This is a genomic window from Burkholderiales bacterium (assembly GCA_023511995.1).
Lineage (GTDB): Bacteria > Pseudomonadota > Gammaproteobacteria > Burkholderiales > Thiobacteraceae > Thiobacter.
In genome coordinates, this window is the sequence record JAIMAL010000008.1 from 53,116 (window position 1) to 104,428 (window position 51,313).

Genomic DNA, 51,313 nt, shown 5'->3' on the forward strand with positions numbered 1-51,313 from the left:
GCGAGAGGTAGATCACCCGGCTGCGGGCGATCCCCGCATCCCGTTGCGCCGCCCGCGCCGCCTCGATGGCCTTCTCCAGCGGCTCGGCCAGCATCACCATGCCCGGCCCGCCGCCGTAGGGCCGGTCGTCCACGGTGCGGTAGGCATCCGTGGCGAAATCCCGGGGATTCCACAGCCGCAGCGTCCACAGCCCCTGCTCCAGGGCTCTGGCGGTGATCCCCTGCTTCGCCACCGCATCGAACATGGGCGGGAAGAGGGTGATCACATCGAAGCGGGGCTTAATAGTCCACCCCCCAATCCACCCGGATGGTGCCGGCCGTCAGGTCCACGTCGAGGATGACCTGCCGGATGAAGGGGATCAACCGCTCCCGTTCCCCCTGCACCACCAACACATCGTTGGCGCCGGTTTCAAGCAGCGTCTTGACGGTGCCGAAACGGACCCCTTCGGTGTTCACCACGGTCAGGCCGATCAAATCGACCCAGTAATATTCGTCCTTGCCGGGCCGCGGCAGCTCGCCCCGCGGCACCACCACCCACTGACCCTTGAGCTTCGCCGCCTCGTCGCGGTCCTCGATGCCGGCAAGCTTGGCCACCACCGCCGCCCCGTGCGCCCTGGCTTCCACCACCTCATAGCCGGTGTAGGGCGCCTCGCGTCCCAGCCACCAGCGGCGGTAGCGGGCAAGCCCGGCGGCTTTCTCGGTGTAGGGATGGACCTTGATCCAGCCCAGCACACCGAAGGGGCCGGTGACCCGCCCCATCACCACCCACTTCTCTTCAGGAGGCGTGCTTGAGGAGCTTGGCAACGGTGTCGGAAAGCTTCGCACCGACGCTCTGCCAGTAGGCCACGCGTTCCTTGTTGATGCGCAGGGACTCGGTCCCCTCGGGCGCCACGGGATTGTAAAAGCCCACGCGCTCGATGAAATTGCCATCGCGCCGGCGCCGGGAATCGGTCACCACCACGTTGTAGAAGGGGCGCTTTTTTGCGCCGCCCCGGGAAAGTCGGATCACCACCATGTTGTTTGCCTTGGGAACGGAAAAGTGGGGGATTTTATTGGGTTTTCCCGCCGCTGGCAAGGTGCGTCCCGGCTGACCAAGCGGGCGGCCGCCAGTGGGCATACCACTCGGGCAGGGCCTCCGCCGGCATGGGGCGGGCAATCCCGTAGCCCTGACCGAGTCCGCAGCCAAGATCCAGCAGCGCCCGCGCATGGGCTTCCGTTTCCACCCCCTCGGCCAACACGGTCATGCCGAAGGCCTCGGTGAGCCCGATGATGCCCTGCACGATGGCAAGATCGTTCTGGTCGATGAGCAGGTCGCGCACGAAGCTCTGGTCGATCTTGACCAGGTCCGCAGGCAGGCGCCGCAGATAGGTGAGGGAGGAATAGCCGGTGCCGAAATCGTCCAGCGCAAAGGTCACCCCCAGTTGCCGACAGGTCTCGATGAGGCGGGCCACGTGCTCGATGTCGGCGAGCGCCGCGCTTTCCACCACCTCGAGCTGCAGGTGACCCAGCGGTAGGGGCGGATGCCGGGCAAGCAGTCGGCGAAGACGCTCCCCGAAATCTTCCCGCGCCAGATGCCGCGGTGCGATGTTGACCGCCACCGGCAGGTCGAGGCCGCGCTCGCGCCAGCGCGCCATCTGGGAAAGGGCCGCTTCGATCACCCATTCGCCCACGCTGACCTCGAGATCGCTGCCCTCCAGAACGGGCAGGAATTCGGCGGGCGGCACCAAGCCGCGCTCCGGATGCTGCCAGCGGATCAGCGCCTCGACACCGATGACGCGACCCTGGCGCAGGTCCACCTTGGGCTGATAGTGGAGCACGAACTCCCCTTGGGCCAGCGCCACCGCCAGGCGCTCCAACAGGGCACGTCGGCTGCGCGCCTCGCTGTCCCGCTGCGGGTCGAAGAGATGGATGCGGTTGCGGCCCGCCTCCTTGGCCGCATAGAGGGCCTGGTCGGCGTGGCGCAGCAGGGTATCGGCGTCCACTCCATCATTGGGATAGAGGGTGACCCCCACACTTGCGGTGACGTTGAGAACCAGGCCCTCCACGGCCACGGGCCGGGCCACCGCCTCGAGGAGGCGGGTGAGCACGGTGAGACATTCCACCTCGTCGGCAAGCTCGGTGAGAAGGAGCACGAACTCATCGCCCCCCAGGCGGGCCACGGTATCGCCGCCGCGCACGCTGGCTGCCAGGCGTTGCCCGATTTCCACGAGCAGCCGGTCTCCGGTGGCGTGCCCGAAGCTGTTGTTGATGGGCTTGAAGCCGTCCAGGTCGAGGTAACACACGGCAAGCCGACGGCCACTGCGCTCCACCTGGGACAGGGCCACCTTCAGACGGTCCGCCAGCAGCGCCCGGTTGGGCAGGCCGGTCAGCGGATCGTGGTGCGCCAGATGGCGCAACTGTTCCTCCTGCACCTTGACCTGGGTGAGATCGCGGAAGATGCCGATGTAATGGGTCACCTCCCCTTCCTCGTCCTTGACGGCGATGATGGCAAGCTCCTCCGGGTAGATGCCCCCTTCCTTGCGCCGGTTCCAGATTTCCCCCAGCCACTGGCCCGTCTCGCGGATCTGCGCCCACATGGCGGCATAAAACCCCGCATCATGTCGGCCGGAGGAAAGCACGCGGGGTTTCCTGCCCATCACCTCCTCGGGCGTATAACCGGTGATGCGTGTGAAGGCGGGGTTGACGGCGATGATGTGGGTGTTGCGGTCGGTGATCATCACCCCGTTCAGGGAATGTTCGTAGACGCTTGCCGCAAGCCGCAGCTTTTCCAGGGTGCGCCGTTCCTCCGTCTGGTCGCGGAAGACCAGCACCGCGCCGAAGATGCGCCCGTCGGCGGCGCGGATGGGTGCGGCGGAATCGGCAATGGGTCGCTCCTGCCCATCCCGGGCGATGAGCAGGGTGTGGTTGGCCAGGCGCACGGCACGACCCTCCCGCAACACCTGTCCCACAGGACACTCTGTCTCCTCCCGCGTGCGCTCATCGACGGTGGGAAAGACCTGGAGGATGGAGCGCCCCTTTGCTTCCGCAAGGAGCCAGCCGGTGAGCCGTTCCGCCACCGGGTTCATGAACACCACCCGGCCCTCCTGATCGGTACTGATCACGCCATCGCCGATGGAGCTCAGGGTGACGGCAAGCCGCTCGTGTTCGGCAAGCAGTTCCCTGCGGGCAGCGGCCACGGTTTCGGCCATGCGGTTGAAGGCAGTGATCACTTCCCGCAGTTCGGGGCTGCCGGCGGCGGGTAGGCGCGCCGCGTAATCCCCGGCGGCGATGCGCCGGGCACCCTCTTTCAGCGCCGCCAAGGGCGCGAGCCCCCGCCGCAGGATGAAGAAGATGCCGGAGAAATCGATGCCGAGAGCGACGAGCAGAATCAAGAGATGCCGGAGGAAGGCCGACCACAGGCGGTCCACCGTCGGCTGCGCGGTCATCTCGACAGTGATCTCGCCATAGCTGCGGCCACCGATGAAAAGGGTGCGGCTTGCCTTTGGCGAGGGAACGTCGGCCAGGCGGGCAAACCAACGGGGGGCTTTCGCCGGCTCATCCTTGTCGGCGGCGGCAAGGGGATTGCCGCGGGGCGTGGTGAACACCATGCGCCGCACATCGCGCTTCTTCACCCGCTGGCGAAGCTGCAACTCGATGCTCGCGTAATCGCCGATCACCGCACTTTCCGCCAGCGCCGCCTCGAGGGAGACAAGCTCCGCCTCCAGATGCTCGACGATCTGGCCGCGGGCGAATTCCGCCTCGGAGCGGGTGGAAACCAAAAGCAGCAGCGTGCCCGCCACGAGAAGCGCCAGGGTGGTGATGAGCATCACCCTGCCAATCAGGGGAAGCTTCTCCCACAGGCGGATCGCGGCAAGGTTCACTGGCGGCCCTCGGCTTGCCACAGGCGGCGGTAGACCGCGCGCTGGTTGTCGTATTCCGCATCCTGCGCGGCGACGAAGCCATAAGGCGGCTTCTGGTTGATCACGGCGGCACTCGCCTCGAGGATGCGACGTCCCTCCGCATCCGCCGTCATGCCGATGAGGGCGGCCTGCACCGCGGAAGCCACCTTCGCCGGCACGCGGGGATGCACCGCCACCGGCAGATCGAGGAAAGGCTCAGAGGTCCACAGGACACGGTAGCGGAAGTGTTCCCGCGCCGCATACTCCTCCATCACGCGGGAATTGACAGCAGCCGCGGCAATCTGTCCCGCTTTGAGCTGCGCCATCACGCCTTCCTGGTTGCCAGCGAACACCGGTTTCACCTGCACCTTCGCTGCATACAAGGCCACCATGGGAACGGCATAGCCGGTGAAGCCGTTGCGGTTGGGAAAGCCCACCTCCTGCCCCTGCAGCTCCGCCAGGGAATGGATCGGCGAGGTGTCCGCGACGACGATCTGGCTGCGGATCGGCTCACCGACCGGCCGAGCGATCACCCGGTAGCGGGCTTGCGCATGGCTGGGGGCGAAGATGTGGTTGTTGTAAACGAAATCGAATTCGCCGCGCGCCTCGGCCGCCGAATATTCCTGGGAATCGCGCCGCGTGGCGAGTTCTAGGGTCACCCCCGCCTTGCGCCCGACATAATCGAGAATGGGGTTCCAGTAGCGGGCGGTGAGGACGGGGTTGCGATGGGGCAGCACGCCGAAGGTATAGGTTTCTCCCCACGCATGCGGGGCGAGGAGAAGCAGAAAAAGAATGCCGGCAGCGAGCGATTTTATGGGTGTGGGGTCAAAGCCGTATGATACGGTTAAATTCCAACGAATCCACCCAATGAACGGCGCGCTCCGCTCAGGCTATATTTACCCCATGTCGGAAACCTCCCGCCCCGCCATCACCGGCCTCGTCCTCGCCGGCGGAGAAGGCCGCCGCATGGGTGGGCAGGACAAGGGACTCGTCCCTCTGCGCGGCCGGCCCCTCATCGAATGGGTGTTGAGCCGCATCCGCCCCCAGGTCACCGACATCCTGATTTCCGCCAACCGCAATCTCGAAGCCTACGCCCGTTTCGGCCACCCGGTGCTCACGGACCGCACGGAAGGCTACGTGGGCCCCCTGGCGGGCATCGCCCGCGGCCTTCTGGAAACCCGCCACGGGCTGCTGCTCGCCGTGCCCTGCGACACGCCTTTCCTGCCGGACGATCTGGTGGCCCGTCTCTGGGACGCCCTGAGCGCGGGGGATTTCGACCTCGCCGTGCCCCTCGTCAAGGGCCGTACCCAGAACGCCATCTGCCTCATGCACACCCGGGTAGGCGCAAGCCTCGCCCAATACCTGGCCCAGGGCGGCCGCCAGGTGGAAGCCTGGCAGACTGGCCTCAAGCGCGCCGTGGCCGACTTCGACGACGAGGCCGCCTTCTTCGTCAACCTGAACCGCCCGGAACAACTCGCTGCCCTCGAAGACCTGCCCCACCGCTCCTGAAAACCCCGAAAGCGATTTGGGCAAACCACGAAGGAGACGGAGAAGCGCAGAGGCACGCGGCGTTCCCTGACCCCTGACCCCTGACGCCCGCTGCCCGTCACCCCTTCCCCGTCACCCACAACCCGACCTGCCGCGCAATGTGCAGTTCCTCGTTGGTGCGGATGACCAGCACCCGCACGGGCTGGCCGGCTTGCTGGATTTCCGCCACCTCCCCCAGGGGGGCCGTGTTGGCCGCCTCGTCGAGGGCAATGCCCAGGCCCTCCAGTCCCGCACAGGCCAGGCTGCGCACCCGCGGCGCGTTTTCCCCCACACCGGCGGTGAAGACCAGGGCATCGACGCGGCCCAGCACGGCCAGGTAGGCCCCGATGTATTTGCGGATGCGATAGGTGTACACCTCGAGGGCGAGCCGGGCGGCGGCATCCCCGTCTGCCGCGCGGGCAAGGATTTCCCGCATGTCATTGACGCCCGCGAGTCCCTTGAGGCCGCATTCGTGATTGAGGGCATGATCGAGGCCGGCCCAGCCAAGACCACTCACCCGCTCCATGTGCAGGGGCACGGCGGGGTCCAGATCGCCGCTGCGGGTCCCCATCACCAGACCCTCGAGGGGGGTGAATCCCATGGAGGTGTCCACCGATCGCCCACCCTGGATGGCACAGGCGGACGCCCCGTTGCCCAGGTGCAGGGTGATGAGGTTGAGTTCCCCAAGGGGCTTGCCCAGATACGCGGCGGCGCGTTGCGCCACGTACTCGTGGGACAGACCGTGGAAGCCATAACGCCGCACCTGGTGCTGCCCATACCAGGCATCCGGGACGGCATAGCGGAAGGCCCGTTCCGGCAGGGTGTGGTGGAACGCGGTGTCGAAGGCCGCCACCTGCGGCACCTCCGGCCAGGTCTGGCGGGCAAGCCGGATGCCAACGAGGTTGGCCGGATTGTGCAGCGGAGCGAGCACCGCCAACGCCTCGATGCGCGCCTCCACCTCGGCGTCGATGGGCACAGCACCGTGGAAGTCCTCGCCGCCGTGCACCACCCGATGGCCGATGGCAAGGAGGCGATGGTGCGTGCCCGCATCCAGAGCTTCCCGCATGTGGTTGAAGGCCTCGCGGTGGCTGGGGGCGACGACGCCGCGGCTTAAGCGGGAACTCACGCCGCCGACGTTGTAGCGGGTGTGGTGGTGGCAGGGGGCGGCCTCGCCGATGCGTTCGATGATGCCCTCCGCCAGCAAGGCATCGGTGGCCACATCGAACAGGCGGTACTTGAGGGAGGAGCTGCCGCAGTTGAGGACGAGGATGGCCCCATCCATCATCGTGCCCCCTTCACCCCGGCCAGTGCCAGTCGGCGATTTCCGGCGGGTCCACGCCGTGTTCCAAGGCGTGCTGCCGGTAGGTGAACTGGAGATTGCGCATCTGCTGTTTGACGTGGGCGCCGATCACGGTCAGGCGCGGCACGCGGTCGATGACATCCACCACCAGGCTGAAGCGATCGATTTCATTGAGCATGGCCAGTTCCAGCGGTGTGTTGATGCTTCCCTTCTCCTTGTAGCCGCGCACGTGCAGGTTGCGGTGATTGGTGCGGCGGTAGGCCAGCCGATGGATGAGCCAGGGATAACCGTGGAAGTTGAAGATGATGGGCTTGTCCCGGGTGAACAGGCTGTCGAAGTCGCGGTCGCTCAGACCATGGGGATGTTCCGTGTTGGGGGTGAGAGTGAAGAGGTCCACCACATTGACGAAGCGGATGCGCAGATCGGGGAAATATTGCCGCAGCAGGGCGGTGGCGGCCAGCGCCTCCTGGGTGGGAATGTCGCCGCAGGCGGCCATGACCACGTCCGGCTCGGCCCCGGCGTCGGTGCTTGCCCACTCCCAGATACCGATGCCCTGGGCACAGTGACGCAAGGCGCTTTCCATGTCCAGATACTGCAGATGGTTCTGCTTGTCGGCGACGATGACGTTGATGCGGTTGGTGGTGGCAAGACAGTGATTCGCCACGGCCAGCAGGCAGTTGGCATCCGGCGGCAGATAGATGCGCACCACGCGGGGGCTCTTGGTCACCACCACATCGAGGAAGCCCGGATCCTGATGGGTGAAGCCGTTGTGGTCCTGCCGCCAGACGGTGGAAGTGATGAGCAGGTTGAGGGAGGAGATGGGCGACCGCCAGGGAATGTCGGCGGCGATCTCCAGCCACTTGGCGTGCTGGTTGAACATGGAATCGATGACGTGGGCGAACGCCTCGTAGGTGGAGAGGAAACCATGGCGCCCGGTGAGCAGATAACCTTCCAGCCAGCCCTCCAGGGTATGCTCGGAGAGCACCTCCATGACCCGGCCATCGGCAGCCAGCTCGCCACCGTCCGCATCCTCCGGCCGCAGTTCCAGCCACATCTTCTTCGCCGCCTCGTACACGGCGTCGAGGCGGTTGGAGGTGGTCTCGTCGGGACCGAAGATGCGGAAGTTGTCGGGGTTTTTGCGCAGCACATCCCGCAGGAACGCCCCCAGGGGGCGCGTCGTCTCCGCCCGCACCGCGCCCGGCGCCGGCACCTTCACCGCGTAGTCGCGCACCTCCGGCAGCCGCAAAACGCGGCGCAGCCGGCCACCATTGGCGTGGGGGTTGGCGCTCATGCGCCGCTCCCCCCGCGGGGCGAGCGCAGCAAGCCTGGGATCGAGGCGTCCCTTTGCATCGAACAGCTCCTCCGGGCGGTAGCTCTTGAGCCACGCTTCCAGCGCGGCAAGCCGGGCAGGATTTTCCCGCACCTGGGTGAGGGGCACCTGATGGGCGCGCCAGGATCCTTCCACCCGATGCCCGTCTACTTCCCGGGGGCCGGTCCAGCCTTTGGGGCTGACCAGCACCACCATGGGCCAGGCGGGCCGCGTTACCCTGTTGCGGCGCCTCGCCTCGTTCTGGATGGCGCGAATCTCCAGCACACAGCGTTCCAGGGTCTCGGCCATGGCGCGATGCATGGCCATGGGTTCGTCGCCTTCGACGAAATGGGGCGTTAAGCCATAGCCTCTGAGGAGGAGAGTGAGTTCCTCGCGGGGCAGGCGGGCGAGCACGGTGGGGTTGTTGATCTTGTATCCGTTGAGATGCAGGATGGGCAGCACCGCGCCATCCCGCTGGGGATTGAGGAATTTGTTGCCATGCCAGGCGGTGGCGAGCGGCCCGGTTTCCGCCTCCCCATCCCCTACCGCCACCGCCACCAGCAGGTCCGGGTTGTCGAAGGCGGCGCCGAAGGCATGGGCGAGGCTGTAGCCCAACTCGCCCCCTTCATGGATGGAGCCCGGCAGTTCCGGCGTGCAATGACTGCCCACACCCCCCGGAAAGGAAAAGGCGCGAAAAAGGCGCCGCAACCCCTCCTCGTCCTGGGTGCAGTCGGTATGGAGCTCGGAATAGGTGCCCTCCAGATAGACCGGCGCCAGGACACCCGGCGCACCGTGTCCAGGGCCGGCGAGGAAGATGACGTTGAGGTCGTATTTGACGATGAGCCGGTTGAGGTGCACATACATGAAGGCAAGGCCGGGGCTCGACCCCCAGTGACCGAGAAGCCGCGCCTTGACGTGCTCCGGCCGCAGCGGTTCGCGCAACAGGGGATTGTCCCGCAGATAGATCATGCCGGCGGCGAGGTAATTGCAAGCCCGCCAGTAGGCGTCAAGCCGCTCGAGTTCGGCCTCGCTGGGGGGGTCAAAGGGGGGAAGCTGCATGAGGGAAACTCCCAGGTTGGGCGACAGTCTGCATCGCCTTTGCGACGCGAAGATGACGTCTGCAGGATAACCGGCGCCGGCGCTTCAGGCCAGAAGCTCGTCCAAAAGCTCCACCCAATGGCTCACCGGAAGCGTGGTGCCGCTTTGCAGGTGCAGCAGACACCCGATGTTGGCGGTGACGATGCGCGCCGGCCCTCCGCTCGTCAAGGCGGCGACCTTGTTGGCAAGAAGCCGCTGGGAGAGGTTCCGCTGCAGCAGCGAATAGGTACCCGCCGAACCGCAACAGAGATGCGCATCGGGCGTGGGCGTAAGGGGAATGCCGGCAAGCTCCAGGATGCGCTCGATGAGGCCGTTGAGTTTCTGCCCATGCTGCAGGGTGCAGGGGGTGTGCACCGCCACCGGCGGCGGTTTGCGCCGCGTAGCCGCGAGCAGCCCGGCCAAGCGGGTCCTTTCCGCCCACACCACTTCCGCAATGTCGCGGGTGTGTTCGGCGATGCGCCGCGCCTTCTCGCCATATTCCGGGCAGGTGCGCAGGTGATGGGCATATTCCCGCACCGTCACGCCGCAGCCGCTCGCCGTCATGACGATGGCCTCCACCCCCGCCTCCAGATGGGGAAGCCAGGCATCGATGTTGCGGCGCATGGCGGCAAGGGCCTCCTCCCGCCCGCCGGTGTGCAGCGGCAACGCCCCACAGCATCCCGCCTCCGAAGCCACGATGAGGCTGATGCCCAGGCGGTCCAGCACACGGGCAGCGGCGGCGTTGATGCCGGGGGCGGCGGCCGGCTGCACACAGCCCGCCAGCACCAGCATGCGCCGCCCATGGCGGGGAGGCGGCCAGTCTCCGGCAGGTTTGGGGCTGATCACCTGGCGCGCAAGCCGTCCAGGCAGAAACGGCCGCACCAGACGGCCGAGGCCGAGCAGCAAGGAGACACGGCGGGCATCGACAAGGGTGGTGCGCAAAAGCCAGCGCCTGACGCGCCCTTGCAGACTGCGGCCGATTTTTTCCTCCGCTAGCGTGCGCCCGATATCCAGCAGCCGACCGTATTCCACACCGGAAGGACAGGTGGTCTCACAGGCGCGGCAGGTGAGACAGCGGTCCAGATGGGTGAGGGTTTTTTCCGTGGCGGCTGCGCCCTCCAGCATCTGCTTCATGAGGTAGATGCGCCCGCGCGGACTGTCCAGCTCATCGCCGAGGAGCTGATAGGTGGGGCAGGTGGCAAGGCAGAAACCGCAATGCACACAGGTGCGCAGAATGCGGTCGGCCTCCCGGCCTTCCGGCGTATCGCGAATGAAATCGGCGAGATTCGTCTGCATGGCGGTTCAGTGGGGATAGCCCAACAAGGCGCAAGGCGGCATCGTCAGAAGTCCGGATACAGCCGGCCCGGGTTGAAAATCCCCTGGGGATCGAACACCTGTTTGACCCGCCGGTGCAGAGCCAGCAGAGCCGGGGGCAGGGGCTCAAAGACGGGCACGTCCTTGCGTTCGGAACGGAACAGGGTGGCATGACCGCCGGCCGCCCGCGCCGCCGCCCGCACGGCTGGCGCGCCTTCGTCGGTGAACAGCCAACGAAGCGCCCCGCCCCATTCCACGAGCTGTCGCCCCGGCACGTCGAAGGCGGCGGTGGAGGGCAGGCTCACCCGCCACAAGGGGCGGGGATCGCGGAAAAAATTGGCGGTGTGTTCGCGGATGCCCCGCCAGAATTCCTCCCCCGCCGAAAGCACCTGGCCGCCCAGACGTTGGCGCGCGGCGCGCACCGCGGCCTCCGCGCCCGACAGTCGCACACTCAGCACGTGGTCGTGGTAACAGGTGGCGGAAAGGGGCAGCGGTTCGCCCGCCCAGCGGTTCATCCGGCTGACCGCCTCGCTCTCATTCATTTCCAGTTGCAGGGTGAGCTCCGCCGCCGGCCGCGGCAGCACCTTAAGGGAGACTTCGAGAATCAGGCCCAGGGTGCCCAAGGCGCCCGTCACCAGACGGGAAACGTCGTAGCCGGCAACGTTTTTCATCACCTGCCCGCCAAAGCGCAGGACATCCCCCCGGCCGTCCATGAGCACCACGCCCAGCACGAAATCCCGCACGGCCCCGGTGTAGGGCCGCCGCGGGCCGGATAGCCCGCTGGCCACGCAGCCGCCCAGGGTGGCACGGGGACCGAAATGGGGCGGCTCGAAGGGCAGCATCTGGTTTTCCGCCGCGAGCACCGCTTCGATTTCCGCAAGGGGTGTGCCCGCCCGCGCGGTGATCACCAGCTCTTCCGGCGCGTAATCCACCACCCCGGTGAAGCGACTGGTATCCAGCACCTCGCCCCGCGGCGGCCCGCCGTAGAAATCCTTGCTTCCCGAGCCGCGGATGCGCACCGGTCGCCGGCGGCTTCCGGCCTGGCGGATGGCCTCGGCGAATTGTTCCCGCAGCTCGTTCGTGTCCACAAAAAGCCTTTTCCAGGGACTCCGCCGCGTACACGCGCTCAACCCCCGTTCCGCGTGTGCGCCGCGGTGAAATCGCCCTTCAAAACCTCGGAATGTCCGGATGGCGCAGCCTGCCGCCGTGCACATGCATGGCGCCGAATTCCGCGCAGCGGTGCAGGGTGGGCACCGCCTTGCCCGGGTTGAGGAGGCCCTTGGCGTCCCAGGCCTCTTTGATGCCATGGAAGATCGAGAGCTCCTTCGGCCTGAACTGCACACACATCTGATCGATCTTTTCCACGCCCACGCCGTGCTCACCGGTGATGGTACCGCCGGCCTCGACACAGACTTCCAGAATTTTGCCGCCGAAGGCCTCCGCCCGTTCCAGTTCCCCCGGCCGGTTGGCGTCGTAGAGGATGAGGGGATGCAGGTTGCCATCCCCGGCATGGAAGACATTGGCCACCGCCAGGCCGTACTCCCGCGACAATTCGGCGATGCGCGCCAGCACCTCCGGCAGGCGCTTGCGGGGAATGGTGCCATCCATGCAGTAGTAATCGGGGGAGATGCGGCCGACGGCGGGGAAGGCGGCCTTGCGTCCCGCCCACAGCCGCGCCCGTTCCGCCTCGTCCGCCGCCACCCGCAGCCGGGTGGCACCGGAGGCCCCAAGCAGCGCTCGCACCTTCTCCATTTCCTCCGCCACCTCCGCTTCCGTGCCATCCAGCTCACACAGAAGGATGGCCTCCACATCCAGGGGATAGCCCGCATGGACGAAGGCCTCGGCGGCATGGATGGCCGGCCGGTCCATCATTTCCAGGCCAGCGGGGACGATGCCGGCGGCGATGATGGCCCCCACCGCCGCTCCCGCCCGGGCCACGTCGTCGAAGCCGGCCATGATGACCTGCGCCCGCTGGGGGCGGGGCAGAAGCTTCACCGTGACCTCCGTGACCACCGCGAGCATGCCCTCGCTGCCGGTGAGCAGGGCCAGGAAATCATAGCCGGGCGCGTCAAGCGCCGCGGCGCCGATGGTCAGCACCTCGCCTTCGATGGTGATGGCCCGCAGGGCGAGGATGTTGTGGACGGTGAGCCCATACTTGAGGCAGTGCACACCGCCCGAGTTTTCCGCCACGTTGCCACCGATGGAACAGGCGATCTGGCTGGAGGGATCGGGGGCGTAATAGAGTCCGTAGGGGCGCGCCGCTTCGGAAATGGCGAGATTGCGCACGCCAGGCTGCACCCGCGCCGTGCGCGCCAGGGGGTCGATGTGAAGGATGCGGTTCAAGCGCGCAAGCGACAGCAGGACCCCCTCCTCATGGGGCAGCGCCCCGCCGGACAGTCCCGTCCCCGCGCCCCGCGCCACCACCGGCACGCCCTCTTCGTAACAGGCGCGCAGGATCGCCTGAACCTGCGCTTCGTTTTCCGGCAGGGCCACCAGCATGGGCAGGCGGCGGAAGGCGGTGAGACCATCGGTCTCGTAGGGCGCAAGCTCCTCCCGCTCCGTGAGGAGGGCATCGGGGGAAAGGAGGGCACGCAGGCGCTTGTGGATGCGGTCGGATTTCAAAGGGGCCTACACCACGAAGGAGGCGGCAACACGGCGGAATACCGGAAAACTTCCGTGCGCCGCGGTCAACAGGGCTTTCGCAGGCGATTGTACACCGTCACCAAAGCCTGCTCGTCGCCCACGTTGCCGGGGAAGATCACCACCGGGATGCCCGCCAGGCGCGGATGATCCGGGGGTGTCAGCACCACCGAACAGCCGGGCAGAATCTGGCCGACGATGCGCGCGGCGGCAAGTTCAAGCCCCTTGGCGAGCATGTCGTTGGAGGTGATGCCTCCCTTGCTGATGATGAAGCCGATGGTCGGCGGCAGACGATGCACCACGCTCATGAGGAAATCCGAAACCTCCTCGCCGAAACGGAGACGCGCCGCGGTATCCGGGAAATGCCGTTCCACCCGCGAGGTATAGACCACCGGCGTCTCACCCTTGCCATGGGCGGCCAGCACCCGGGAGACGACCTCCTCGAGGAGGGATTCCGCCGCCTCCGGCAGCCGGGTCACATCCACCTCCACCGGCACGATGCCCGGCTCCCGCAGAAGGCGCTCGAGCTGTTCGGTGGTTTTTTTCACGTGGGAACCCACCACCACGATGCCCGGCCGGCCTTCCTTCACGTACTGGCCCATGCGCTCGGGGGGGACCGGCTGCGGCGGCAGCCGCGCAAGCGCCGTGAGCCAACTGGCCGCGCTGCGGAAGAGGAAGCGCTTGCCGTGCTCCACTGCGGCGAGGACCTCGTCGGCGAACATGTCGAGGTCCTGCTGCCGTTCCGCATCCACGACGCAGCACGCATTGTCGGAAAGGGACATCAGCTTGTCATAGGTGGCGCCGCTGCGGATTTCCTCGAGGGCGAAATGCACCACCTCGTCGGCTCGGATGCGGCCATGGGTCTTTTCCTCCACGTAGGCCGGCAGATAGCTGTGCTGGTAGCCGAACACGGAATCTTTGGCGAACTCGGTCTCGTGGGCGGGAACCGCCTTGTCGCCGATGCGCACGTAGTGGATGCCGCGCACGGTGAAACGTCCCCCCTCGAAGAAGGCGGGAATCAGGAAATGGGCGTCGAAGGGCCCGAGGACCTTGGCCATGACGTCGGTTTCCACCGGATAGTGGCCGCGCAGGGTGGAGTCGGAGCGGGAGACGTAGAGCACCGGCCGGTCGAAACCCACCAGCGCCTCCTTGAGGTTGTGACAGACCTCCCAGGTCACTTCCGCGGCCTGTTCGGCGTCCATGGCGCGGGTGTTGGTGAGGATGAAGAAGATGGGCGAGGCATCCTCGAGCCCCAACCGCAGCGTGTCCCCATCCCAGCGGGTGAGCAAAAGGCAACTGTGCACCGTCTGCGAGCCGGTGGGATCGTCGTCGAGAACGATGATTTTCGGTTGCATGAATGTCCGCGCCCCTCGCGCCTAACCCAGAAGCTCCAGCGCCCGCTTCACCAGGGCCTGCGCCGTCAGCCCGTTGAAGTCGAGAAGCTCGTTGGGGCTGGCGGCGGTCTCTCCCCGTTTCCAGCAGTATACGTCACGCATCAGGGCGGCGCTGCGCAGCAGCACCGGCTCCAGCATGCCGCCGGGACCGCCGGAGACACCGAGGAGGACATCGCCGTGGAACATCTCGTCGAAACGTTCCCGGCTGAGGAAGGTCCCGTCGGGTTGCGCCACCGTTTCCCAGGCCACGTCCTGGGGCCGGTACAACCGCCTCGGATTGACGACGGCGACGATGCGGCAACCCACCCCCTGCTCTTTCAGCTGCAGGGCCGCCTCGAAGACCGGCAGCAGCACCATGTCGCCGGCCACGGCGAACACCACCATGCCGCGGCCCCGGGTCTCGTGGAGCACGATGGCACCTTCTTCCACCGCCTGCCTGCCCTGCGCCAGGGTGGTGCGCACCGGCAGCGGGGATTTGGAGGCGGTGATGACGATGCCCTTGTTGTACTGCGCCAGGGCCCACTCGTAACAGACCTGGATCATGTTGGCATCCACCGGGAAGAGGGGATAGACGTTGCCGTTGCGCATCATGGCGGCGAAATAGGCCTCGATCTCCGGCCGCTGGTGGGTCCAACCGTTGCGGCCCTGCTCCAGGGCGCCGGCGGTGAAGAGGGCGATGGCAGCCGGGGTTTTGCGCCGCAGCTCCGCCATGGCCTGGGTCACCGTCTGCCAGATGGGCAGGCCGTTGATGGCGAAGGATTCGTAGGAGCACCACAGGGCACGGCCCCCGAAGAGCGCCACGCCCACCGCCAGACCAGCGCAGGCATCCTCGTTGAGGGGTTCGTAGACCTGACCGGTGGGCCCCTGGAAATAGAGGTCATCCTGCACCGGATGGCGGATGATGAGGGCCTTGTTGATATTGGCCATGCCGGAAGCTTCGTTGCCGTCGGCATTGGTGACGATGAACTTGGGGTCCCGCTTCCCCACCGCGGCCACCAGCTCGCCAAAGGCGGTGGTAGGCACCTTGTTCCCGCTGCCCGGCGGTGTCTCGCTCAAAGGCAGCGCACCCAGGGGCGGCAGTTCCAGCTCGAACTCGGTGACGACGGTCTTCACCGCCGGCCCGCCACCGGCATGACGGAAGTTTTCCCGCACCAGCCACCAGGCGCGGGGAGGCAGCGCGCGCCGTTTGAGCGCGGTCTTCACGTCCTCGCTTTCCAGGGTGTGGTGGGCATAGAGATTGTGGGACTTGGCCCCGAGGGCATGCACCCCGGCGCCCTTCAACTGCTTGACGATGAGGGCCGTCATCTCGCCGTGCAAGGCGTAATCCGCCGCCACCTTCGCCGCGCGCAGGAGAAAACCGACGAACTCCAGCCGGCGCTGCCAGGAGAATTTGGTGCTGTCCACGAATTCGCCCGGCTGGTTGGCATCGTCGAAATCCTTGGCGTTGACCAGATACACGTGGCGGAAGCCATGGGCGTGCCAGTAGTCCAGCATGCGTTCGTTCTCCCAGGTGGAACACATGCTGTGGTGTTCCTGGGAATAGCCGTTCCAGATGAGGATGGGCAGGAAATTGGTGATCTCGGGATAAGCCGTGTTGAAGTGCTGGAAGGCACTCATGATGTAGGGCTCACCCAGACCGCCATCGCCGATGGTGACGGGAAAGAGCTTGTCCCGATGGAGATACGCGCCGGCCAGGGCGAAATGCTGGCCTTGTCCCAGGGGACCCGCGGGCGCCAGCAGGCCGGGGATGGCACCGGACAGATGCCCCAGTAGCCCATGCATCTCGCGGAAACGGGCACGCATGTCGGCGACCGTGCGAATGCCCATCTCCTCCAGGGAAGTGTCGAGGAACATGGCACTGTAGAAACCGGGGGCGTGGTGGCCCACCTCGGTGACGATGTTGGTGTGCCCCAGCATCACCATCGCCGCATAGGCCTCGGCGGAACTGGCGAAGCCCCCGGGATGACCGGAGGATTTGGCACCCGTCACCTGCAGGGTGAGATAACGGAGCGCATCGGCGGCAAGCAGGGTCTGGTACACCGCCCGGGGATCATTGGGGTCGGTGATGCCCGGCACCCCCTCGCCCAGCACCGGCGCATCCCCATACTGGTCGAGGCCGGGCAGGCTGTCGGCGAAATACTGGATGCCCTCGCAAAAGGCGGGAAGGGTGTCGGCTGAGGTGTCGTGGCGCTTCGCCATGGCAGATCTCCCGGAGATGATTTCACAATGCGGAATGCGGCTTCGCTTTGTGAAAATGATAACAGCCCGCCGCAGAAAGTCAACGCAGGCAGGCCGCAGCCATCGCCAAGAACGAAACGGGCCCCTCCCTCGCCGAAGGGGCAGGCGGCAGGGCGTTTTCCTGGAAATGACGCCTCAGTCGAGATGGGGGTAAAGCCGCAGGGTGAGGAATTCCTCGAACTGATCGTCCGCGAGCAATTCGCGATAGAGCCTTGCCGCAAGGTCGAAGCGGCCGGCGACAAAGCGCTCCTCCCCCAGCTCGCGGCGGATGCGGGCGAGGGCTTCGGGTAGCAGGGCGTCCACCAGGTCGAGGGTGATTTTGGTGCCGTCCTGGAAACGCCCCAGGGGACTGCGAATCCAGTGCCAGAGTTGGGCACGGGAGATTTCTGCGGTGGCGGCGTCCTCCATGAGGTGGTGGATGGGCACCGCGCCCTGACCCGCAAGCCACGCCCCCATGTAGTGGATGGGCACCTCCAGATTGGTGAGGACACCCGCGCGGGTGATGGGTCCCTGGGGTGCGAAGGCGAGGAGGTCGCCGGCGGTGATGTCCACATCATCGCGCTGGCGGCGAATCTGGTTGGGTTGCGGCATGAGACGGTCGAACACCGCCCGCGCCACCGGCACCAGCCCCGGGTGGGCCACCCAGGTGCCATCATGGCCGTCGATGGCTTCCCGCTCCTTGTCGTGGCGCACTTTCGCCAGCGCCGCCTCGTTGGCCTCGGGATCATCGCGGATGGGAATCTGTGCCGCCATGCCGCCCATGGCGTGCGCCCCCCGGCGGTGACAGGTCTTGATGGTGAGCAGGGAATACGCCCGCATGAACGGCGTCATCATCGTCAGCAGGGCGCGGTCGGCGAGGATGAAACCGGCGCGGTGCCGGTATTTCTTGATCACGCTGAACAGATAATCCCAGCGGCCGCAGTTGAGCCCGGCGGAATGTTCCCGCAGCGCGTGAAGAATCTCGTCCATCTCGAAGGCCGCCGGCAGGGTTTCGATGAGCACAGTGGCCTTGATGGCGCCGCGGGGGAGCCCCAGCCAATCTTCGCTGAAGATGAAGACATCACGCCACAGTTGCGCCTCCTCATGGCTTTCCAGTTTGGGCAGGTAGAAGCACGGCGTGCGTCCCTGAGCCAGCAGGGGCTGCGCGTTGTGGAAACAATAGAGCCCGAAATCGAAGAGACTGGCGGCAACCGGCACACCGTCCACGGTGACGTGTTTTTCCGGCAGATGTAAGCCACGCGGCCGCATGAAAAGAATGGCCGGCTCACTCACGAGCCGGTATTCCCGCCCCTCCGGGCTCACGTAGTGGAGGGTACCGGCCACGGCATCGCGCAGATTGACCTGTCCCTGCATGACATTGGTCCAGGTGGGGGACAGCGCATCCTCGAAGTCGGCCATGAAAACCCGGGCGCCGGAATTGAGGGCGTTGATCACCATCTTGCGATCCCCCGCCGGCCCCGTGATTTCCACCCGCCGGTCGGCAAGCCACTCCGGCAGCGGCTCCACCGTCCAGGACGCCTCCCGCAGCTGGCGGGTGTCGGCAAGGAAATCCGGGTCCTCGCCGGCATCGAAGCGCGCCTGCCGCGCCTTGCGTGCCACAAGCAGGGCCTGGCGCCGGCCCTCGAAGCGCCGGTGCAATGCCTCGACAAAGGCAAGCGCCCGCGGCGTGAGGATGTCGCCATAGGGCCTTGCCCGTGCCTCGCTCACTTCGATGCCCAAGGGGGTTGCCTGTTGCATCCTGCCTCCTGCGCCACAAGGGCCGCCCACTGTCTTCCCGCGGCAAAGCCTGGGGGCTCGCACCCCACCGGAAAGCTTCCCTCTTTCCAATATAGGCAAAGGGCGGCGGGCCGTTATAATGGCGCCATTTTTTTGCGCCAAAGCCATGTCGAGCCTTCCTCTGCACCGCCCCGGCCGCAAGCTTGCCCTGTTGGTGGCCCTCGCTTCGCTGCTTCCCCACACCGCGCTCGCCGCCGGTGGCAGCGCCACGGCAGTGCACCTCGCCTGGATCGCGCTCCTCCTCATGGGCGCGAAGGTGGCAAGCCTCGTCGAACGCTTCGGTCAGCCGGCGGTGGTGGGGGAACTGCTGGCCGGCATCCTGCTGGGGAACCTTGCCCTGGTGGGCATCACCGGCCTGGAAGCGGCGCGGAAAGACGAGGTGATCCGCTTCCTCGCCGAATTCGGCGTGATCATCCTCCTCTTCCAGATCGGCCTGGAATCCGACGTCCACACCATGCGCAAGGTGGGCTGGCGTGCCTTCCTGGTGGCCTGCGTCGGCGTGGTGGCTCCCTTCGCCCTGGGGGTGGCACTGGGTCCCTTCCTCTTTCCCGACATGGGCTTCAATGGCCACCTGTTTCTGGGCGCAACCCTCACCGCCACCAGCGTCGGCGTCACCGCCCGCGTCTTCAAGGACATGAATGCGCTCAGATCGGCCGAGGCGCAGATCGTCCTCGGCGCGGCCGTGATCGATGATGTCATCGGGCTTGTCATCCTCGCCGTGGTCTCCGCCATCGTCACCACCGGCAGCGTAAGTCTCGGTGGTGTGGCCGTGATCGTGCTCAAGGCGACCCTGTTCCTTCTGGGCGCAGTGATCATCGGCCAGCGCCTGGCCCCGCTGTTGAGCCGCGGCTTTGCCCGCATCCACACCGGCGTGGGCATGAAATTCGCCGTGGCCATCAGTGTCTGTCTAGTGATGGCGTGGCTTGCTGGCGTCATCGGCCTGGCCCCCATCGTCGGCGCCTTCGCCGCCGGCCTGGTGCTGGATGAGGTGATGTTCAAGGATTACGACGAGATGGAGGTGATACCCGAGGTGCGTGCCGCCCTCGACGGGGCACCACAGGAGACCCGGCAGGCGGTGACACGGGTCCTGGAAAGACACGCCCACCGCCACCTGGAGTCCCTTACCGCGCCGGTGGCCAACCTCTTCGTGCCCCTCTTTTTCGTTTACACGGGCATGCAGGTGGATCTCACCACGCTCGCCAACCTGCACACACTGCTGGTGGCGCTCGCGGTGACCGCCATCGCCTTTGCCGGCAAGCTGGTCTCCGGCCTGGTGGCGGGGCGGGTCAACCGCTGGCTGGTGGGGTGGGGCATGGCCCCGCGGGGAGAAGTGGGTCTGATTTTCGCCGTGGTGGGCCGTCAGCTCGACGTGGTGACGCCGGAGGAATTTTCGGTGGTCGTCATCATGGTCATGCTCACCACCCTGGCCACGCCCATGATTCTCTCCTTCCTCATCCGCCGCCAGCAGCAGCGGCAGACCTGAGGGCTCAGCCCGGCAGTCGCTCCACCTGGGCCAGCATGGTCTCGGCGTCGCTCACCTCGAACTTGCCCGGCGCCTCCACGTTGAGCGTCTTCACCACCCCATCCTCCACCAGCATGGAAAAGCGCTGGCAGCGGATGCCCATGCCGCGCTCCCGCAGATCGAGGGTGAGGCCCAGGGCCTGACAGAAATCGGCATTGCCGTCGGCAAGGAGGCGTACCTTGCCCTCCGCCCCCTGCTCCCGCCCCCAGGCGCCCATGACGAAGGCGTCATTCACCGAGACACAGAGGATTTCATCGATGCCCTTGGCCTTCAGCCGCTCGGCCGCCGAGACGTAACCCGGCAGGTGCTTGGCGGAACAGGTGGGGGTGAAGGCACCGGGCAGGCCGAAGATCACCACCCGCCGGCCACGGGTGAGCGCCCCGATCTCTACCGGCTTCGGTCCTTCGGCGGTCATTTCGAAAAGGGTCGCATCGGGTAGGCTTTCTCCCGGCTGGATCATGTTTGTCTCCTCGCAGTTTTCGTCGCTCTTTGTTCTCACCCCTGCCCTCCCCCAAGGGGGGAAGGAAGCGCTTTGCGCATTTCATGGTAACAGGCTGCCGCCGGGGCAAAAACTGCGGCGGCGGCGCGGGCTTTGCCTCTTTTGGGCACAGTATAATTTCCCCTTGTCCCGACCGAGGCCGCCATGGAACTTTCACAGGAAGACGCCTTTTGCCTCAACGTGTTGCTGGCTGCCGGCGTGCAGGCGGTGCGCATCGATGCCTCGACCATGACCGTCCATGCCCTCACGGAAAAGGGCGAAGCCAAGGTCAAGCTCCATCCCAACACCCGCGAGGAGGCCTACCTCAAGCTCGTCAAGCAGACCCTGGCCGAGCATGCGCTGGAATCCCCGGAGGGTTACCCCGTCTATCTGCGCCGCTGGACGCGCATGGGTCAGATGCGGGACGAGAATCTGGCGCCGCTTCTGAAACTGGGCGAGCCGGAGGCCGTGGTGGCGGTGGTGCACGCCCCGGGCCTCACCGACGAGCTCGCCCGCCGTGCCTGGTGGGCCATGCCCACCATCGAGAACGCGCGCCGCATGCTGGAAAAGGAAGCGGTTGCCCGCGGCAGCATGGGGCCCATCCTGGCCGAATTCCTCGTGGAGCATCTTCCCTTTGAGGACGACGTGGTGGCCATCATGGACACGGTGCGCACCCTGCTCTGGTTCGATCTGGTGGACGAGGCGGCGCAGAAGAAACTGTGGGCGCGGGGCAAGCAGCACGGGGCCTACTACATCGGCTTTCTCGAACAGCGTCCCGACCGCCTGCCCGTGACCCGCCCGGCCCGCTGCGATTACGAGACGCAGACGGCCAAGCTTCAGCCCCTGATTGCCGCCGGCAACCCGTACGCGGAGCAGCTCGACCGGCTGCTTGCCAGCCGCGGCCAGAGTTTCCTCGCCGCCCTGGAGGAGGCGATGGAACGGCCCGGCACCCATGAGATCGTGAGTGCCCTGCTCAACAGCATTGGTGCCTATTTCGGCGGCATTGCCCACCTTCAGGACAGGCCGTGCACGGTGGAGGAAGTGGAGCAGCGGGCGCAGCGTCTCCTCAGCAGCGGAGAAGTCCCGGCCATTGCCGAGCTGGTGGCGGCGGTGCCCGGGCTGCATGGGGAAATGCTGGCCATGCTCACCCTGGCCGGCATCAACGAGTGGGTGGCCTACAACGTGCTGCGCCGCACCACCGCCGTGAATGCGCTGCTGCGCAGCAAACTTTCCCCGGTCTTCGATCCCATCCTGGCCCAGGTGCGGCTTCTGCGGCAACTGCCCCAGCGCGCTTAAGCCCCGCCGCGGCAAGGCTCAGCCGGGCAGGCGCAGCATGTACTGGCCGGTCTTTTCGTCGCGGGTGGCGGAAAGGAGCTTGCGCGCCTGGGCATCCTCCACCATCTCACCGAAGGAGCGATAGCCGTAAAAGGCTTCGTTGAAGCCGGGTTTGCGCCGCTTCATGGTCTGCTTGACCAGCGACCCCCACAGCTTTTCCTCCCCACCCCGCTCGGCGATGAGGGCCTCGACGGTCTCCACGAGGAAATCCAACGCTTCTTGCCGGCGTTCCTCTTCGCTTTTGCCGCCGCTCGGGCTGGCCGCCGTCTTCGGCGTCTTGGCACGGCTTTTCTTTTTCTTCGCCTCCTGCTCCCGCACCAGGTCGTCATAGAAGATGAACTCGTCGCAGTTGGCCGCCAGCAGGTCGGAGGTGGCGGCCTTGACGCCGATGCCGATGACGTACTTGTTGTTCTCCCGCAGCTTGGAAACGAGGGGCGAGAAATCCGAATCGCCGCTCATGATGACGAAGGTGTCCAGGTGCGGCTTGGTGTAACAGAGGTCGAGGGCATCCACCACCATGCGGATGTCGGCCGAATTCTTGCCCGATTGGCGCAGGTGGGGAATCTCCACCAGCTCAAAGGCCGCCTCGTGCATGGGGCTCTTGAATTCCTTGTACCGCTCCCAGTCGCAATAGGCCTTTTTCACGACGATGCTGCCCTTGAGCAGCAGACGTTCCAGCACCTTGCGGATGTCGAACTGGGGATATTTGGCGTCGCGCACGCCCAGCGCGATGTTTTCGAAGTCGCAAAACAACGCCATGTTGGTGATTTCCGGCTGTCCGGCCATGACTGCTCCGAGAAAGAACGGGAAGAAAAACGACGCGCCGCGTCAGTGGGGCTGCGCATCACCCGCGGGGAAGGCGAAGCCGGGGATGATTGGACGGCTCCCGCCACCGCAAACGGGGGAGGACCGGCCGCAGCAGGCACCCCACGCAGATTTCACTGGCGAGCTCGGGGGGCCGGCAATCACAGCGTTGCAGGCCATCGTTTCAGCGGGTGATGAGATTGATGATGCCTTCCACGTCCAGGCTTTCCTGGCGCCGGTCCACGGGACTTTCGCGACAGTCCAGGATTTCGCAATGCAGATACATCTGCCGCAGACGCCGCTCCGCCGCTTCCCGGTCCTGGGCCTGGATGACGATACGATCCACCCGCTGACCACCGCGGGTGCGAATGGAAAATTCGAATCGGCTCATGGCACCCTCCTCGGCGCAAACCCCTTGCCGGCGCGCCTTCAGGCGGAACGATACTCCGCTTTGGGCTCGCGGGAAAGGAGGTCCTCCACCGCCTGCCGCGGTGACAGCCCCTCGAACATGACGCGATACACCTCCTGGGTGATGGGCATTTCGATGCCCAGCGCCCGCGCCTTTTTCAGCACTTCGGCACAGGTGTGCACGCCCTCCGCGGTGGCCGTAAGCCCGCGCAGGATGTCGGGCAGGCTGCGGCCCCGCGCGAGTTCCTTGCCCACGGTGCGGTTGCGGGAGAGGTCACCGGTGCAGGTGAGGATGAGATCGCCCACGCCGGTAAGCCCCATGAAGGTTTCCAGACGGCCGCCGAGACACAACCCCAGCCGCGTCATTTCGGCGAGCCCCCGCGTGATGAGGGCGGCGCGGGCGTTGTGGCCGAACCCCATGCCATCCGAGATGCCTGCCGCGATGGCCATGACATTCTTCACCGCTCCCCCCAACTCGACGCCGATCACGTCGGTACTGGAATAGACGCGCATGCGGTTGTGGTTGAGGGTCACCGCGACATGGCGGGCAAAATCCCCTTCCCGCGCGGCGAAGGTGAGGGCGCAGGGCAACCCCTGTGCCACTTCGTGGGCAAAACTGGGACCGGACAAAACACCCCGTTCCAGGGCCCCCGGCAATTCCTCCTCCGCCACTTCGTGCAGCAGCTTGGCGGTCTCAGGCTCGAAACCCTTGGCCGCCCAGATCACCGGGACGCGGATATCACAGGCGGTAAGCTGGCGCAGGGTGGCGCGGAAGCCCGCCGTGGGCACGGCCACCAGCACCAGCCCGGCGCCGTCGATGGCCCGGTCGAGGGCCGCTTCCAGGCGAACCGAGGGCGGCAGCTCGAAACCCGGCAGATGGCGCGCATTGCGGCGTGTGCGGGCCATCTCCGCCACATGCGCCGGGTCGCGCGCCCACAGGGTGATTTCATGACTGCGGCAAAGGGTGAGGGCGAGCGCCGTACCCCACGCCCCCGCACCGATGATGGCGATCCTCATCGGTCAGCCCTCTTCACGCCCCCCACACCTGATCGATGCGGAGGTAGCCGGACTGGCCATCCCGGTGGCGCACCCGCAACCAGCCCTGGCCGGCGAATTCGACGAGCTCCAGCGCCACATCCTTTTCCGCGCGGAAGACGACGGGTGCATCGGCGGCGGGCGCCTGGCGCACCTCCACCTCCGGCGCGGTGACGAGGACCATGCGCCGCTCGGTGAGCCTCGCCGCCTCCACCCAGGCGAGCGCCCCGGTGGCATCGCGCACCTTCAGCCACTTGTCCAGGGTGACCACCACCTCCACCGGGTAATAGCGGGAGAGAATGGCGATGCGGCGCGCCTTGGTGGAGGGCGCATCGTAGAGAATGGCCGCCTCCACCGCCACCGACCGGTACTCCAGGGCGCCGGCCGGCAGCGCCACGGCGGCAAGGGCGATGAAGAGCCCGCGCCGAAGCCCCATGTCAGTTGGGTTGGGCGCCCTGCGCCGCGACCGCCTGCTGCATGCGCTGGGCGTAGAGGGCCTCAAAGTTGACCGGGTTGAGATAAAGGGGCAGGAAGCCCGCGCGACTGACCGCGTCCGACACCGTTTCCCGCACGTAGGGGAAAAGCAGGTTGGGACAGGTGATGGAAAGCACGAGCTCCATCTGCTCGGCCGGCACGCCGGCGATGCGGAAAATGCCGCCTTGAGCGGCTTCCACCAGGAACAGGGTGCGCTCGCCGACGGAGGCCGAGACGGTGACGGTGAGCAGCACCTGATAGATGTCCTCACCGATGGAGCCGCCCTCGGTATTGAGATTGACCTCCACCTTCGGCGCCTCACGCTCGAGGAAGATGGCCGGTGCATGGGGGACTTCCACCGAGAGATCCTTGAGGTAGATCTTCTCGATGGTGAAGACGGGCTGCTGCTCGCTCATGGATGCTCCCTTCCGAAAATGGGGCAATTGTACACGAGGCCCCGCCCAAGGCTTTCATCCGGCGAGCAGCGCGTCCAGCTTGCCTTCCTGGTCGAGGGCGGAAAGGTCGTCGAACCCACCCACGTGATAGTCGCCGATGTAGATTTGCGGCACCGTGCGGCGACCGGTACGCGCCATCATTTCCTCGCGCCTGGCCGGATCGAGATCGACGCGGATTTTCTCGATCTGCGTCACCCCTTTGCGGGTGAGCAGCCGCTCCGCCATGTTGCAATAGGGACAGACGGCGGTGCAATACATGATGACTTTGGCCATGATCATTTCTCCACGGGCAAGTTGGCGGCCTCCCAGGCGATCATGCCGCCAGCGAGGTTGTAGACGTTGCCAAAACCATGCTTGGCGAGGATGCCGCAGGCACCGGCGGAACGATGGCCGCTGCGGCAGGCGACGATGATGGGCTTGTCCTTGAACTTCTCCAGCTCACCGATGCGGCGGGAAAGCTCGCCCAGGGGAATGTGCCGCGCCCGAGGGATGTGCCCTTGCGCGTACTCTGCCGCCTCGCGCACGTCGAGCACGATGGCATCTTCATGATTCATCTTGAGCACGGCCTCCTGGGGCTCCACCCGCCTGCCGCGCCCGCCCCGCAGCATGGGCACGATCAACATGAGGCCGCTCACCACCGCGACGATGATGAGCAGCAGATTCTGGCGCACGAATTCCACTTGGCTCGTCCTTGGTCAAAACCCGTTCAGGCGCACTCGCCTTCCTTCACCCCCAGCGCCTTGAGGATTTTATCCATGGGGCAGAAGCGGGTGAAACCGCTCTGGAACAGGTTGAAGCCGACGAAGGCCGTAAACCACAGCCAGCTTACCCGGCTGAGGTCCGCCTGGCCGGTGGCGTGGGCGAGGAAAAGGGACAGCATGATGAAGAAACCGGCGATGACACGTACCCAGCGATTGATGGTCATTTTCACGCTCCTTTACCTGATGAGGATTTCCTGTACAGCATGACGTAATACAACACCGGAATGACCGCCAGCGTCAGCAGCGTGGAGACGAACACGCCGAAGATGAGGGCGATGGCCAGACCGTTGAAGATGGGATCATCGAGGATGAAGAAGGCGCCCAGCATGGCCGCCAGCCCGGTGAGGATGATGGGCTTGGCGCGCGTGGCGCCGGAAAGAATGACCGCCTTCTGCAAATCCATGCCCTGGGCCACGTGCATGTTGACGAAATCCACCAGCAGAATGGAATTGCGCACGATGATGCCGGCGAGCGCGATCATGCCGATCATGGAGGTGGCGGTGAACTGGGCCTGAAGCAAAGCATGCCCCGGCATGACACCGATGATGGTAAGGGGAATGGGCGCCATGATGATGAGGGGCACCAGGTAGGAACCGAACTGGGCCACCACCAGGAGATAGATGAGGATGAGGCCCACCGCGTAGGCGATGCCCATGTCGCGGAAGGTCTCATAGGTGACCTGCCATTCCCCATCCCATTTCACTGCATAGCCGGCATAGGGGTCAGGGGGCTGGCGGATGAAATAATGCTCAAGTTCCCCGCCCTCGGGCAGTCTGATCCCGGTGAGCGCCGACTTGATGGCAAAGAGGCCGTAGAGGGGGCTGTCGATGCGGCCCATCATGTCCCCCACCACGTAGACCACGGGCAGCAGGTCCTTGTGGTAGATGATTTTTTCCCGTTCACTGGGCACCACCTCCACCAGCTCCGACAGGGGCACCAGGGTGCCATCCCGCGCCCGCACGGCAAGCTTCAACAGCTCGTCCAGGTTATGCTGCCGCTCCGGGGGCAGGGTGATGCGCACGGGAATCTCGAACTTGCTGTCACCGGAATGGATGGGGGTGACGTTCTCCCCTGCGAGCCCCATCTTCATTACCGCCACCACGTCTTCCTGCGCCACCCCCATCAGCGCCGCCTTGTTCTGCAGCACGCGCAAAAGCAGCTTGGGCGCATCCTCGTCCACGCTGTCGTCGATGCTGGTGATGTCCGGCGTTTTCTCGAAGGCGGCGCGCACCCGTTTGGCCACCGCCATCTGGCCGCCGTAATCGGGGCCATAGACTTCGGCGACGATGGGCGAGAGCACCGGCGGCCCCGGCGGCACCTCGACGATTTTCACGGTGGCACCATGGCGGGCGGCGATTTTCTGGATGGCATCGTGCACGCTGGTGGCGATCTCGTGGGATTTACGGCTGCGCCGGTGCTTGTCCTGCAGATTGACCTGGATGTCCCCCACCTCCGGCCCCGAACGCAGATAGTACTGGCGCACCAGGCCGTTGAAGTTGATGGGGGAGGCGGTGCCCACATAAGCCTGGTAATCCGTCACCTCCGGCACGGTGGATAGGTAGGCGCCGATGTCGTGCAGCACCGCTGCGGTCCGCTCCAGCGGCGTGCCCACCGGCATATCCACCACCACCTGGAATTCCGACTTGTTGTCGAAGGGCAGCATCTTCAGGATCACCAGCTTGAAGACGGCAAGCGACACCGAAAGGACGATGGCCACCAAAACGCCAATGAGGAGCATCCGGCGGCGCGGCGCCCCTGCCGCCCCGTTGAGGAAGGGCATAAGACGCGCCTCGAACCAGGCGGTGAAACGGGCTTCCACGGGTGTGGGGGAATGCGAGGCGGGGGCGTGTGCCCCCAGCACCTTGAGGGTGAGCCAGGGCGTGACGATGAAGGCCACCGCGAGGGAAATGAGCATGCCGATGCTGGCGTTGATGGGGATGGGGCTCATGTACGGCCCCATGAGGCCGGTGACGAAGGCCATGGGCAGGAGAGCGGCAATCACCGTCAGCGTGGCGAGAATGGTGGGTCCACCCACTTCGTCCACCGCTTCCGGGATCACCTCGAGCAGGCTTTTGTCCGGTTCCAGCAGGCGCCGGCGGTGGATGTTTTCCACCACCACGATGGCATCGTCCACCAGGATGCCGATGGAGAAAATGAGGGCGAACAGCGACACCCGGTTGAGGGTGAAACCCCAGGCCCAGGAAGCGAAAAGGGTGGCGGCCAGCGTGAGCAGCACCGCCACGCCCACGATCAGCGCCTCGCGGCGGCCGAGGGCGAAGAACACCAGGGCGACCACCGAGACGGTGGCAAAGAGGAGCTTCTTGATGAGCTGCTTGGACTTGTCGTTGGCGGTCAGCCCATAGTTGCGGGTGACCGTCACCTGCACCCCTTCCGGAATGACCGTGCCCTTGAGGCTTTCCATGCGCGCAATCACCCGGTCGGCAATGTCCACCGCGTTCTCCCCGGGTTTTTTCGACACGGCGAGGGTGACGGCGGGGAATTCGCCCCGTCCCTCGATCCCCTTGTCGGCGGCCGCGGGGCCGGTGCCCAGCCACACATAGCGGGACGGTTGATCCGGGCCATCCACCACCGTGGCCACGTCCTCGAGGAAGACCGGCTTGCTGTCGTGCACGCCCACCACCAGGCTCTTCACATCGCGGGCGCTGGAGAGGAAAGTGCCGGTCTGCACCAGGATTTCCTGGTTTTGGCTGACGAGACTGCCGGAAGGCTGGGAGGCGTTACTGAGCTTGAGCGCATCGCGGATGTCCTGGGCCGAGACGCGGTGCGCATTCATGCGGTCGGCATCCATGATCACCCGCACCATGTGCCCCGGCCCGCCGATGGTCTTCACCTCCCGCGTGCCCGGGATGCGTTTGAGTTCGATTTCGGCGGCGTGGGCGACCTTGGCCAGGTCGAAAGCAGCCCGCTGGGGATCGTCGGTCCACAGGGTGAGACTGACGATGGGCACATCGTCGATCCCCACCGGTTTGATGATGGGTTCCCCCACTCCCAGATTGGGGGAGACCCAGTCACGGTTTGCCTGGATGGTGTCATAGAGGCGCACTAGGGCGGCGATGCGGTCCTCCCCCACCTTGTACTGCACGGTGAGGATGGCCATCCCCGGCCGCGAAACCGAATAGACGTGCTCGATGCCGGAAATCTGCGACAGCACCTGTTCCGCCGGCGTTGCCACCAAGCTCTCCACGTCCTTGGCCGAGGCCCCGGGAAAGGGGATGAACACATTGGCCATGGTCACGTTGATTTGCGGTTCCTCCTCCCGCGGCGTGACCAGGATGGCAAACAGCCCCATGAGCGCCGCCATCAGCGCGATGAGGGGCGTAAGCTGCGAGGTGAGGAAGGTTCTGGCGATGCGTCCGGAAATACCCATGGTCGTTAGGGAAGCGATGGAATCACGCGCTGCGCGACCCCTGCGCCCTCACTCCTTGCGTTTTGCGGCCTGGGATTTGAGATAAATGCCGGCCCCAATGGGGTCGAGGGCCACCCGCTCCCCCGGCATCACGCCGGCCAGCACCTCCACGGCCCCCTCCCCCACCGGCTCGCCGAGGCGGACCTGGCGCAGGCTCAGGCGGTCCTGCTCGCCGACCACATAAACAGCGGCGAGCTCGCTGCGGCGCAGCACCGCCTGTGTCGGCAGCAGAAGCTTCTTCGCCCGGCCCACGGTGAAATGGGCACGGGCGAACATGCCGGGGTAGATTTCCCGCGAGTCCGGCGGCAGCAGGAGCCGCACGCGGGTGGTGTGGGTGCGGGCATCCGCCACCGGCAGGATGATGACCTCTTTCGCCTTCACCCATTTGCGGATGGCGGGGATCTCCACTATGGCCCGGGAAAAGGCCCGCACGCTGCCGACCTTGTATTCCGGGATCGACACCTCGACCCGCAGGTCCTTGGGATCGAAGCCGGTCATGATGGGCTTGCCTGGCAAGGCCATCTCCCCCAGCTCCACGTGGCGGGCGGAGACCACGCCGCTGTAGGGCGCCACCAGGGTGGCGAAACGCCGGGTGGCGCCTGCCGCGCCGGCCCCTGCCAGGGCGGCGGTGGCCTGCGCCTGGGCGGCCTTGTAATCCGCCAGCGCCTTGTCCAGCGCCGCCTGGCTGATGAATTTCTGCTCGAACAGCCGCTGCGCGCGCTCGTAGTTGGCCTTGGCGTTTTCCAACAGCGCCCGCGCCTGCGCCACCTGCGCCTCGCTGCCCGCCGCCTGGGCGCCCACCACGCTCTCGTCGATGCGGGCGATGACCTGGCCCTGCCGCACATAATCGCCCACGTCAAAATTGAGCTCGACGATGCGGCCGGTGATCTGGGCGGAGACAGTGGACTGCCGCACCGCCTCCACCAGCCCTTCGGCGGCATAGGTTTCGTCCACCTCGCGGAATTCCACCTGCCCCACCGGAAAAGGCAGGGCGGCCAGGGCTGCGGGCAGCCAAAGCAGGAAAAAGAGGGCCAGAAAGAGGCGCTTTGCCATGGGCGCTCCCAAAAAGGCTATATTAGCAGACTCTAATATTTCACGGAAGGGGCGCTGCCGCGAAAGCTGCGGGCCCGTCGCCGGGCCCGCCCTCCGTCACTTCGCAAAGCCGCAAAACACATCCCGCATCATGCTGATGAGCTTGAGGGTGCGGGTGTCCCCCACACGGTAATAGACGCGGTTGGCGTCCTTGCGGGTACGCAACACCCCCTTGTCGCGGAGGATGGCCAGGTGCTGGGAGATGTTGCTCTGGGAGGTGCCCACCAAATCCACGATTTCCTGCACGGGCAGCTCCCGGTCGCCGAGCACACAGAGGATTTTCAGGCGCAGGGGATGGGACATGGCCTTCATCGCCCGCGAGGCCTGTTCGATGTGCTCGTCCTTGTCGATCAATTCCACGCGTTCCGTGTCGAAGGGTACCGATGCCGTCATGCCATGGGACTCCGCTGAAAGTGAAAGCGCCACCTCAAGCCCTGCCAGTGTCTCACGCCTCGCGCCGCGATTCGCTCGGCACTCGAGCTTTGAGCCTTGGCTCCGGATCGCCTGCGATGCTGTGACGATTATCGAAATATACTAAAATAACGCAAGCATTTCACACACACAATCAGGAACACATCCCCTTGCGCATGAAAGTCACGCCCGTCCTCCTCATCATCCTCGATGGTTTCGGTTGCCGCGCCAATGGCGCCGACAATGCCATCTTCCAGGCCAAAAAACCCAACTGGGAAAAGTTCTGGATCCATTATCCCCACACCCTCATCCACGCCTCGGAAGCCGCCGTGGGGCTCCCCGCAGGGCAGATGGGCAATTCCGAGGTGGGGCACCTCAATCTGGGTGCCGGAAGAGTCGTCTATCAGGAATTCACCCGCATCAACCGCGCCATCGATTCCGGGCATTTCTTCGACAACCCGGCGCTGGTGCAGGCAGTGGAAACCGCCAAGGCCCATGACCGCGCGCTGCACATCCTGGGGCTCCTTTCCGAAGGGGGCGTGCACAGCCACGAACGGCACATCCACGCCATGCTGGAACTTGCCGCGCGACGCGGGTTGAAAAAGGTCTGGCTGCATGTCTTCACCGACGGCCGCGACACCCCTCCCAAGAGCGCGGGGCCGTCCATCATGAAACTGGAGCAGAAAATCCGCGAACTGGGCACCGGCCGCATCGTTTCCCTCATCGGCCGCTACTATCCCATGGACCGCGATCGCCGCTGGCAGCGGGTGAAGGCCGCCTATGACCTGCTCACCCAGGGCAAGGCCGAGTACACGGCGCCAAGCGCCCTGGAGGGGCTGCAGATGGCCTACGAGCGGGGCGAGACGGACGAATTCGTCAAAGCCACCGCCATCGTCCCCCCCGGGGAGAAGCCGGTGCGCATGGAAGACGGCGACGCGGTGGTGTTCATGAATTTCCGTTCCGACCGCGCGCGGCAGCTCACCCGCACCTTCGTCGAAGACGACTTCGACGGCTTCGAGCGGGAATACCGGCCCCGCCTGGGCGCCATCGTCACCCTCACCGGCTACAGCGACGACTTCGACGTGCCCGTGGCCTTTCCCCCGGAGCAGTTGCGCAATGGCTTCGGCGAATACATCGCCAGCCTCGGTCTGAAACAGTTGCGCATCGCCGAGACGGAGAAATACGCCCACGTGACCTTTTTCTTCAATGGCGGGCAGGAGCGCGTCTATCCGGGGGAAGACCGCATCCTGGTGCCCTCCCCCGACGTGGCCACCTATGACCAGAAGCCCGAGATGAGCGCGCCGGAGGTCACCGACCGTCTGGTCGCCGCCATCCAGAGTGGCAAATACGATGCCATCATCTGCAACTACGCCAATGCGGACATGGTGGGCCACACCGGCAATCTGGGCGCCGCCATCAAGGCCATCGAGACCATCGACACCTGTCTGGGGCGGGCGGTGGACGCCCAGCTTGCCCGCGGGGGTGAGGTGCTCATCACCGCCGATCATGGCAACGCCGAACGCATGCTCGACGAAACCACCCGGCAGGCCCACACCGCCCACACCATGAGCCTGGTCCCCCTCATCTACATCGGCCGGCGGCGTGCCCGGCTGGCCGACACCGGCGCCCTGGAAGACGTCGCCCCCACCCTCCTGCGCATGATGGGCCTGCCGCAGCCCTCGGAAATGACCGGGCATCCGCTGATCGAGTTCATGGACGCATGAGGCCAGCGGGCGCCCTGCTGCGTGCCCTTCTCCTTCTTTGGCTCGCCCTTCCCGCCCTGGGTGCCGACCCGGCCGCCGACAAGGCGCGGGAGCTCAAGGCGCTGCGCCAACAGATCGACCGCCTGCGCAATGAGATCGAAAGCGCCGAAGGCAACAAGGCCGACGTGCTGGACGAGTTGCGTGCCTCCGAACGTGCCATCAGCGAAATCAACCGCCGGCTGCGTGAGCTCAACGAAGAGCTGGCGACCGTCAACCAGGAGCTCGCCGCAAGCCGCCGGGAATCCACCGCCCTCAAGGCGCGCATCGAGGCCCAGCAAAGCGAGCTCGCCCGGCTCCTTCTCAGCCAATACGAAGCCGGGGCGCCGGATGGTCTGCGACTTCTGCTCAATCAGCAGGACCCCAACCAGATCGCCCGGGATCTCACCTACGCCACCTACCTCGCCCGCGCCCGCGCCGAACTCATCGCCAGACTGCGCGCCGATCTCGCCGCAGCGGAAGTCCTGGAGCGGGAAACCCGCGCCCGTAGCGAAACCCTGGCGCGGCTCACCCGGGAACGGGAGACCGAACGGCAGGCGCTGGAAAAGGAAGCGTTGAAACGGCGGGCGACACTCGCCCGTCTGGAAAAGGAAATCGCCGCCCGCCGGCAGCAGGTGGAACGCCTCACCCAGGACGAAAAACGGCTCACCCGCCTGATCGAGCGACTCACCCGGGCCATGGCGGAAAAAGCGCGGGCGAAATCCCGCCCGCCCAAGGCGGAAGGCGGCACCGCGATGGATAGCGGCGAATTTGCCCGCCTAAAGGGAAGCCTCGCCCTGCCGGTCAAAGGCGAGATCACCAACCGCTTCGGCGCGCCCCGGGCGGAGACGGGTATTCCCTGGAAGGGCGTTTTCATCCGCGCGCCCGAGGGCAGCCCGGTGAAAGCCCTGGCCGCCGGCCGCGTGGTCTTCGCCGACTGGCTGCGGGGGTTTGGCAACCTGCTCATCATTGACCACGGCGACGGCTACATGAGCCTCTATGGCCACAACCACTCCATCTACAAGCAGGTGGGGGAGAAGGTGGTGGCGGGGGAAGTTGTGAGCGCCACCGGCGACAGCGGCGGCCAGGGCGAAAGCGGTTTATACTTCGAAGTCCGGTTCCAGGGCAAACCCGTGGACCCGCTGCAATGGGTGGGGCGGCGTTGAACCTTCCACCCCATCGAAAACCCGGAGTCGAACTGAATATGCGCAGCAGACTGCACCATCTTGGGCTCATCGTTTTGGGCATCCTCATCGGCGTGGGGGTGAGCCTGAATTACTCCGCCATCGCCGACAAGGACCGCGCCGGCCCCCTGCCGGTGGAGGAGCTGCGCACCTTCGCCGAGGTGTTCGGCAAGATCAAGAGCGACTACGTGGAGCCGGTCGAGGACAAGAAGCTCATCACTTCGGCCATCAATGGCATGCTCTCCGGCCTTGACCCCCATTCCGCCTACCTGGACGCCGATGCCTTCAAAGACCTGCAGGTCTCCACCCAGGGTCAGTTCGGCGGGCTCGGTATCGAGGTGGGCATGGAGGATGGCTTCGTCAAAGTCATTTCCCCCATCGAGGATACGCCCGCCTTCCAGGCCGGCATCAAGGCCGGCGACCTCATCATCAAGCTGGACGACACACCGGTCAAAGGCATGACCCTCAACGATGCCGTCAAGCGCATGCGGGGCAAACCGGGCACGCGCATCACGCTGACCATCCTGCGCAAGGGTGAGCCCAAACCCCTGGTGATCACCCTCACCCGCGCGGTGATCCAGATCAAGAGCGTCAAGTGGAAGCTTTTGGAGCCGGGCTATGGCTTCGTGCGCATCACCCAGTTCCAGGATCACACCGGCGAGGATCTGGTGAAGGCACTGGATGGCCTCAACAAACAGAACAAGGAGGCCCTCAAGGGCCTGGTGCTTGATCTGCGCAACAATCCGGGCGGTCTGCTCAACGGCGCAGTCGCCGTGGCGACGGCCTTCCTGCCCAAGGACGTGCTGGTGGTCTACACCGACGGCCGCACCCAGGATGCCAAGATGCGCCTGACGGCGAGCCGCGAGTTCTATCTGCGCCCCAACCAGGACGATTACATGAAAAACCTCCCGGGCTGGGCAAAGAGCGTGCCCATGATCGTGCTGGTCAATGGCGGCTCCGCCTCGGCTTCTGAGATCGTCGCCGGCGCCCTGCAGGATCATCGCCGCGCCATCATCCTCGGCACCCAGACCTTCGGCAAGGGTTCGGTGCAGACCATCCTGCCTCTGGCCAATGGCACCGCCATCAAGCTCACCACGGCGCGCTATTACACGCCCAGCGGCAACTCCATCCAGGCCAAGGGCATCACGCCGGACATCGTCGTCGAGGAGGCGGTGGTGAGCGAGGCCGACAAACAGGCGATGGGGGTGCGCGAGGCCGATCTGGAGCGCCATCTCGCCAATGACAAGGAACCCGAGGCCAAACCCGCGCCGGCCCCCATCCGGCTGCAGGCGCCGAAGCCGGAGAAGGGCAAGGAGGACAAGCCTGAACCGGGCGACATCGCCCCGCGCACTGATTACCAGCTCAACCAGGCGGTGAACCTGCTCAAGGGCATCCAGATCCTGCAGCGCCGCTGACGGCAAACGAGGGGAAGGGTCTTTGCCCTCCCCTTCCCGCTTGCGGGAGGGGGCAGGGATGGAAAGCCTCAGGGCGGATCACCGTCTCACCATTCCGGACGGTGCGGGAGCTCAAGGGAACGCTTGCAAAAGACGCCTGCCGCGCTATGCTTGAGGCGTAGCCGGCACATCGCGGCCATCCGGAGTGCCTTCATGCAGGGAGCCTTCAAGACCCGGCAACTCACCTTCGCGGCGCTGCCCCCCAATCAGGCGGATGAGGCGGCGCGCCTCCTCGACGGTCTACCCCATCTGGTGGTGTTGGAAAAGCTCGACGGGCGAACCCTGCTCGTGCGCTACGAGCTGCCCAACTACACCCTGGAGAAAGTGGAAAAGGCGCTCGCCGCGGAAGGCTTCCATCTCGACAACAGCCTGCTCGCCAAAATCCGCCGCGCCCTTATCTACTATTGCGAGGCCAATCTCTGCGCCCACCTGGCGCCCCCGCCCCGGGACCAGCTTTCCAAACGCATCTTCGCCGAAAGCTGGCAGCGCCATCCCCACGGCGACCGGGACGATACACCGGAAGAATGGCGCGCCTACCGCTAGCCGCGCGATCCTTAGCCCATGGATGACGCCCAGCTTCTGCGCTTCAGCCGCCACATCATGCTCAACGAAGTGGGCATCGAAGGGCAGGAGCGCCTCCTTGGCAGCCACGCCCTGGTGGTGGGTGCCGGGGGTCTCGGCTCCCCGATCATCCTCTATCTCGCCGCCGCCGGCGTGGGTCGTCTCACCGTCTGCGACGGTGATGCCGTGGACCTCACCAATCTGCAACGGCAAATCGCCCATGACCAGGATGCGCTGGGCCGCAACAAGGCGGAATCGGCGCTGCTGCGCGCCCAGCGCCTGAATCCGGAACTTCAGGCGCGGGCCATTCCCCGCCGGGTGGAGGGGGCGGAGCTTGCACAACTGGTGGCGCAAGCCGATGTGGTGGTGGATGCGAGCGACAACTTCGCCACCCGCCACGCCATCAACCGCGCCTGTGTGGCGGCGGCAAAACCCCTGGTCTCTGGCGCGGCGGTGCGCTTCGACGGGCAGGTGGCGGTCTTCCAGCCGGGGCGCGGCACCAGCCCCTGCTACCACTGCCTCTTTCCGGACACGGGAGAGGCGGACGAAATGCGCTGTGCGGAAAATGGCGTGTTTTCGCCCCTGGTGGGCATCGTCGGCACCATCCAGGCGGCGGAGGCCCTCAAACTGCTGGCCGGCTGCGGCACGCCCCTCACCGGCCGGCTTCTCCTCATCAATGCCCTGGACATGAGCTGGCGTCGGCTCGAGGTGCCGCGGGACCCCGCCTGTGCGGTCTGCGGTCGCGCTGCTGCAGCCGTCGCCTCCTGAAAACAAAGAAAGACGCCCGGCGGTGCAACCGATGTTTTGCCGGTGCGGCAGGCCTACCGGTGGACGCTTGGCTTACCGCTCTGGCTGTCCGCCGGTTCGGGCAGGCGATCGCCCAAGCCCGCCCAGACGATGACGATGCCCACGAGAAAGAGGGAAAGCCAGGTGGCCGGCTTGATGGCTACGGTCTTGCTGCGCATGGCGCCTCCTGTCGCTCAAGGTGAAAAATCGCGAAGGTTTCCCTGTCCTCCTCCCTCAGCCGCTTGCAGAAGAGAAACACCGTCTCACCTCTCCCCCTGGCAAAAGGGAGGGGGAAAACGATCATGGCGGGGGCCATGATGGAAAGCCTCCTACCGGCGATAACGTCCCGGCGGAGAAAAGCTTGAGGACCACCGCCCCGCAATGCCCGTAGCGGGCTACGGTCAGAGGGCGCCGAGGAGGAAGCGTTTCTGTCCCTCGAGATGATCGAGGGGAGAACGGCGGAAGCCGCTTTTCGCGAACTGATGCCAGCGGCCGAGGATGAAGGCGACGAGCAGGTTGGCCACTGCGTTGGCATCGGTGTCGCCATGCAGCTCCTGCTGGGTGGCGGCCACGCGCAGACATTGGCGCAGGGTCGCCTCCAGGCGGTCCACCAGTTGGTTGATGCGCGCCTGCAGGCGCTCATTCTCGTGGACCAGGGCATCGCCGATGAGCACCCGTGACATGCCGGGATTCTTGGCGGCAAACCCCAGACAGACGGAGACGATGCCATTGATCTGGGCCACGCCGCGTGTTTCCTCCGCCAGAATTTTGTTGATGAGGCCGAAGAGGGTGGATTCGATGAACTCGATGAGTCCCTCGAACATCTGCGCCTTGCTGGCGAAGTGGCGGTAGAGCGCCGCCTCGGATACGTCGAGACGGGCGGCGAGCGCGGCGGTGGTGATGCGCTCCGGCTGCGGGCTTTCCAGCATCTCCGCCAGCGTCTGCAGGATCTGTTCTTTTCTCTGGCCTGGTCTGACAGGCATGGCCTCCTCCCGGATTTGCACTGCGTCGAAACGAAGCCGCGGCGCCGTCGATGCGCGGGCCACGGCCGCGCCGCCCCCGGAAAAAACACGAAGGGTGGGCTCGCCCCGCGCTTCCCTCACCCGGCCTTCGGCCGCCCCTCGCAAAAGCCCGCGGGGGCGGGCATGACGGACGCCCATGGCCCACACGCTTTCATGATTGCGGGCCGCGATTCGTTGTGACCGTTAGCTTATTGAGCACACGGGGCAGTTGCAACACCGAGCGCACGCGGACATCGACGAAGGGCGGGCTTTTGCGGGCGCGACTCACCCAGACCGTCTTCATGCCCAGCCGGCGCGCCGTGCGCAGGTTGGCGAGGCTGTCTTCCACCATGATGGCGCGGCCGGGCGCCACCCGCTCCTCCCGCAGGATGCGCTGGAAACCGAACGCCGCCGGCTTGGGCCTAAGCCGCGTGTGTTCCACGGAATAGACGCTGACAAAGAGGTCGAGTATGCCCAGAAGGCGCAGCACGGCGCGGGAATAATGGGCCGGGGCGTTGGAAAACACCACCTTGCGGCCGGGCAGATGCTGCAGCATGTGCCGCAGACCCCGCTCCCAAACGAGCATGCTCTTGAGTTCTGGAAACTGGTGGGTGTGCCAGAGGAAATGGCGCCAGTCGGTGCCGTGGTGGCGCACCAGCCCGAGCAGCGTGGCGCCGTACCGTTGCCAGTAGTGCTGGCGCAGGGCATTGGCCCCCGCCTCGTCGAGGGCCAGATGCTCCATGAGGTACCGCGTCATGGCCCGGTTGATGTGGGGGAAGATGTGGGGTGTCGCGTCGTGCAGCGTGTTGTCCAGATCGAACACCCAGAGGGGGCTGCCCTGCATCAGGAACGCCTGATCAGCGTGCCCACCCCCTCGCTGGTGAGAATTTCCAGCAGCAGGGCATGTTCCACCCGCCCGTCGATGATGTGGCTCGCCTTGACACCATTGCGCACTGCCTCCAGGGCGCAGTTCACCTTGGGCAGCATGCCGCCGGAGATGGTGCCATCCGCGATGAGGGCATGCACCTGTTCGGCATTGAGCTCGGTCAAAAGCCGGCCTTCCTTGTCCAGCACGCCGGCGGTGTTGGTCATGAGCACGAGCTTTTCCGCCCGCAGCGTCTCCGCCAGCTTCCCCGCCACCAGATCGGCATTGATGTTGTAGGCGGCGCCATCCTCGCCGACGCCGATGGGCGCGATGACCGGGATGAAATCCTGGCTGTCGAGCAGGCTGACCAGGGCGGGATCGATGGCCGCCACCTCGCCCACCTGGCCGATATCGACGAACTCACCGGCTTTTTCCTGGCTGGGCAGGCGCATGCGGCGGGCGCGGATCATTGAGCCATCCTTGCCGGTGAGCCCCACCGCCTTGCCCCCATGGCGGTTGATGAGATTGACGATGCTTTTGTTGACGAGACCCCCCAGCACCATTTCCACCACGTCCATGGTCTCGGCATCGGTGACCCGCATGCCCTGGACGAACTCGCTTTGTTTGCCCAGGCGTTTGAGCATGTCGCCGATCTGCGGGCCGCCACCATGGACGATCACCGGATTGATGCCCACCAGCTTGAGCAGCACCACGTCGCGAGCGAAGCTTTCCTTGAGCCTCTCCTCGGTCATCGCGTTGCCGCCGTATTTGATGACGACGGTCTTGTCAAAGAAACGCTGGATGAAAGGCAGGGCCTCGGACAAAAGCGCGGCCTTGAGGGCGGCGGTGGAAGGCGTGTCGGTCATGGTCTCTCCCGTGGTGTGGGGTGCGGCCGCCATTCTACCGGGCGCGACCGCCATGAAAAAGGGCGGTGCGATTGCCTCGCACCGCCCTTTGCGCCGTCTGCCCACCCGTTTAGCTGATGGTGAGGCGCCTCGCCGTGCTCGCCGCTTTCTTCGGCAGGACGAGCTCCAGCACACCGTTTTCGTAGCGGGCGCTGGCATTGGCCTCGTCGATGTCGGAGCCGAGGCTGAAGGAACGCGCCACCCGACCATAGTAACGCTCGGAACGCAGCACCTTCTCGCCCTCTTTCTCCTCGGACTCCTTCTTCACTTCCGCGCTGATGGACACCGTATTGCCGTCGATGGTGACGTGGATGTCTTCCTTCTTCACGCCCGGAATCTCCGCCTTCACCGTGTAGGCCTTGTCATTCTCGGTCACGTCCATCTTGATCTCCGGCGCCTTGGGCATGCCTTCCAGGGTCATCGGCCGCACCAGGAAGCCTTTGAAGAAGTCGTCGAAGACGCTGTCCAGGTTGAAGGGATCGTAACGGGTGATGTTTGCCATGGGACTCTCCTTTTTGGTTCGTTGATGTTCCACTGCCGGAACGCCGGGTTCCGGCCTCCAATCCTCAATATGGGTCATGACGGGGAATTTTCAAGGCCGCCGCCGGGGGGCGTCATCCCACGGTCATCCCCCTGTCACACGGCTGTTGCATGGCCGGGTGAGGATGGCTGTCCATGGACGCGTCACCATCGGCTTTGACGGGGGAGGGGGCGGCGCTGCGGCGAGGCCCCCTGGAACTGGCTTTGGTCACGGAAACCTTTCCCCCGGAGGTGAACGGGGTGGCCATGACCGTCGGACGCCTGGTGGAAGCCATGGAGCGGCGCGGGCACAGGGTGTTCCTCATCCGTCCCCGTCAGGGTGCGGCCGATTGTGCCGCCGACCCCGCGCGGCCAACGCTGCTTGTCCGGGGCCTGCCCCTTCCCCGCTATCCTGGGCTGCGCATGGGCCTGCCCGCGGGCGGAGCGCTTGCCCGCGCCTTTCGCGAAAGGCGGCCTGACCTGGTGCACGTGGTGACGGAAGGGCCGCTGGGTCTGTCGGCGTTGACCATGGCACGCCGCATGGGCCTGCCGGTGACCTCGGCCTTCCACACCAATTTCCACGCCTACAGCGCCCACTATGGGCTTGGCTGGTTGTCCGGCGCCATCGCCGGCTATCTGCGTTTCTTCCACAACCGCACCGCCCTCACCCTGGTGCCCACGGACACGCTGCGGCGGCAGCTCGCCGCCCAGGGCTTTCGCCACCTGGAGGTCTTGAGCCGGGGCGTGGACACGCGCCTCTTCAACCCGCAGCGGCGCGACGCCACCCTGCGCGCCCACTGGGGCGCGGGGCCGTACACGCCGGTGGTGCTTTATGTGGGGCGGCTGGCACCAGAAAAAAACCTCCTCGAGCTGCTGCGCGCCTTCAGCGCGCTGCGCGCCCGCCGCCCCGACGCCCGTCTGGTGCTGGTGGGCGATGGGCCGATGTGCAATGAGCTCAAGCGGCTGCGGCCGGACGCGGTGTTCGCCGGCACGCGCCGCGGGGAGGAGCTCGCCGCCCACTATGCCTCCGCCGACATCTTTCTCTTTCCCAGCCTCACCGAGACCTTTGGCAACGTCACCCTGGAAGCCATGGCCAGCGGTCTGGCGGTGCTCGCCTACGACTACGCCGGCGCCCACGAGCTCATCACCCATGGGGAAAACGGGCTGCTCGCCCCCTTCGCCGCCACCGAGGATTTCGTCAGCGAAGCGGCCAAGCTGGCCGATCTGGAATGGGCGCGCACCCTGGGTCGGGCCGCGCGCCGTCGCGCCGCTGCGATGGACTGGTCCTGTGTGCTGGACCGCTTCGAAGCCCTGCTCATGCGTGTGCTTCTGGAACAGGAAAGGAGGCCCCATGCAAACGCCCTCGCATCCCCTGCTCACCCGTCTCAACGCCTGTGACGTGCGGCTTTGCCTGCGCCTCAACCGGCTGGCGCACCGGCCGGTGGTGCGCCGCTTCTTCCGCGTCATCAGCCGCCTGGGGGATGGCGTGTTCTGGTATGCCCTGATGCTGGCGCTGCTCGCTTTCGTGCCGGGTGCCTTGCCGGGGGTGCTGCACATGATCGGCGTCGGGCTGGCCGGACTGGTGGTGTACCGGCTGCTCAAGCAGCGCACCCTGCGGCCCCGCCCCTGTGATCTGGAACCGGCCATCCTGCGCGGCACTGACCCTCTGGACGAGTTCAGTTTCCCCTCCGGCCACACCCTGCACGCGGTGGCCTTCACCGTCGTCGCCCTTGCTCATTTTCCCTGGCTGAGCCCTCTGCTCGTGCCCTTCACCCTGCTTGTCGCCCTTTCCCGGGTACTCCTGGGCCTGCACTACCCCACGGACGTGGTCGCCGGAGCCGCGCTGGGCTGGGGACTGGCCACGCTCTCCTTCCTCCTCTTCTGAGGGGCAGGCGGCGATGCGCATCCTGATGGTGTCCGATGTCTATTTCCCCCGCATCAACGGTGTGTCCACGGCCATTCTCACCCTGCGCCGGGAACTTCGCCGCAGCGGCCATGAGGTCACCCTGATCGCCCCCGATTACGGCGCCTGCGGCGAAAGCGGGGATCTGGGCCCCCTCTACCGTATCCGCTCCCGCGTGGTGTGGTGCGACCCGGAAGACCGCATGATGTCCTGGCGCAGCCTCCACCACCTCACCCCGGAGCTCGTTGGCACCGGCTTCGATCTGGTGCACGTGCACACCCCCTTTCTCGCCCACTACGCGGGTAGACGGCTCGCGCGGCGTCTCGGCGTGCCCCTGGTGGAGACCTATCACACCTTCTTCGAGGAATATCTCTTTCACTACCTTCCCGTCGCGCCCCGCTCCCTGATGCGGTGGGTGGCGCGGGCCTTTTCCCGCAGCCAGTGTGGCGAGGCGGATGGCATCGTCGTCCCTTCCTCTGCCATCCTGGCGCGTCTGCGCGCCTATGGGGTCACCACCCCCGCCGCCGTCATCCCCACGGGCATCGAGCCCGCCGATTTCACCCAAGGGGACGGTGCCCGCTTCCGCGCCCGCCACGGCATCGACCCCAAACGACCGCTCCTGCTCTATGTGGGACGGGTCGCCCACGAGAAGAACATCGGCTTTCTGCTGGACATGCTGGCGCGGCTGCGCGCCCGCCATCCCGACGTGCTGCTGGTGATCGCCGGCGAGGGCCCGGCGCAGGCCAGCCTGGAACGCCAGGCAGCGTCCTTGGGGCTGACTGCCCATGTCTGCTTCGTCGGTTACCTGGACCGCCGCTCCACCCTCCTCGACTGCTACCGCGCCGCCGATCTCTTCGTTTTCGCCTCGCGCACGGAAACCCAGGGCCTGGTTCTGCTGGAGGCCATGGCCATGGGCCTGCCGGTGGTGGCCCTGGCGGTGATGGGTACCGCCGATGTCCTGCAGGAAGGGCAAGGCACCAGGATCGCCCGTGACGACCCCGACGACTTCGCCGACCGGGTGGCGGCACTGCTCGAGAATGCGCCGGAGCGGCAAAGGCTCGCCGCTGCCGGCCGTGAATACGTGCGGCAGTGGACGGCGGCGGAGACCACCGCGCGGCTCATGGGCTTCTACGAAGAGATCCGGCTGAACAGGCGCCCCGCGCAGGCCCACGCTGAAGCGGAGGGGTTCCTCAGCCAAACAGATTGCCGGGCAGAGGCAGCAGGCCGCGCAGCCTCTCGCCGCTGAGCGCCGAAAGATAGGCCGTGTGTTCCGGACAGGGCAGATCGGCGCGCCAGCGGGGTGCCTCGCCAGCAAACAGGCGGTTGATCTGGGACAACCGGTCGGTGGTCTGGGCCACGTAATGGTCGCAACGGCGGATGAGGTGCCGGTCGAGGAGCCGGGCCGCACCGCGCAGGCCCCGGTGCAGGCCACTGCCGTAGAGGAGGCGCGTGGCGCGTGTAAGCCGCCGCAGCAGGATGCATGCCGTCGCCGGCTGGCAGCCGAAGTGACGGGCAACGAAGGGTATGAGCCGCTGCGCCTCCTCCTGCATGAGTTGCGGTGGGCTAGCGAACAACTGCCGGCCCACGTGCGCATCCATCACCCATTCGGCCAGGGCATGGGTGAGCACGGGCACCTTGAGCCACATCGCCTCGTGGGCGGGCACGAAATGGTTGTGGGCGATGACATCGACGAAGAGATGGCAGCAATAACCCACGGCGAGCGCCCGTTCCTCCTCGTCGCCGGCATGGTCAAGCAGCTGCTGCGCCTGCGCCCAGTCGTGGCTCGTCCGGAAGCGGTCGCCGCTGCCGCGCCCCGCCACGAGGGCCAGGTCCGGCAGGCAGGCGCCGGCGAGGAGCAGTCGGGGCAGCCGCCGCACGGCCCGCCGAAGCTTCGGATCCGCAAGGGGCACGGCCCACAGGAGCAGTTGGGCGAAGTAAAGATGGGTGGCGAGTCCCCAGGCGAGAGCTTCCGGGCTATGGCCGATGAGGGGCAGAAGCCAGCAGAAGAGGGGCCATCGTTTCATTGCCGGCCAGTGTGGCCGCCGCCATGGAAAAAACGATGAACAAGGCGTGATTTTTCCATGACAGGGAATGCGCTACACTTCGCCGCTGACCCACTTCCCCGCCGAACGAAACACGATGCGCACCCTCATTTGCGGCTCCCTCGCCTACGACCACATCATGGTGTTCCATGACCGCTTCCGCAATCACATCCTGCCGGACAAGATTCACATCCTGAATGTCTCCTTCCTCGTGCCGGACATGCGCCGGGAGTTTGGTGGCTGCGCCGGCAACATCGCCTACAATTTGAAACTGCTGGGCGGGGAGCCGGTGATCATGGCCGCCGTGGGCGAGGACTTCGCCCCCTATGGAGAAAGGCTGCGGGCCCTGGGACTTTCGGCCGAGCACGTGCGCGCCATTCCCGACACCTACACGGCGCAGGCCTTCATCACCACCGATCTGGACGACAACCAGATCACCGCCTTCCACCCCGGGGCGATGAATTTCTCCCACGAAAACAGCGTGCACGAGGCAAAAGACATCGCCCTCGGGATCGTCGCCCCGGACGGACGTGAAGGCATGCTGCGCCACGCAGAAGAATTCCACGCCGCGGGCATCCCCTTCATTTTCGATCCCGGCCAGGCCATGCCCCTCTTCGACGGGCGGGAGCTTTTGCATCTCGTGGAGCTCGCGGACTACGTCACCCTCAACGATTACGAGGCAGAGCTGATGCAGGAACGCACGGGGCTCGCCCTTGCGGCGCTGGCCGAACGGGTGAAGGCCCTGATCGTGACCCTCGGCGCCAAAGGCTCCCTCATCTTCGCCGAGGGCAGGCGCCTGGAGATCCCCTGTGTGGCGCCGGCGGCAGTGGTGGACCCCACCGGCTGCGGCGATGCCTATCGCGCGGGGCTCCTCTATGGCCTGGCCCGGGGTCTGTCCTGGGAACAAACCGGACGTCTCGCGGCCTATATGGGAGCCGTGAAAATCGCAAGCCGCGGCGCCCAGAACCATCATCTCGATCCCACGCATCTTGCAAAGTGGGCGCAACGGGAGCTGGGCGTGGCCTGGCCGGCGTAAACGGCCCGTCACCAGTTGGGTCTGTCAAGTCGTGCAAATATGCGTCATGGGTAAAGGTTGATACGGGGTGCGCGGTAGGCGCTGCGTAGTGAAGGTCACCCGCCAAGCGCGCCGTTGGCTCCAGAACCGCTTTATACGCGCTATGCTATGACGGCGTTACTTCTGCTGCTCACCAAGGATTTTCGGCAAAAACGTTTTCGATGGGGTGTAAGGCACTGGGTCAGTCGGAAGATACCACTTGGTCCGTCCCGGAATGCCCGTCAAGCCCCCAAAGGTTTGATAGGCCCCGCGGCTGGCGAACTGCAGTGACCCATCATCCAATCGCCTAATCTCTTCCTCACCCCACTCGATGCTAGCAGCACTCCCCTCTACGGGATCAATTCTGCGTTCGTAGCGAAGTATAAGGGCGCCATCGCGACATCCCGTCATGGGTGTATCCAAGCGTATCTCCGATTTCGCCTCTTCTTGTCCATTTTTATTGCGTAAAGCAACAATCAGCCTGCTGGGGAATTGACGGATTAAAGTCACACTCGAACCATCAGACGCGGTTTCATGCCAAGTAGAACTCAAAACGAGCTCCCGGGCGTAAGGAACTGTGATTATGCGCCCTGGCCGTGGTTGTTCGAAGCTGACGCAGGCAGTGATGTATCGGTATAGCTCCCCAGCATAATATCCGGTCAAATCCGGGCAGCCAGAGTGGCTCAAGGGAGGCCACGGGGTAATCCCCCCGCTTTTAGCGGCATCCAGAAGTAGAACTATGCGGCCATGGCCAGCCGCTGTTTCGGGGTGAAGCTGCCCAAGGCCATGTTCGGGCGGTGATGATTGTAGTGGTACATCCACTGTGTGGCGAATAGACGTACTTCGTCCAGATTCTCCCAGTAGTATTGCGACAGCCATTCATAGCGCACCGTGCGGTTGAACCGCTCGACGTAGGCATTCTGTTGCGGCTTGCCGGGCTAGATATAGTCCATCCGAATGCCTGAACGTTCGGCCCAAGCCTGGATCAAGCCGCTGATGTTCTCCGGCCCATTGTCGCAGCGGATCGCATCCGGCCTCCCGCGCCACTCGATGATTCTCTCCAGCACCCGGATGATGCGCTCCGAGGGCAGCGAGAAGTCGACCTCGATCCCCAGCGCCTCTCGATTGAAGTCATCGATGACATTGAACAGCCGGAAGTTCCGGCCATCGACCAGCTGATCGTGCATGAAGTCCATCGACCAGACCTGGTTGATCGTCTCGGGCACCGCGAGCGGCTCGGGCTTCTCCCGTTGCAGGCGTTTCCTGGGCTTGATCCGCAGGTTCAACTCCAACTCACGATAGATCCGGTAGACCCGCTTGTGATTCCAGGCAAAGCCCTTCACATTGCGCAGATACAGGGAGCACAAGCCAAAACCCCAGGTGCGCTGGTTGTCGGTCAGCCGGATCAGCCAGTCGGCAATTTCCTCGTTCTCGGCCCGTCGCTTGGCCACGTACCGATAACAGGTCACGCTCACGGTAAACAGCTCGCAGGCCAGGCGGATGGATACGCCCCGCTGCGCCACGGCGCATTGGGCCATCTCGCGGCGCTGAGATGGCCTTACCACTTTTTTGCCATGGCCTCCTTGAGGATCTCGGCCTTCAGCCGTTCCTCGGCATACCTCTTCTTGAGCCGGGCGTTCTCCTGTTCCAATTCCTTCATCCGGGCCATCATGGAGGTGTCCATGCCGCCATACTTGGCCCGCCATTTGTCAAACGTCGCCGAGCTGCTGCCCATCTCCCGGCACAGCTCCGGTACCCCCAGCCCCCCTTCGACGCGCTTGAGCGCTGCCATGATCTGGCTGTCCGTGAATTTCGACTTCTTCATGCAGAATCTCCTCGTAATGAGAAAATTCTACTTCTGTTCGCTATCTTTTTGCGGGGGGATTACCTCATGGGCTTGGTTCTGGGTATTTCCCGCGCCGAGTGTCTCTGTCGATCCGCGCAGCGGGCTCAAGCGCCGCCATCATATTTATGAGCAGTCGTTGCAGCGCGCGATCAAGCGGGCGGTGACGGAGTCGCGGATCACCAAGCCTGCCTCGACGCATACCTTGCGGCATTCATTTGCCACGCATTTGCTGGAGGCGGGGTACGACATTAGAACGGTTCAATAATTGCTCGGGCACAGTGATGTGAGCACGACCATGATCTATACCCATGTCCTCAACCGCGGAGGCCGCGGCGTGGTCAGCCCCATCGACCGCTAGGAAACCGCTGCAAAAGTGCCGCCGGCGTCCTACCGGCGGAAACCGGTATCCAGTTGGGTGTTGATTCGATGCGCGTTTTGATACCCTGGATTCCGGCTTTCGCCGGAATGCGGGGCTTTTGCTGAGCTTCCCCAGAAGGCCGGTGGTGCTTTTGCAGCATTTCCCTGGCTACAATCCCACTCCATCACAACACGGCCAAGCAAGGATAGGCAATGTCTGAAACTTTCTCGCAGCGCTGGCGCGCGCTGCTCGGCATCGAGGGCGGCGTGGCGAGCCACCGCAAAAAGGTCGTTTCGGCCGCGGGCGGCGTGGCGGCCATCTTCGGCATCCTCGTCGTGAGCCATGCCTTTGTCGGAGACGCAGGCGCGCGGCTCATCGTCGCCTCGATGGGCGCTTCGGCGGTGCTGCTGTTCGCCGTGCCCCACGGTCCGCTGTCCCAGCCCTGGGCGCTCATTGGCGGCCATCTGGTGTCGGGCGTGATCGGCGTGAGCTGCGCGCGCTAGTCGGCAACCCGCTGCTCGCGGCTAGCCTCGCGGTGGGGCTGGCGGTGGGGGCCATGTATTACCTGCGCTGCATCCATCCGCCCGGCGGCGCGACGGCGCTGTCGGCGGTGATCGGCGGGCCCGCGGTGCACGCGCTGGAGTATGAATACCTCCTGACGCCCGTTGCGCTCAATGTCGCGGTCATCCTGACGATCACGGTGCTGTTCAATTATCCCTTTGCCTGGCGGCGCTACCCGGCCTACCTGGGCCGTCTGGCGAAGGCGAAGGTTCCTGCACCGCCGGAGTCCTACAGCCCCATTGAGCATGCGGATTTCGTCTATGCCTTGAGTCAGCTGGACTCTTTCGTGGACGTGAGCGAGGAGGACCTGCTGCGGATCTACACGCTCGCCACCGGGCAGGCGCGGCATCGGCATCTCGCGGTGACCGATATCCGGATCGGCAGGGCCTACAGCAATGGCGAACAGGGCGAGGAGTGGCAGGTGCGGGAAGTGGTGGACGAGTCCCGCAGCGAGGATCCGGACAAGGACAAGGTCATCTACAAGATCGTGGCCGGCACCCGCTCGCGGGATACCGGCGTCGCCACCCGCGCCGAATTCGCGCGCTGGGCCAAGTACGAGGTGGTGCGCCATGGCGAAGGCTGGAAACGGACGGGGCCGGGGTGGGCGTCTGACCTGGGCCGGCATGACGTGGAGACCCCAGGAGCGCGAATCTTCTTCGGCCGTCATTTGCCATTTCCTTCCTAAATTGCTCGTAGTAGGATGGCGTGTGCCAGGCGAGGAGCAATGGGCCCTTGGAAGGCTCGGGAGGGGATCATGAATATTGGAAATCTGCTGCGCTACGCCGCAATGGCGTTGGTGTTTTCGCTGGTTGCGGGTTGCGCCAGCATGCCCATGGCGTCACTGCAGGATGATGAGAGCGCCAAGCGATTCCCAGTACGTCCCGACAAGGCCTTGATCTATCTCTATCGAAATGAGGTATTTGGGGCGGCCATTCCCATATCCGTTTCACTGGACGGCCAAATGGCCGGACAGACCGGCTCCAAGACTTTCTTCCTGTGGGAAGTAAGCCCGGGGCGGCACCAGTTGTCCTCGCACGCAGAGAACGTGTCTACGATAGAAATCGACGCCGCGCCCGGCAAAAATTATTACGTGTGGCAAGAGATAAAGATGGGTCTTTTCATGGCACGGAGTCAGTTGCATCAGGTTGACGAGGCGACCGGCCGTGCAGGTGTGATGGAATGCAAACTGCTTGCCATGGCCAATGGCGCCAAGGTGCCGCAACCGGCGGCGTCAGCCAAGTCTGAACGCGACCCCAAGCGCGATCTCGAAGATCTAAGAGATCTGCTGCCGGCAAAACGGGACCCGGCAAAGGGTTTGAACGATTTGCAGGGCGTGCTGCCGCAAAAATGACGACAGATGGCGCCGGTTGAAATGAGGATGCGCAAGCCAAAATTTTTCCGTGCGGCGATTCTGGCCGTCGCGACATGGGCCAACCTGGCCCATGCCATCGAACCTGACAAGATATTCGAGATGGTTTCCCCCAGCATCGTGCTCATCGTGGCGCCGACTTCAGAGCGTGGCTTCAATCAGGGGAGCGGCGTGGTGGTGGCACCGGAAACCGTTGTCACGAATTGTCATGTATTGAAAAAGGCGAAGTCGATCAGCGTGAAGCACGGGCAGGAGTACCTTCAAGCTCAACTTCAGTATCCCGACGTCGAACGGGATCTTTGCCAAATCAAGGTACCGGCCCTCAAAGCGCCGCCGGTCAAGATGGGAACAATGGCAAATCTGCGCATCGGGCAGCGCGTCTATACCTTGGGCAACCCTGAGGGCTTGGAATTGACCTTCAATGAAGGATTGTTTTCTGCGCTGCGGGGCACTGAAGGCAACAAGCGGATTCAAATCTCCGCTGCCATCACCCATGGATCCAGCGGCGGCGGCCTGTTCGACGATCAGGGACGGTTGATCGGCATCACCAGTTCGGGATTCAAGGATGGTGGACTGGGGCTCAATTTTGCGATTCCGGCGGACTATATCGCGGAGCTGCGCAAGCGCGGCAGCGAAGCGCTCGCCAGCTTGGCTGCCCAGCCGGCGGACATCAAGCCAAGTCCGAAAGTTAAGCCGGATGCGCCTTCGGAGATCCCTGAGGCACCCGCTACCAAGTCGCGGCGAAAACTGGACCGCGACGAAATGCTTGCGCAATTCAAGCCGGGGCGCGAGATTCAGGCAAACGAGCAAGGGCAGGCCTTTACCTTGAAGGTGTTGGAAAACGGCGGCTGGGTTCGACGTTATTGCCCGGGATGCAACGTGAAATTCGGCGACGGCAGGCTACGATTGGAGCCGGATGCCGGCAAGATCTGCATGGACTGGTCATTCGTGACCTATCCCGACAGTGGTTGTTATGCCGCCTTTCAGACTGGCGATTCCGGCTATCTACTGGAATCGCTCGATGGTGGACGGCCGATCGTATACCGGATGATCAACTGACCATTTTCCCGCGTTACGGCTGCGCGCCCAATCAGCCATTTCCACCTGTGATGAAGACGTCAGCCATGAACGACGAAACCTACATGCGCGCCGCGCTGGAGCAGGCCCAGCAGGCCTGGGAGGCCGGCGAGGTGCCCGTGGGCGCCGTGGTGGTGAAAGATGGCGAGATCATCGGCCGTGGCTTCAATCAGCCCATCTCCGGCCACGACCCGTCCGCCCATGCCGAGATTCAGGCGCTGCGCGACGCGGCAGAGCGCCTGGGCAACTACCGCCTGATCGGCTGCGATCTCTATGTCACCATCGAGCCCTGTGTCATGTGCGCCGGGGCGATCATGCACGCGCGCATCGCGCGGGTGGTGTACGGGGCGCGCGACCCCAAGACCGGCGCCCATGGCAGCATTGTGGATCTGTTCGCCGAGAAGCGGCTGAACCATCACACGGAAGTGGTCAACGGCGTGTTGGCGGAGGATTGCGGGGCCATGCTCTCGCGGTTTTTTGCGGAGCGGCGTAAGAAGCCGGTGGCCGATGAAAATTAGGATCAACATCGAAACCCAGATGCTCGATTTGCTCGACGACGAAGGGTGCGTGATCCGGCGCTACCCGGTGTCCACGGCGGCCAATGGCCCAGGCGAGCTGAGTGGGAGCTACTGCACGCCGCGCGGCCGGCACATCATCCGCGCCAAGATCGGCGCCGGTCAGCCGGAGAACACCGTCTTCGTGCGGCGCCGGCCGACCGGGGAGATCTATACGCCGGCGCTCGGCGCGGGGGTCGCAACAAGGTAGTCGGTGATGCCGTTGACGAGGTTGCCGCCGAGATACACGGCATTGGCCTGGATCAGGCCGGTGTTGGTTTGGCTGCCCGCAGTGATGACGACGTTGCCGCCCGCCTGCACCGTAGCCGAGGCGTTGCCGAAGGCTTTGAGCTGGTGGTTGCCGCCGCCGGCCCAGACGTTGCCGTAGTCCACGGTCTGGCCGGCCAGGTTGTCGAACTGGCGGCGGAGATCGCCACATCGCGGCCGGCGGCGAGGAGGCTGGCGCGGTTGGGGTTGACTACAAACTAAAGGCCTGACCCCGTTTTACACATCGCGGCCACCCTGCGACGGTAAGCCGAATCATCGAGTCGAGTGAGGGACATGTCACAAGACAGGATGTGGCCGTCCGCTTCACTCCGTGCTGCAAACTCGAAACGGAGTGCGATCACGATGCCCAAAAGACCCACAAATAGAAAGCCGAGTAGACCAACACCAGAAAGCGCCGAAGCCAAAGTGTTTCTGTATCTGACTGATCCGGGTTGAATTTGACATCAGCACCGCCAATAGGGAAGGCAAGTATCGTTTTCTTGAACAAATAAGGATATATCCCAGCAAAAACAAAGTACGCGGATTCAAGTTTGAAGTGCAATTTTGATTAACGGGTAGGTGGGTCAGAATGTGCGAGCATTTTGCCCCATCAA

Annotated in this window: 50 protein-coding genes and 2 pseudogenes (1 of these 52 cut by a window edge); 19 read left to right on the forward strand and 33 right to left on the reverse strand. The window is 65.1% G+C overall.

Annotated elements, in window-relative coordinates; translation table 11 throughout:
* The 5 genes in view from trmD to K6T56_05895 are tightly spaced (at most 34 nt apart) and all read right to left on the reverse strand, a layout consistent with a single transcriptional unit that may run on beyond the window.
* Nucleotides 1-244 carry the start of a tRNA (guanosine(37)-N1)-methyltransferase TrmD gene (trmD, locus tag K6T56_05875; protein MCL6555872.1) on the reverse strand. The gene continues 500 nt to the left of window position 1, outside the view, so 244 of the gene's 744 nt are visible here — the first part of the coding sequence; the start codon lies at nucleotides 242-244; the stop codon falls past the left edge of the window.
* Between the two features lie 34 nt (nucleotides 245-278).
* A complete protein-coding gene (gene rimM / locus K6T56_05880; GenBank protein MCL6555873.1) occupies nucleotides 279-761 on the reverse strand; it encodes a ribosome maturation factor RimM in 483 nt (160 codons plus the stop codon).
* 13 nt (nucleotides 762-774) lie between these two features.
* Nucleotides 775-1,014: a 30S ribosomal protein S16 gene (gene rpsP / locus K6T56_05885; protein MCL6555874.1), complete on the reverse strand. Its 240-nt coding sequence runs from the start codon at nucleotides 1,012-1,014 to the stop codon at nucleotides 775-777.
* 34 nt (nucleotides 1,015-1,048) lie between these two features.
* Nucleotides 1,049-3,859: an EAL domain-containing protein gene (locus K6T56_05890; protein MCL6555875.1), complete on the reverse strand. Its 2,811-nt coding sequence runs from the start codon at nucleotides 3,857-3,859 to the stop codon at nucleotides 1,049-1,051.
* Complete coding sequence (locus K6T56_05895) at nucleotides 3,856-4,614, reverse strand: phosphate/phosphite/phosphonate ABC transporter substrate-binding protein (protein MCL6555876.1); 759 nt, start codon at nucleotides 4,612-4,614, stop codon at nucleotides 3,856-3,858. The genes K6T56_05890 and K6T56_05895 overlap by 4 nt, the downstream gene beginning before the upstream one ends.
* A 166-nt stretch (nucleotides 4,615-4,780) precedes the next feature.
* Here K6T56_05895 and mobA point away from each other — a divergent pair, with 166 nt between their 5' ends.
* The gene (gene mobA, locus K6T56_05900; protein MCL6555877.1) at nucleotides 4,781-5,386 is read left to right on the forward strand and encodes a molybdenum cofactor guanylyltransferase; all 606 of its coding nucleotides are present in this window, start codon (nucleotides 4,781-4,783) and stop codon (nucleotides 5,384-5,386) included.
* Between the two features lie 97 nt (nucleotides 5,387-5,483).
* Here the strand turns inward: mobA and K6T56_05905 are convergent, their stop codons facing one another.
* From K6T56_05905 to aceB, 8 genes are all read right to left on the reverse strand, one after another.
* Nucleotides 5,484-6,689 (reverse strand): acetate kinase, encoded by a 1,206-nt coding sequence (locus tag K6T56_05905; GenBank protein ID MCL6555878.1) that lies wholly within the window; start codon nucleotides 6,687-6,689, stop codon nucleotides 5,484-5,486.
* A gap of 10 nt (nucleotides 6,690-6,699) precedes the next feature.
* Entirely contained in the window at nucleotides 6,700-9,072 is a 2,373-nt protein-coding gene (locus K6T56_05910; GenBank protein MCL6555879.1) for a phosphoketolase family protein, read from the reverse strand.
* Nucleotides 9,073-9,156: 84 nt separating this feature from the next.
* The gene (gene glcF / locus K6T56_05915) at nucleotides 9,157-10,386 is read right to left on the reverse strand and encodes a glycolate oxidase subunit GlcF (protein MCL6555880.1); all 1,230 of its coding nucleotides are present in this window, start codon (nucleotides 10,384-10,386) and stop codon (nucleotides 9,157-9,159) included.
* A 44-nt stretch (nucleotides 10,387-10,430) separates the two neighbouring features.
* The gene (gene glcE, locus K6T56_05920) at nucleotides 10,431-11,492 is read right to left on the reverse strand and encodes a glycolate oxidase subunit GlcE (protein MCL6555881.1); all 1,062 of its coding nucleotides are present in this window, start codon (nucleotides 11,490-11,492) and stop codon (nucleotides 10,431-10,433) included.
* 79 nt (nucleotides 11,493-11,571) lie between these two features.
* A complete protein-coding gene (locus K6T56_05925; protein MCL6555882.1) occupies nucleotides 11,572-12,903 on the reverse strand; it encodes an FAD-binding protein in 1,332 nt (443 codons plus the stop codon).
* Between the two features lie 188 nt (nucleotides 12,904-13,091).
* On the reverse strand, nucleotides 13,092-14,399 hold the full coding sequence (locus tag K6T56_05930; protein MCL6555883.1) for a hypothetical protein: 1,308 nt from the start codon (nucleotides 14,397-14,399) through the stop codon (nucleotides 13,092-13,094).
* A gap of 21 nt (nucleotides 14,400-14,420) precedes the next feature.
* Nucleotides 14,421-16,637: a hypothetical protein gene (locus K6T56_05935; GenBank protein ID MCL6555884.1), complete on the reverse strand. Its 2,217-nt coding sequence runs from the start codon at nucleotides 16,635-16,637 to the stop codon at nucleotides 14,421-14,423.
* 174 nt (nucleotides 16,638-16,811) lie between these two features.
* Nucleotides 16,812-18,413 carry a malate synthase A gene (gene aceB, locus K6T56_05940; GenBank protein MCL6555885.1) on the reverse strand — a complete coding sequence of 534 codons (1,602 nt, stop codon included), beginning with the start codon at nucleotides 18,411-18,413 and terminating at the stop codon, nucleotides 16,812-16,814.
* A 145-nt stretch (nucleotides 18,414-18,558) separates the two neighbouring features.
* Here aceB and K6T56_05945 point away from each other — a divergent pair, with 145 nt between their 5' ends.
* Nucleotides 18,559-19,935 (forward strand): cation:proton antiporter, encoded by a 1,377-nt coding sequence (locus tag K6T56_05945; GenBank protein MCL6555886.1) that lies wholly within the window; start codon nucleotides 18,559-18,561, stop codon nucleotides 19,933-19,935.
* Between the two features lie 4 nt (nucleotides 19,936-19,939).
* Here the strand turns inward: K6T56_05945 and K6T56_05950 are convergent, their stop codons facing one another.
* Nucleotides 19,940-20,434, reverse strand: a complete 495-nt coding sequence (locus K6T56_05950; GenBank protein ID MCL6555887.1) for a peroxiredoxin — start codon at nucleotides 20,432-20,434, stop codon at nucleotides 19,940-19,942.
* Nucleotides 20,435-20,617: 183 nt separating this feature from the next.
* On the opposite strand from K6T56_05950, the gene K6T56_05955 reads away from it, so the two are divergent.
* On the forward strand, nucleotides 20,618-21,748 hold the full coding sequence (locus K6T56_05955; GenBank protein ID MCL6555888.1) for a hypothetical protein: 1,131 nt from the start codon (nucleotides 20,618-20,620) through the stop codon (nucleotides 21,746-21,748).
* 18 nt (nucleotides 21,749-21,766) lie between these two features.
* Here the strand turns inward: K6T56_05955 and K6T56_05960 are convergent, their stop codons facing one another.
* The 11 genes from K6T56_05960 to K6T56_06010 form a co-directional block, all read right to left on the reverse strand.
* Nucleotides 21,767-22,573, reverse strand: coding sequence for an NYN domain-containing protein (locus K6T56_05960; protein ID MCL6555889.1), 807 nt, complete (start codon nucleotides 22,571-22,573; stop codon nucleotides 21,767-21,769).
* Nucleotides 22,574-22,775: 202 nt separating this feature from the next.
* Complete coding sequence (locus K6T56_05965) at nucleotides 22,776-22,982, reverse strand: hypothetical protein (GenBank protein ID MCL6555890.1); 207 nt, start codon at nucleotides 22,980-22,982, stop codon at nucleotides 22,776-22,778.
* 38 nt (nucleotides 22,983-23,020) lie between these two features.
* Nucleotides 23,021-24,016 (reverse strand): NAD(P)-dependent glycerol-3-phosphate dehydrogenase, encoded by a 996-nt coding sequence (locus tag K6T56_05970; protein MCL6555891.1) that lies wholly within the window; start codon nucleotides 24,014-24,016, stop codon nucleotides 23,021-23,023.
* Between the two features lie 13 nt (nucleotides 24,017-24,029).
* Entirely contained in the window at nucleotides 24,030-24,470 is a 441-nt protein-coding gene (locus K6T56_05975) for an SH3 domain-containing protein (GenBank protein ID MCL6555892.1), read from the reverse strand.
* A 1-nt stretch (nucleotide 24,471) separates the two neighbouring features.
* The gene (gene secB, locus K6T56_05980; protein ID MCL6555893.1) at nucleotides 24,472-24,924 is read right to left on the reverse strand and encodes a protein-export chaperone SecB; all 453 of its coding nucleotides are present in this window, start codon (nucleotides 24,922-24,924) and stop codon (nucleotides 24,472-24,474) included.
* 54 nt (nucleotides 24,925-24,978) lie between these two features.
* Nucleotides 24,979-25,236 (reverse strand): glutaredoxin 3, encoded by a 258-nt coding sequence (gene grxC / locus K6T56_05985; protein MCL6555894.1) that lies wholly within the window; start codon nucleotides 25,234-25,236, stop codon nucleotides 24,979-24,981.
* A 2-nt stretch (nucleotides 25,237-25,238) separates the two neighbouring features.
* Nucleotides 25,239-25,643 (reverse strand): rhodanese-like domain-containing protein, encoded by a 405-nt coding sequence (locus K6T56_05990; protein MCL6555895.1) that lies wholly within the window; start codon nucleotides 25,641-25,643, stop codon nucleotides 25,239-25,241.
* A gap of 26 nt (nucleotides 25,644-25,669) precedes the next feature.
* On the reverse strand, nucleotides 25,670-25,888 hold the full coding sequence (locus tag K6T56_05995) for a DUF2892 domain-containing protein (GenBank protein MCL6555896.1): 219 nt from the start codon (nucleotides 25,886-25,888) through the stop codon (nucleotides 25,670-25,672).
* A 2-nt stretch (nucleotides 25,889-25,890) separates the two neighbouring features.
* Entirely contained in the window at nucleotides 25,891-29,112 is a 3,222-nt protein-coding gene (locus tag K6T56_06000; GenBank protein MCL6555897.1) for an efflux RND transporter permease subunit, read from the reverse strand.
* A gap of 48 nt (nucleotides 29,113-29,160) precedes the next feature.
* Nucleotides 29,161-30,204 (reverse strand): efflux RND transporter periplasmic adaptor subunit, encoded by a 1,044-nt coding sequence (locus K6T56_06005; GenBank protein MCL6555898.1) that lies wholly within the window; start codon nucleotides 30,202-30,204, stop codon nucleotides 29,161-29,163.
* A gap of 96 nt (nucleotides 30,205-30,300) precedes the next feature.
* A complete protein-coding gene (locus tag K6T56_06010) occupies nucleotides 30,301-30,636 on the reverse strand; it encodes a metalloregulator ArsR/SmtB family transcription factor (GenBank protein ID MCL6555899.1) in 336 nt (111 codons plus the stop codon).
* A gap of 194 nt (nucleotides 30,637-30,830) precedes the next feature.
* Between K6T56_06010 and gpmI the strand changes: the two genes are divergently transcribed.
* The 5 genes from gpmI (at nucleotide 30,831) to K6T56_06035 (ending at nucleotide 36,360) form a co-directional block, all read left to right on the forward strand.
* On the forward strand, nucleotides 30,831-32,378 hold the full coding sequence (gene gpmI, locus K6T56_06015) for a 2,3-bisphosphoglycerate-independent phosphoglycerate mutase (GenBank protein MCL6555900.1): 1,548 nt from the start codon (nucleotides 30,831-30,833) through the stop codon (nucleotides 32,376-32,378).
* Nucleotides 32,375-33,559: a peptidoglycan DD-metalloendopeptidase family protein gene (locus K6T56_06020; protein MCL6555901.1), complete on the forward strand. Its 1,185-nt coding sequence runs from the start codon at nucleotides 32,375-32,377 to the stop codon at nucleotides 33,557-33,559. Before gpmI ends, K6T56_06020 begins: the two co-directional genes overlap by 4 nt.
* A gap of 38 nt (nucleotides 33,560-33,597) precedes the next feature.
* Nucleotides 33,598-34,992, forward strand: coding sequence for a S41 family peptidase (locus K6T56_06025; protein MCL6555902.1), 1,395 nt, complete (start codon nucleotides 33,598-33,600; stop codon nucleotides 34,990-34,992).
* A 192-nt stretch (nucleotides 34,993-35,184) separates the two neighbouring features.
* Entirely contained in the window at nucleotides 35,185-35,574 is a 390-nt protein-coding gene (locus K6T56_06030) for a hypothetical protein (GenBank protein ID MCL6555903.1), read from the forward strand.
* Between the two features lie 18 nt (nucleotides 35,575-35,592).
* Complete coding sequence (locus K6T56_06035) at nucleotides 35,593-36,360, forward strand: HesA/MoeB/ThiF family protein (GenBank protein ID MCL6555904.1); 768 nt, start codon at nucleotides 35,593-35,595, stop codon at nucleotides 36,358-36,360.
* Nucleotides 36,361-36,413: 53 nt separating this feature from the next.
* Here K6T56_06035 and K6T56_06040 read toward each other — a convergent pair whose 3' ends face one another.
* From K6T56_06040 to K6T56_06060, 5 genes are all read right to left on the reverse strand, one after another.
* Nucleotides 36,414-36,557, reverse strand: coding sequence for a hypothetical protein (locus K6T56_06040; GenBank protein MCL6555905.1), 144 nt, complete (start codon nucleotides 36,555-36,557; stop codon nucleotides 36,414-36,416).
* Nucleotides 36,558-36,779: 222 nt separating this feature from the next.
* On the reverse strand, nucleotides 36,780-37,361 hold the full coding sequence (gene slmA, locus K6T56_06045; GenBank protein ID MCL6555906.1) for a nucleoid occlusion factor SlmA: 582 nt from the start codon (nucleotides 37,359-37,361) through the stop codon (nucleotides 36,780-36,782).
* Between the two features lie 190 nt (nucleotides 37,362-37,551).
* The gene (locus K6T56_06050) at nucleotides 37,552-38,223 is read right to left on the reverse strand and encodes a pyrimidine 5'-nucleotidase (protein ID MCL6555907.1); all 672 of its coding nucleotides are present in this window, start codon (nucleotides 38,221-38,223) and stop codon (nucleotides 37,552-37,554) included.
* Nucleotides 38,223-39,110, reverse strand: coding sequence for an acetylglutamate kinase (argB, locus tag K6T56_06055; protein ID MCL6555908.1), 888 nt, complete (start codon nucleotides 39,108-39,110; stop codon nucleotides 38,223-38,225). The genes K6T56_06050 and argB overlap by 1 nt, the downstream gene beginning before the upstream one ends.
* A gap of 109 nt (nucleotides 39,111-39,219) precedes the next feature.
* Nucleotides 39,220-39,651 (reverse strand): Hsp20/alpha crystallin family protein, encoded by a 432-nt coding sequence (locus K6T56_06060; GenBank protein MCL6555909.1) that lies wholly within the window; start codon nucleotides 39,649-39,651, stop codon nucleotides 39,220-39,222.
* Between the two features lie 230 nt (nucleotides 39,652-39,881).
* On the opposite strand from K6T56_06060, the gene K6T56_06065 reads away from it, so the two are divergent.
* The 3 genes from K6T56_06065 to K6T56_06075 are packed head-to-tail and all read left to right on the forward strand — an operon-like array spanning nucleotide 39,882 to nucleotide 42,817.
* Complete coding sequence (locus K6T56_06065; protein MCL6555910.1) at nucleotides 39,882-41,066, forward strand: glycosyltransferase family 1 protein; 1,185 nt, start codon at nucleotides 39,882-39,884, stop codon at nucleotides 41,064-41,066.
* Nucleotides 41,020-41,553, forward strand: a complete 534-nt coding sequence (locus K6T56_06070) for a phosphatase PAP2 family protein (protein ID MCL6555911.1) — start codon at nucleotides 41,020-41,022, stop codon at nucleotides 41,551-41,553. The genes K6T56_06065 and K6T56_06070 overlap by 47 nt, the downstream gene beginning before the upstream one ends.
* A gap of 13 nt (nucleotides 41,554-41,566) precedes the next feature.
* Nucleotides 41,567-42,817 carry a glycosyltransferase gene (locus K6T56_06075; protein ID MCL6555912.1) on the forward strand — a complete coding sequence of 417 codons (1,251 nt, stop codon included), beginning with the start codon at nucleotides 41,567-41,569 and terminating at the stop codon, nucleotides 42,815-42,817.
* On the opposite strand, the gene K6T56_06080 is transcribed toward K6T56_06075, so the two are convergent.
* Entirely contained in the window at nucleotides 42,762-43,595 is an 834-nt protein-coding gene (locus K6T56_06080; protein ID MCL6555913.1) for a zinc dependent phospholipase C family protein, read from the reverse strand. The two genes, K6T56_06075 and K6T56_06080, sit on opposite strands and share 56 nt — an antisense overlap.
* A gap of 115 nt (nucleotides 43,596-43,710) precedes the next feature.
* Between K6T56_06080 and K6T56_06085 the strand changes: the two genes are divergently transcribed.
* A complete protein-coding gene (locus tag K6T56_06085) occupies nucleotides 43,711-44,649 on the forward strand; it encodes a carbohydrate kinase family protein (GenBank protein MCL6555914.1) in 939 nt (312 codons plus the stop codon).
* A gap of 755 nt (nucleotides 44,650-45,404) precedes the next feature.
* Here the strand turns inward: K6T56_06085 and K6T56_06090 are convergent.
* Nucleotides 45,405-46,492 (reverse strand): annotated as a pseudogene (locus tag K6T56_06090) (IS3 family transposase).
* Here K6T56_06090 and K6T56_06095 point away from each other — a divergent pair.
* The 7 genes and pseudogenes from K6T56_06095 to K6T56_06125 all read left to right on the forward strand — a co-directional run bounded on the left by K6T56_06095 (nucleotide 46,458) and on the right by K6T56_06125 (nucleotide 50,643).
* Nucleotides 46,458-46,871, forward strand: a pseudogene (locus K6T56_06095) (tyrosine-type recombinase/integrase). The pseudogenes K6T56_06090 and K6T56_06095 sit on opposite strands and share 35 nt — an antisense overlap.
* 212 nt (nucleotides 46,872-47,083) lie before the next feature.
* Entirely contained in the window at nucleotides 47,084-47,374 is a 291-nt protein-coding gene (locus K6T56_06100) for an HPP family protein (GenBank protein MCL6555915.1), read from the forward strand.
* A 32-nt stretch (nucleotides 47,375-47,406) separates the two neighbouring features.
* Entirely contained in the window at nucleotides 47,407-48,117 is a 711-nt protein-coding gene (locus tag K6T56_06105; protein ID MCL6555916.1) for an HPP family protein, read from the forward strand.
* 69 nt (nucleotides 48,118-48,186) lie between these two features.
* The gene (locus K6T56_06110; protein MCL6555917.1) at nucleotides 48,187-48,783 is read left to right on the forward strand and encodes a DUF2846 domain-containing protein; all 597 of its coding nucleotides are present in this window, start codon (nucleotides 48,187-48,189) and stop codon (nucleotides 48,781-48,783) included.
* 6 nt (nucleotides 48,784-48,789) lie between these two features.
* Nucleotides 48,790-49,860, forward strand: a complete 1,071-nt coding sequence (locus tag K6T56_06115; GenBank protein MCL6555918.1) for a serine protease — start codon at nucleotides 48,790-48,792, stop codon at nucleotides 49,858-49,860.
* 65 nt (nucleotides 49,861-49,925) lie between these two features.
* The gene (gene tadA, locus K6T56_06120; GenBank protein MCL6555919.1) at nucleotides 49,926-50,396 is read left to right on the forward strand and encodes a tRNA adenosine(34) deaminase TadA; all 471 of its coding nucleotides are present in this window, start codon (nucleotides 49,926-49,928) and stop codon (nucleotides 50,394-50,396) included.
* Entirely contained in the window at nucleotides 50,386-50,643 is a 258-nt protein-coding gene (locus tag K6T56_06125) for a L,D-transpeptidase (GenBank protein MCL6555920.1), read from the forward strand. The genes tadA and K6T56_06125 overlap by 11 nt, the downstream gene beginning before the upstream one ends.
* On the opposite strand, the gene K6T56_06130 is transcribed toward K6T56_06125, so the two are convergent.
* Nucleotides 50,604-50,825 carry a hypothetical protein gene (locus K6T56_06130; GenBank protein ID MCL6555921.1) on the reverse strand — a complete coding sequence of 74 codons (222 nt, stop codon included), beginning with the start codon at nucleotides 50,823-50,825 and terminating at the stop codon, nucleotides 50,604-50,606. The two genes, K6T56_06125 and K6T56_06130, sit on opposite strands and share 40 nt — an antisense overlap.
* Nucleotides 50,826-51,313 lie beyond the last annotated feature (488 nt).

Bases quoted from the DNA above. Each gene is read 5' to 3' on its own strand.
- aceB (MCL6555885.1), bottom strand. From the start codon at position 18,413: ATGCAACAGGCAACCCCCTTGGGCATCGAAGTGAGCGAGGCACGGGCA.
- K6T56_06060 (MCL6555909.1), bottom strand. From the start codon at position 39,651: ATGGCAAACATCACCCGTTACGATCCCTTCAACCTGGACAGCGTCTTC.
- K6T56_06085 (MCL6555914.1), top strand. From the start codon at position 43,711: ATGCGCACCCTCATTTGCGGCTCCCTCGCCTACGACCACATCATGGTG.
- K6T56_06075 (MCL6555912.1), top strand. From the start codon at position 41,567: ATGCGCATCCTGATGGTGTCCGATGTCTATTTCCCCCGCATCAACGGT.
- K6T56_06080 (MCL6555913.1), bottom strand. From the start codon at position 43,595: ATGAAACGATGGCCCCTCTTCTGCTGGCTTCTGCCCCTCATCGGCCAT.
- slmA (MCL6555906.1), bottom strand. From the start codon at position 37,361: ATGCCTGTCAGACCAGGCCAGAGAAAAGAACAGATCCTGCAGACGCTG.
- K6T56_05960 (MCL6555889.1), bottom strand. From the start codon at position 22,573: ATGGCCGGACAGCCGGAAATCACCAACATGGCGTTGTTTTGCGACTTC.
- glcF (MCL6555880.1), bottom strand. From the start codon at position 10,386: ATGCAGACGAATCTCGCCGATTTCATTCGCGATACGCCGGAAGGCCGG.
- K6T56_06035 (MCL6555904.1), top strand. From the start codon at position 35,593: ATGGATGACGCCCAGCTTCTGCGCTTCAGCCGCCACATCATGCTCAAC.
- K6T56_06025 (MCL6555902.1), top strand. From the start codon at position 33,598: ATGCGCAGCAGACTGCACCATCTTGGGCTCATCGTTTTGGGCATCCTC.
- argB (MCL6555908.1), bottom strand. From the start codon at position 39,110: ATGACCGACACGCCTTCCACCGCCGCCCTCAAGGCCGCGCTTTTGTCC.
- K6T56_05970 (MCL6555891.1), bottom strand. From the start codon at position 24,016: ATGAGGATCGCCATCATCGGTGCGGGGGCGTGGGGTACGGCGCTCGCC.
- K6T56_05975 (MCL6555892.1), bottom strand. From the start codon at position 24,470: ATGGGGCTTCGGCGCGGGCTCTTCATCGCCCTTGCCGCCGTGGCGCTG.
- K6T56_06000 (MCL6555897.1), bottom strand. From the start codon at position 29,112: ATGGGTATTTCCGGACGCATCGCCAGAACCTTCCTCACCTCGCAGCTT.
- K6T56_06040 (MCL6555905.1), bottom strand. From the start codon at position 36,557: ATGCGCAGCAAGACCGTAGCCATCAAGCCGGCCACCTGGCTTTCCCTC.
- K6T56_06110 (MCL6555917.1), top strand. From the start codon at position 48,187: ATGAATATTGGAAATCTGCTGCGCTACGCCGCAATGGCGTTGGTGTTT.
- K6T56_05995 (MCL6555896.1), bottom strand. From the start codon at position 25,888: ATGACCATCAATCGCTGGGTACGTGTCATCGCCGGTTTCTTCATCATG.
- K6T56_06010 (MCL6555899.1), bottom strand. From the start codon at position 30,636: ATGACGGCATCGGTACCCTTCGACACGGAACGCGTGGAATTGATCGAC.
- K6T56_06115 (MCL6555918.1), top strand. From the start codon at position 48,790: ATGGCGCCGGTTGAAATGAGGATGCGCAAGCCAAAATTTTTCCGTGCG.
- tadA (MCL6555919.1), top strand. From the start codon at position 49,926: ATGAACGACGAAACCTACATGCGCGCCGCGCTGGAGCAGGCCCAGCAG.
- K6T56_06125 (MCL6555920.1), top strand. From the start codon at position 50,386: ATGAAAATTAGGATCAACATCGAAACCCAGATGCTCGATTTGCTCGAC.
- rpsP (MCL6555874.1), bottom strand. From the start codon at position 1,014: ATGGTGGTGATCCGACTTTCCCGGGGCGGCGCAAAAAAGCGCCCCTTC.
- gpmI (MCL6555900.1), top strand. From the start codon at position 30,831: ATGAAAGTCACGCCCGTCCTCCTCATCATCCTCGATGGTTTCGGTTGC.
- grxC (MCL6555894.1), bottom strand. From the start codon at position 25,236: ATGGCCAAAGTCATCATGTATTGCACCGCCGTCTGTCCCTATTGCAAC.
- K6T56_06050 (MCL6555907.1), bottom strand. From the start codon at position 38,223: ATGCAGGGCAGCCCCCTCTGGGTGTTCGATCTGGACAACACGCTGCAC.
- K6T56_06070 (MCL6555911.1), top strand. From the start codon at position 41,020: ATGCAAACGCCCTCGCATCCCCTGCTCACCCGTCTCAACGCCTGTGAC.
- secB (MCL6555893.1), bottom strand. From the start codon at position 24,924: ATGAGCGAGCAGCAGCCCGTCTTCACCATCGAGAAGATCTACCTCAAG.
- K6T56_05930 (MCL6555883.1), bottom strand. From the start codon at position 14,399: ATGCAACCGAAAATCATCGTTCTCGACGACGATCCCACCGGCTCGCAG.
- K6T56_05905 (MCL6555878.1), bottom strand. From the start codon at position 6,689: ATGATGGATGGGGCCATCCTCGTCCTCAACTGCGGCAGCTCCTCCCTC.
- K6T56_06100 (MCL6555915.1), top strand. From the start codon at position 47,084: ATGTCTGAAACTTTCTCGCAGCGCTGGCGCGCGCTGCTCGGCATCGAG.
- K6T56_06030 (MCL6555903.1), top strand. From the start codon at position 35,185: ATGCAGGGAGCCTTCAAGACCCGGCAACTCACCTTCGCGGCGCTGCCC.
- K6T56_05945 (MCL6555886.1), top strand. From the start codon at position 18,559: ATGTCGAGCCTTCCTCTGCACCGCCCCGGCCGCAAGCTTGCCCTGTTG.
- K6T56_06005 (MCL6555898.1), bottom strand. From the start codon at position 30,204: ATGGCAAAGCGCCTCTTTCTGGCCCTCTTTTTCCTGCTTTGGCTGCCC.
- K6T56_05950 (MCL6555887.1), bottom strand. From the start codon at position 20,434: ATGATCCAGCCGGGAGAAAGCCTACCCGATGCGACCCTTTTCGAAATG.
- K6T56_06020 (MCL6555901.1), top strand. From the start codon at position 32,375: ATGAGGCCAGCGGGCGCCCTGCTGCGTGCCCTTCTCCTTCTTTGGCTC.
- K6T56_05910 (MCL6555879.1), bottom strand. From the start codon at position 9,072: ATGCAGCTTCCCCCCTTTGACCCCCCCAGCGAGGCCGAACTCGAGCGG.
- K6T56_05955 (MCL6555888.1), top strand. From the start codon at position 20,618: ATGGAACTTTCACAGGAAGACGCCTTTTGCCTCAACGTGTTGCTGGCT.
- K6T56_05925 (MCL6555882.1), bottom strand. From the start codon at position 12,903: ATGCTGGTGGCCCTGCCGGAAAACGAAGCGCAGGTTCAGGCGATCCTG.
- K6T56_05935 (MCL6555884.1), bottom strand. From the start codon at position 16,637: ATGGCGAAGCGCCACGACACCTCAGCCGACACCCTTCCCGCCTTTTGC.
- mobA (MCL6555877.1), top strand. From the start codon at position 4,781: ATGTCGGAAACCTCCCGCCCCGCCATCACCGGCCTCGTCCTCGCCGGC.
- K6T56_05965 (MCL6555890.1), bottom strand. From the start codon at position 22,982: ATGAGCCGATTCGAATTTTCCATTCGCACCCGCGGTGGTCAGCGGGTG.